We start from the raw sequence: 57671 nt of genomic DNA on the forward strand, positions 1-57671 counted from the left end.
ATTTTACCATGCTCAAATTTGGCTGGACCGAGCGGCTCGTGGGTATTTCGCTGGGGGTAGTCGGGCTGGCCGTAGCCATCGTGCAGGCGGGGCTTATCCGGCTGATCATTCCGAAAATTGGTCAGAAGAATGCCGTTTTTCTGGGACTATCCATTTATGTAGTCAGCTTTATCGGGTTTGCTTTCGCTACGCAGAGCTGGATGGTGTTTGCGCTCATTGCGCCTTACTCGTTTGCGGGCATTACCGGCCCAGCCATTCAGGGTATTATATCGGGGCAGATTCCGCCCAATGAGCAGGGCGAATTGCAGGGCGGGCTTACCAGCCTAATGAGCCTGACGGGTATTGTTGGGCCACTGCTGATGACCAACCTGTTCGCTTATTTTACCAAGCCCGGCGCACCCGTTTATTTTCCTGGTGCCCCTTACCTGATGGGGGCCATCTTTATCATTATCAGCCTCTTTCTTACGGTAAATGCGTTGAAAAACTACGTTCAGCCAGCGAAAGTGGAGGTCCCGCTGCCCGTAGAAGGGCACTAGTGGGCGGGTGCGATCGAAGCAGCCGTTTGCGCGGCCAGATGCTCGGCAATCAGGCCGGAGTTGATGTTGAGGCTACGCAGAATACCCGTGAGTGGGGTCGAAAAACCCAGAAAATACAGGCCAGCCAGTTCGGGCTGGTCGTACCAGAGGGCAGTGGGGTAGCCGCGTTCATTTAATATGCGCGCGGCGAGTTCCGGCTCCAGCAATTCCCCAAGAGCCGGTCGGTAGCCAGTAGCGAGTACGATGGCATCGAACGGTCGCTCCGAGCCGTCAGCAAACGTTACTGACTGTTCGTTGATCTGTCTGATACCCGGCACCACGGCGATGTTGCCTGCTTTGATTTGATCCAACGTACCCAGATCGATCACCGGGATACGTTCAAACTCACGAATCAGCCGCGAAGGCGGGTACTTCGGCTTGCCCAATCCATAAGCTGACAAATCGCCTACAGTGAGTTGTTGCGAAATGCCCGCCACCAGATCATAAAACCAGTTGGGAAACTTGTTCAGGAAGATAGCCGTCGGCTGAGTGGGTTTGCCAAACACATCACGCCGGACAATGCTGATTGGGCCGCGTACCGAAATAGTCGCCTGGGCGCCATGCTCAAACAGATCGAGTGCCAATTCGGCACCGGTATTGCCCATCCCCACGACCAGCACCTGTTTACCCCGAAACGGATCACCATTCCGATAGGCCCGGCTGTGGATAACATCGCCCTTAAATGTGGACAAACCCGGCAGTTGCGGCTGATTGGGCACGCGGTTATAGCCAGTTGCCACCACGACAGTGTCAGCCAGGTACGTGTCGGTCTTGGTCTGAACAGTCCACCGCCCCAATTGGGCATGTTTATTCTGGGTACGTTCGTCCCGGGTACGTCCATACTGGGTACGTTCGATACGAATAACCGACTGATTAAACCGGGGTTCGATGCCGAACTGCTGGGTGTAGTCTTCCAGGTACGTTACCAGTTGGGCGCGCGAAACGTAGGTGGGATAATCGGGCGGGAACGGCAGAAACGGGAGCGCCGAATACTCTTTTACCGTATGCAGATGCAGCCGGTCGTAATGATTACGCCAGGCCACGCCCACTTTGTTGCTGGCTTCGAGGAGCGTAAATGGCAACTGTCGGTGGGCCAGTTGGCCAGCCATAGCCAGACCTCCCGGCCCGGCTCCCAGAATGAGCGTCGATGATTGCATGCTGTAAAACTAGTTAAAGGTCCAATGCCTAACGGTCAACATAGCTGACGCGTCTTCTGCTCGCGTCAGCTATGTTGACCGTTAGGCATTGGACCTTTAACTTATACTATAACAGATTCAACCGGTACTGAAGCATGGTTTTGGCCAGTAGCGCCAGTTTCTGTGGGTCGGGTACCCGGATGCGTTCGTTTTGAATGCGCGAAGCCGGTACGCCTTTGATCTTATTGAAGAGTTTCAGGTAATAGGTGTAGGCCAGATGCACACCCATTTTAGCGCCGCGCGGCAGTTCCAGAATGCCTTTATAGGCATCGTCGAAATCGCGCTGAATATCGTCTTCGATCAATTGCTTGGCGTCGCGGCTGAAATCCGTAAAATCTACGCCAGGGAAGTAGGTACGTCCCCGCTCCTGATAATCGCTCTTGATGTCGCGCAAGAAGTTCACCTTCTGAAAAGCCGAACCGAGTTTACGGGCAGGCTCGCGTAGTCGACTGTATTCATCGCAATCGCCTTCGCAGAATACCCGCAGGCACATCAGGCCAACCACCTCGGCCGAGCCGTAAATGTATTCCGAATAGCCTGCGGTGTCGTAATCGTGCCGGTGCAGGTCCATTTCCATACTGTGCAGAAAAGCGTCGATCAGTTCGCGCTCGATTTGGTACTCCCGCACCACCAGTTGAAACGAGTGCAACACCGGGTTCAGGCTAATGCCTTCTTCGATAGCGCGGTACGCATCGGCCCGGAACCGGTTCAGCAAGTCCTGCTTGTCGTGGTCGTGGAAGGTGTCTACGATTTCGTCGGCATACCGAACGAAGCCATAAATGGCATAGATGGGTAAATGAAACTTCTTGTCAAGTGTTCGAATACCCAGGGTGAAGGAGGTACTGTACCGCTCGGTTATGAGCTTACTGCACTCCAGCGCAGTCTGGTTGAATAACGACATCATACGGCTAAAGGCTCAGGAAAATGATGTTCAACGTTTGTGATTAACGTTCATGTTACTATCCTGCCGAGGCAAGATACTAACTCCGGCGTAGGAAACGACTTAAACATCAAACGTTAAATTCTTTGGCTACTTCATCGGCCACGACTAACCCAGAAATCAGCGAGGGCGGAACGCCGGGCCCGGGAACGGTAAGCTGACCAGTATAAAACAGGTTACGTACTTTTTTGTTTTTGAGGTTCGGTTTCAGGAAGGCCGTTTGCAACAGCGTATTCGCCAATCCGTAGGCATTCCCCCGAAACGCATTGTAGTCGGTTTTGAAGTCGCGGTGGGCGTAACTGCGTTTATACACCACGTGGTCGCGCACATTCTCACCCACGTAGGCCTCTAGACGTTGCATGATCAGGTGGTAATAATGCTCGCGCGTGGCTTCGTCGTCGGTCAGGTCGGGGGCTACGGGTATAAGCAGGAATAAGTTTTCCATACCCGCCGGGGCTACGCTCGGGTCGGTTTTCGACGGGGCCGAGGCGTAGAAAAGGGGGCGCGTAGGCCACTTGGGCGTTTCGTAAATCTCCTGCGCGTGCAGGCCGAAGTCTTCGTCGAAAAACAAATTGTGATGCTGTAGCTTCGGAATACGCTTGTTGACGCCGAGATAAAACAGCAACGACGACGGTGCCATCACCCGTTTTTTCCAGTAATCGTCGCTGTAATTGCGCTCGTTCGGAGCTACCAGCGCTGTTTCAACGTGGTTGTAGTCGGCGCTTGCCACCACCACATCGGCCTCAAAAATGCCCTGATTTGTGTGGATGCGTTTGGCGGTGGTTTGGCCACCCGAACCGGCTACGGTTTCGATGCGTTCAACCGCTTCGTTGTAGAGAATTTTTACGCCTTTCTCTTCGGCCAACGCCACCATGCCTCTAACGATCTCGTGCATGCCGCCCATCGGGTACCAAGTACCGCCGGTCATCTCGGCGTAATTCATCAGGCTATACATGGCGGGCGTGTTCTGCGGCGTGGCTCCCAGAAACAGAATCGGAAACTCGATCAGTTGCAGCAGCCGTGGGTGCTTGAAAAACTTGCGGGCGTGGCTGGCAAACGACTGGAAAACATCGAGCCGCGCCACGTCGTAGAGCAGCTTCAAACTCATGAACTCGGTGATGGAACGGCTCGGGCGCCACACAAAATCGTGAATACCCACTTTGTATTTGTAGGCTGCCTGCTGCAAAAACGCATCGAGGCGCGCGCCGCTTCCCGGCTCGATCTGATCGAAGAGGGCTTTCAGTTCGGTAAGGCTAGCTGGAATATCCACGGCCTCATCAGGCCCAAACACAACGCTGTAGGACGGGTCAAGTCGAACTAGATTGTAGTAATCGGCTGGTTTTTTACCGAAGCGGGCAAAGTAGGTTTCGAAAACGTCGGGCATCCAATACCAGCTTGGGCCCATATCGAATGTGAACCCTTCGGCCCGAAAAAGCCGGGCCCGACCACCGGGCGACTCGTTTTTTTCGAGGATGGTAACGTCATAGCCTTTGTCGGCTAGACTCGTGGCAACAGATAGGCCGGAAAAGCCAGCCCCAATAACAGTAACGCGTGTAGGCATTCTTTACAGTTCAAAGTCAAATGTTCAAGGTTCAACTCCGCTTTATTCATCCGTCACCTCGTGAGCTTATAAGAGCACAACATTGGACGTTGACCATCGGACTTTGAACTCGTCAATAAGCACAAAAAAAGTTAGACGCAGCGCATCTAACTTTTCGGAACCTTCCTCTTTTTTAACCAAAAACTACTCAATCAATATATACTGTCGGAGTACCAGACTCCTTTGATGAGAGTACCAGACTCCTTTGATGAAATGTAATGCTACGACACCTTACGAATTGAAGTGGGCGTACACGTGCAATTTGCTTTTGAGCTCTTTGCGGGCAATGTGAATGCGGTTTTTCACCGTTCCAATGGGGATATCCAGTTTTGCAGCGATCTCGTGGTATTTGAAACCCCGGAAGTGCATCATAAACGGTGTCCGGTACGTGTCATCGAGGTTGTTTACTGCCCGAGCAATGTCTTCCTGAGCAAACGACGAATACGCGAGGTTATCGGTGCTGCTTTCGGTTGAGTTTATATAGTGCAGGTTGTCCGTCGTATCGATAAACGTATTCTTCCGGATCATGCGCTGGTAATTTGTGATGAACGTGTTTTTCATGATCGTATACAACCATGCTTTCAGGTTTGTACCGTCCGTGTACTTGTCACGATTCGTAAACGCCTTCAACAGCGTGTCTTGCAATAAGTCGTTGGCGTCTTCTGCGTCTTTCGTCAAGCGGAGCGCGAACGGACGAAGGGATTTAGAAACCTTACCAATGTGGTATGTAAATTCAAGCGCTGTCATGATTACGAAAAGTTTTCTTGTTGAACCGATCTTGCTTCCACTTAGACAAAATCCCGACCAGTTTTTCAGCGATTCAGACCACCCATCCTTTTTTCAAAACAAAACACTGATAAACAGTCACTTAAAAACCAATTTAAACTTGTGCCAATTGAATCTACTACTCCCTCAGTATGGGGTGATGGGTAGAAAATTCCCCACTTTGTGGAACAGCCCCTGTGTATTTTGTTGAACAATTTTACAGCATAAGTTCAACAAAAAAAATTTTCTACAAAAAAATCCGCGAAACTCAAGCCTGTTTGATCAAAATATAGTTGTCAAGTTGTTGCAACTTTGTTGCGTATAAACAATTTATCAGGTGTTCACCCCCTTATTCTCTTGCGCTCTATCCGCTTTTTGTTGATTAGTACACTTCTGATGGGGGGGCTGGGCAACGCATTCCCCAGTTTAGGGCAAACGCCCTGTCAGTGTTTTGTGAAGGGTGATGTGCTCGATCGGGAAACCCGCCAGCCGATTCCCGGCGCTACCCTGTTGATTAAAGAAACCGGACGAGGTACCACCGCTGGCCCCGACGGTAAATACCGCATTGATAATCTCTGCGAGGGCACCTACACGCTCATTGCCCGGATTATCGGCTATAAAGAAATCGAACAGCGTGTGGTACTGGAACACCACGCCGACGAAGCGCAGGCACAAATGCTGCTCTCGGAAGCGGTACAACACCTTCAGAATGTGAACGTAACGGCCCAGAAAACCGACGCCATGAGCAGTCAGGCGGTGGTGGCGTTACAAGGTCGCGCTCTTGATCAAACGCGTGGCCTCACGCTCGGCGATGCGCTGCGTAACCTGACGGGCGTAACCACGCTGCAAACAGGCGCGTCGGTGGTAAAGCCCGTGATCCACGGCATGCACAGCAACCGGGTGCTCATTCTGAACAACGGCATTCGGCAGGAAGGGCAGCAATGGGGCTCGGAACACGGGCCCGAAATTGATCCCTTTGTGGCTAATCGGGTGCTGCTGATCAAAGGAGCGGCGGGGGTACGTTATGGCTCCGATGCCATTGGCGGGGTTATTCTGGTAGAGCCGGCGGCGTTGCCAATGGCGGGTGGCGTGCACGGGCAGGTAAATCTGGCGGGGTTCAGCAATGGGCAGCAGGGCGTAGCATCGGCGCAGGTGGAGGGCACATTTGGCGGGGCTGTCATGATAGATAGTCTTCCCACGCCTACCGCCCGTTTTGGCTGGCGCGTACAAGGGACTGTAAAACGGGGGGGCAATCTGCGCACGCCCACCTACTATCTGGATAACACGGGCCTGAGCGAACTAAATGGTTCGGCAGCGCTCACTTACCGGACAAGTAACTGGCAATCAGACATTTTCTATAGCCGATTTTCGTCGACAATTGGTATTTTTTCGGGTTCGCACATCGGTAGCCTAACCGACTTGCAACAGGTGTTGAGTTCCGGTGAACCGCTGGTTAAATCGGGATTTAGCTATACGATTGGCCGACCTAATCAGCAAATCACGCACGATCTGCTGAAGTGGCAGACTAGCTACAAACCCCGCGCTGGAGTCGACTGGAACCTGACGCTCGCCCGGCAGTCGGACGACCGGATGGAGTATGATCTGCATCTGCCGCGCAACGACAGCCTCGCCGCCCTCAATCGGCCTGAACTTCGTTTTCAACTGACGACCTACACGGCTGATCTGGTCAGGTCGCACCGAAGCGGTGGCAACCGGAGCGGTTCGGTGGGCCTGAGCGGGCTATTCCAATACAATATCATGAGTGGTCGTCCGCTGATCCCTAACTTTCAAAATTATACGCTGGGTACGTTCTGGATCGAGAAACTGCGCGTGGGCAGTTGGGAATACGAAGCCGGCTTGCGGGTCGACTGGCGACGGATGCAGATTTTCAGGTACGTTGGTGCGGGGAGCAGTCGCGTATTGCAGGAGCCCGTTTTTCTGTTTGCCAGCCCCTCGGGGACCATCGGGGCAACGCACTACCACAACGATCAGTGGACCACCCGGTTCAACATCGGCACAGCCTGGCGCGCGCCCAATATCAGCGAGTTGTTCAGCGATGGCGTTCATCACGGCGCGGCCGCCTACGAGCAGGGCGATGATCGGCTTCAGCCCGAAACCAATTACAGCCTCAATCTGACCACTGAATGGCATACGCCGCGTGTACAGGCCGAGGTGGGGCTGTTTTACAACTACATCCGCAACTACATCTATCTGAAACCCCAGCCCGAACCCATCCTGACGGTACGCGGTGCCTTCCCGTTCTTCAAATACACGCAGACCGACGCTATTTATACCGGTTTCGACGCTACAGTAGACGTACTACTGGGTACACGCTGGAACTGGACCACCAAACCTTCCTACCTCTACGTGCAGGATGTGCGCACCAATCAGGCCATCGTGATGATTCCACCCAACCGTTGGGAAAACACCCTCCGGTTCGCGTTGGGACGTACCCAGCCGGGTGCGGTACAGCCGAGTGCGGCCCAGCCAGGTACGTTCCAGCCGAGGCGTTGGCGCGATACGTACCTGAGCGTCGGGAATTTGCTCGTGGCTCGTCAAAACCGCGTACCAGCCAACAGCGATTTTACCCCGCCCCCACCCGCCTACAGCCTCTGGACGGCGTCTATCGGCGGCACTCTAGCCCTTTCCGACAGGCAACAGCTTGACGTTAGCCTGACGGCGACCAACCTGTTTGATGTGCAATACCGCGATTACCTCAACCGGTTCCGTTATTACGCCAACGACATTGGCCGCAACATCGCCCTGCGGGTGAAGTGGGATTTTTGACGACACAACTCCTTATCTAGCGATTACTCAGCGCATGTAGTTGAGAGCCTCTGTGGTTTCTTCAGCCACTTGCATAAACCGTATTGCTGACGCCTCGTCGAAGGGCCACGCGGCAGCAACGTTTGTATAGATTGCGCCTGGCCAAAGACAATCTGCCGCATTGGTGGGATAATACAGTAGCCATTCGTGAAGGTGTTACCTTTGCGCCCGCGAAACACCAATTGAGGAGAAGCATGGCCGAACGCATTACGTATGGCAAAACCTGGTGGGGTCAGCAGTGGCTCAAGGCACTGACCAGCATTGACGAAGGGAACCGCCTGCCCAGGGGAAAAACATACGCCAATAAAGGGGCTGTACGGGCACTAAAAATAGAGGTCAATCAGATCAGCGCGCAGGTGCAGGGTAGCAAACCCCGCCCCTACAAGGTGAAACTGGCTGTACCACTGTTTGATGCCAAAGACAAAAAAGACCTGCTGACCGAAATTCAGCAGAATCCCGCCCTGTTGGCCCAGTTGCTCAACCGGCAGCTACCGCCCGATCTGATCGAGTTTGCCGATCAGCGGGGTATCCGGCTCTTTCCACGCTCGTTTGGCGAGTTGCAGGCGGGTTGCTCCTGCCCCGACGATGCCATGCCCTGCAAACACCTGGCCGCCGTCATTTACCTGATTGCCAACGAGATCGACCAGAATCCGTTTCTGGTTTTCCAACTCAAAGGCCTCGATCTGCTCGACGAACTGCGCGCCGACGAATCGGCCGGGGTATCGGGCGGGATGGATAGCGTACTACTGGTGAAAGACCTGCTCACCGACGACCTGCCCGAAGAAGATGAAGGCGACGGCAATGGCTGGAAACCCGACGAGGCCGTTCGGGCCGCGATTGACTTTTCGACGCTCCCCACGCTGGCCGATTCGCTGCTCGATCTGCTCGAACCCGAAACGACGTTTACGAAACGGGATTTTCTCAAAGACCTGAGCAAGGCCTATAAGCTGTTTACCAAGCCGATGCAGGACAAGGTGGTAACGAGCCACCCCGCCCCCAGCGACAGCCTCGAACTGCAACTCGACGAACTGCTCGACCTGCGGAAAATCAATATTTTTAGTGAGCATGGCGATTCGCGCCGACTGCCGCAATTCGGCATTGCCGACCTGATGGGCTGGCTGGCCGACCTTACCGACGCCGACTGGCCCGACATGAGCGACTCGGTGCGCGCACTGTATCTCACGCGCCAGTTTACGGCCGCCCTGCTGCGCCGGGGTGCCGTGGTGCCGCAACTCCTGCGCATTGGCCCCGATGAAAACCAGTACCGGGTACGTTGGGTACCGGCTACACTCAACGAGGCCGTCCGCCGCCTGACCGAACAGGTAGGCACGCAACTGCCGCCGACGTTGCTCTCCGTCTATTGGCAGAAAGATATTGTGGCGCCCATTTCGCCCGCCGAACAGGTACTGATGGTGTGTAGCCTGCTGTTGCGGCAGCCCGTGAAGCAGCCCACCGTGGAGCTTTGGGAACGCTGGCCGCTCGAAGACGCCGACCGCCTGTTTTTTGGGCAGGAGATTCTGCGGTTCGATGGGTTTGGCAAGCGCGAAAAGCCGCTGGCCATGCAGTTGTGGCTCAACGATTTCTTCCTGGGTCAGAAACGCTTCGTACCCATTCTGGCCGTCGAAGACTCGGAGTTTGGTGATGTGTTTAAGCTGAGTCTGCTCATCCGTGATCGCGACGCCAGCGAGGCCGACAGTGCGCCCGTGCCGCTCACTGAAATTCTCGACGAACCAAAGCACGCCCGCATCCGGATGGCCGTGTTGCAGGACTTGCTGGTGCTCTCGCGGCATTTTCCCGACCTGGCCAAGCTAGCCCAGAAGAACGCCCCAACGTACCTGAGCTATGCTCCCGACGATTTTGTCAAGATTCTGCTCGAAAAATTACCCCGCATGCAACTGCTGGGCATTTCGCTGTTGCTGCCGCGCTCGCTGCAACACTGGGTACGTCCGCAGGCGGGGGTACGTTTGAAAGCCAAATCGGGCAGCGGTGCGGCCAATCCGTCGTTCATGAAGCTCGATGATATGCTCACCTTCGACTGGCAAGTGGCCGTGGGCAGTGAGTTCATTTCCTACAGCGAGTTTGAGCAGTTGGTCAGCAACAAAACGGGTCTGATCAAGATCAAGGATCAATACGTGCTGATCGACCCCAACGATCTGGGCAAGTTGCAGAAGCAGCTCAGCAAACCGCCCGAGCTCACCGGCTCCGATCTGTTGCGCGCCGCTTTGGCCGAAGAATTTCAGGGGAATCGTGTGGGCATCGGACCCGATGTACGCGACCTGCTGAAGCAATTCACCGACGCCGAGCCGCACCCCCTCCCCGACCACCTCAATGCCCAATTACGGCCTTACCAGCTACGTGGTTACGACTGGCTGGCCAAAAATACGGCGCTCGGCATGGGCAGTATCCTGGCCGACGACATGGGCCTTGGCAAGACGTTGCAAATCATCACGCTGCTGTTGAAATTCAAGCAGGAAGGACGTTTTCAGAAGCAAAAAGGCCTGGTGGTACTACCCACAACGCTGCTGACCAACTGGCAGAAAGAGATTGCCCGCTTCGCCCCGGATTTGAAGGCGCACGTTTTCCACGGTCCCAACCGCAAACTGCCCGATCTGAAAAAAGCAACCGCGCCAGATCTGCTCCTGACGACCTACGGCGTAGTGCGCTCGGACCTCGACACGCTGAAGAAAACCACCTGGGCAGTGCTGATTATCGACGAAGCCCAGAACATCAAAAACAGCGATACCGAGCAGACTAAGGCCGTTAAGCAGCTCAAGAGCGACGTCCGGATTGCGCTCAGCGGTACGCCCGTCGAAAACCGGCTGTCGGAGTTCTGGAGCATTATGGACTTTGTCAACCGGGGCTATCTGGGGGGCGTGAGCAAGTTCAACGAAGAGTTTGGCAAGCCTATTCAGCAGGAACGCGACCACCAGAAACTCGACCTGTTCCGGCGCGTGACGGGGCCGTTTCTGCTCCGCCGGATCAAGACCGACAAGAGCATCATCAGCGACCTGCCCGACAAGATCGAAAACAACCAGTATTGTTCGCTGACGCAGGAACAGGCGGCGCTCTACGAAAGTGTGGTGCAGGAGAGCATGCGGGCCATCGAAGCTAAAGACGGCATTGCCCGGCGGGGTCTGGTGCTGAAGCTCATGACCGCTCTGAAGCAGATCGGCAACCACCCGCGCCAATACCTCAAAAAAGGTCCCGACAACGCCGCGCTGAGCGGCAAGGCACAACTGCTGCTCAACCTGCTCGAAACAATCTACGCCAGCCATGAGAAGGTGCTGATTTTCACGCAGTACAAAGAAATGGGCGAGTTGCTCCAGCAGTTTATTCAGCAGGCATTCGGGCAGGAACCACTCTTCCTGCACGGGGGCGTTTCGCGCGCCGACCGCGACGAGATGGTGGAACAATTCCAGAAAAACCGCTCCGACCACACGTTTATCTTGTCGCTGAAAGCGGGTGGCACGGGTCTCAACCTCACGCAGGCTAACCACGTGATTCACTACGATCTCTGGTGGAACCCCGCCGTGGAAGCGCAGGCCACCGACCGCGCTTTCCGCATCGGGCAGACCAAAAACGTGCTCGTCTACCGCCTGATGAACCAGGGTACGCTGGAAGAAAAGATCGACGCCATGATCCGTTCCAAGAAAGAACTCGCCGACCTCAGCGTACAAACCGGCGAAACCTGGCTCGGCGACCTCAACGACGACCAGTTAAAAGAACTCGTCAGTTTGGGCTGACCTAAATAAAAACACGATTCTGTGGGTCTATTCAACGAATTAACGTTAATTCGTTGAATAGACCCACAGAATTGATGGACTCGCTCATTCCACGCCAGATTCAACCAGTTCTCGCTTCACAACTCCGATCCAATAAGGTTATTCTGCTGGTTGGGGCAAGACGAGTAGGCAAGACGGTTCTGATGAATCAACTAGCCGATTCATTCGATGGCCCTACGCTATTGCTGAACGGCGATGACCTTTCTACTGCCGATTTGTTGAACGACCGGCGGGTAGCCAGCTATCGCCGATGGCTGGGAGATACCACCTTGCTTCTTATCGATGAAGCGCAGGTTATCCCAGAGGTTGGCCGTGCGTTGAAACTATTGATCGATTCGTTTCCTGCCCTCACAATCTTCGCCACTGGCTCTTCTGCATTCGAGCTTACCAACCGAACGGGTGAACCATTGGTAGGCCGTCAGCTTACCTATACGCTCTATCCATTGGCGCAATCAGAGCTTTCAACCAGTGAAACCTATTTGCAAACACGCGATCGACTGCCTGACCGGCTCATCTTCGGTAGTTATCCCGATGTAGTGCGACTACGTAATACCGATGAGCGAATCGACTATCTGAAGAGTATGGTGTCTTCCTACCTGTTGAAAGATATTCTACTGTTTGAACAGGTACGAAATGCCCATAAATTACTTCAATTACTTCAGTTGGTAGCGCATCAGGTAGGCAGCGAAGTATCGTACGATGAATTGAGTCGTCAACTACAGATTGATCGAAATACGGTCGTCCGTTACCTCGATTTGCTCTCTAAGGTGTTCATTTTGTTCAGGTTAGGCGGCTACAGCAATAACTTACGAAAAGAAGTAACGAAATCGTCGAAATGGTACTTTTTCGACAACGGTATCCGAAATGCACTGATCAACAATTTTAGTTTACCCAACCAGCGTACTGACGTGGGTGCACTGTGGGAAAACTATTTGATTGCAGAACGAATTAAGCGCAATGCCTACCAACGAAGCCAGGCCACTCCTTACTTCTGGCGTACGTATGATCAACAGGAATTAGACTGGCTAGAGGAGAGTAATGGGCTGTTGAATGGGTTTGAAATAAAGTGGAACACAAACCGTGTTCGGTTTCCTAAAGCGTTCCAGACGGCTTATCCAACCGCTTCTTTATCGGTAGTAAATCCAGATAATTATCTGGATTTCATTACATAATGACCCAACCAAATGGTCATGCGTTAGAGATGACCATTTAAGCTGAATTTAGTAAGCAGGCCCACCATTAGGCCATGGATCACCGTAGCCAACGCAGACTACGCTTCTTTTGCACTGTCTTTACGGCGAACGGCTTTCTGCCAAGCTTATAGGCTACTTCACCGGCACCTTGACGGGTTCTTTCGCAGCAACGGGCTCGACTCTGGCGGCTTCGGGTTTTACGAATGGCTCGATGGAAAGCAGGGAGGCTTCATTGCGGTTCGGAATCGTGACCGACAGGCCCGTTGTGAGCAGTTGCTGCCCCGTGAACGTACCCACGACCGCGTTGGTCCCTCCCTGCCGAATCAGGTACGTACCCGCCGGTTTAACACCCCGGATCGGGAAGATGCGGGTCGCTTCGGGCGAGTCGTTTCGGTAAAAGCATAGCAGCCCGCCGTTGCGCTCGGGGTTGAAGCGGATAGCACCATCCCAGTTGTGTGCATCGGGCCGGGGTAGTACATCACCCGTCTGATAGAACCGCGTATACTGGGTACGTTCGTTGAGCGCCGCGAGCCAGCCATTCCACGCGTTAAGCCACGCTTTATCGGCGGGGAGCAGTTTGGCCGCATCGCCGGTAAAGACAATCGCCGAGGAAGCCATCGATAGGTAATGTTGTTTGACCAGCGGATCATCGAGACGCAGATTACCCATCAGCAACGTACCTGGCGGCACCACATGCGCCCGATCATGAGCCAACTGCCGAAGGGCACGGCTCCCCACCGCCGATCCGAGTCGGTTCGACGCGAGCCAGGCATAATCGGCGTGTTGCAACAGCCATAGATCTACCCCGTTAGCCTTTCCATACAGGTCGTGCGTGCAATCGATGAGCAGGTTGGGGTGGCTGGCCCTGAGCGAATCCATCAGTTGGCCCGTGCGTTCGTAGAGCCGCCACAACGACTCCCGCTGATTGGCGTAGGTACGTCCCGCCCCCGTGGCCCAATCGCCCGCCTCGCTGCTGTTGAGCCGATACGCCGAATAAGCCGCCGCCATATCGAGTTTGATGTAGCCAAGCCCGTTTTCATCGACCAACGCCCTGATTTTCTGAAGAATATAATCAAACCAGGGCGTATCGAGACTCATCGTGTAGATGTTTTTGGGGCTATTGCCCTGTAGGTTCTGGCGTTGCCCTTCCCGGTTATTCATGAACCAGTCGGTATGCTCCTGCCCCACCACCGAGGTGTCGGCGGCACAGGCCAGCGCCAGCCATAAACCGGGCGTCATGCCTTTGGCGCGGATGTAGTCAGTGAGAGGGCGCAGGCCGTTCGGGAATTTGCGGGTATCCGCGTTCCAGTCGCCGTAGCAATCCTGCCAGCCATCGTCCAGAATCAGGTGACTGATCCCTGTGGGCGCCAGCTCATCGACGAGCTTTTTGAGCTGCGCGGCGTTGAGGTTACGCCCAAACGGGAGCCGGGTATTGTAAAACGACGTTGGCGTTTTTTTGTGCGTAAACAACCTTGTGCCGAGTTGTGTGCGCACGTAGGCGGCCAGGTCCTGCTCGAAGGCATCTTGCCAGACAGCCCCCTTAAACAGGCCAACAAAAGCTTTTGGCGAGGTAAATGTTTCGTCGGTCAGCAGCGTCTTCTGAAACGGAAATTCGTCGGCCTCGAAGCCCATGCCAATCCCTACTTCGGTAGAATCCCGGTACACGTGGGTACGTTTCATCACGGATGGCGCCTCGTTGCCTAGTAGTAACCCCGTGTTTTGTTCAGGATTATGAATCAGTAGCGCGGCATCGTCGGTACGACCAATGTAGGGAGGTCGGGTCGGTAGCCGCCCGTAGCTTGTATACACATCGACCGCCGTGGTCAGGTTCGCGCCAGTTGCCGTCAGGTCGAGGTTCAGGCTTTCCCACTCCAGTTCGCTGATACGCAATGGATCGCCGCCCGTATTCCTGATCGTCAGCCACTTGCGTGTCAGCGGCAAATCGGGGTAAATCTGGTAATACAGGCTCAGGTCGAACGCGATAAACCGGTTGGGGTGCTGCACCTGCAAATCCACGCGGAGCGTGCTCCCCTGCCCGGCTTTCTCGCTGATTGTGTGCGTTTTGTAGGTTATGAAGAAGCCGGTTGCGCCCCGCCCTTTAAACGGAACACCGTTGACCTGAAAGGCCACTTCGTTGACTCGGCCCGGGTCGCGAACCACGTTGGCTTTCGTTCGCAGATCGGTGTAGGCGATCGTTTGCAGCCCCGACGAAGTGACCTGAAGCACCCGCTGAACCTGCGGATTTTCGAGGATAAACTGCCGCTTGGTGTCGTCGTAGCGGATGCGCTGTGGGGCTTGGGGCTGGGCCAATGCGCCCACCGACGCGAAAAAAATTCCGAGTAAAGAGAGGCTGTATGTCATGAATGGTGACTAGTAGGCTATTCGTCTCCGTTTCAGATCAACCTGAATTGACCTGACAAGCAAAAATACCTAACAGTTTTCTTCATACCTGTACGTACTCAGCCAAGAATGAGTATGCGGCAATGGGCAGGCCTTGACCAGGAGCGACCGGGACGCCCCGGCGGCGCAGGAACTAAATGGTTGACTTTCTTCGTAATGGAGGTAATTACTGCTCGTGATGCGGGTTAGGCATGGCCTTTGCAGGCGCCTCTTCAACATCACCCATCATGAATGAATTTTAACGACTTAGCGATTATCGCTCCGATCCTGAAGGCCCTCGCCGAAGAAGGATACACTACCCCAACTCCAATTCAGGAACAAGCTATTCCACACGTAAATGCCGGTCGCGATCTGTTGGGGTGCGCTCAGACTGGCACTGGCAAAACAGCCGCCTTCTCGATTCCTACGCTTCAGCGCTTATATACGAAAAAGCAATCAGGCGACTGGTCAAACAAAATTAAGGCCCTGATTCTGACGCCCACGCGCGAACTCGCCATCCAGATCGACGAAAGCCTGGCGGCCTATGGTCGGCATGTGGGCCTCCGCCACACCGTTATTTTTGGCGGTGTTGGTCAGAAACCACAGACCGATGCACTGGCACGCGGCGTCGACATCCTGACGGCCACGCCGGGCCGGCTGCTCGATCTGATGAACCAGGGCTTTGTGAACCTGAAAGGCATCGAGTTTTTTGTACTCGACGAAGCCGACCGTATGCTCGACATGGGCTTTATCCACGATGTACGGAAGGTATTGGCTGTATTGCCCCACAAACGGCAGTCGTTGTTTTTCTCGGCAACGATGCCCCCCGAAATTGTTAAACTCGCCGACACCATCCTGACCGAACCGGTGAAGGTGGAAGTAACGCCCGTTTCATCGACGGCCGACACGGTTCGGCAATCGGTTTATCTGGTCGAGCGCGACAACAAACGGAACCTGCTGCGTCATATTCTCGACGACAAGAGTATCGAATCGGCGCTGGTCTTTACCCGTACCAAACACGGCGCCGACAAGGTGGCCGAATTCCTGAACAAGCAGGGCATCAAAACCGAGGCGATTCACGGCAACAAAGCCCAAAACGCCCGGCAACGCGCCCTAAGCAACTTCAAGGAACGCACTACACGGGTATTGGTGGCTACTGACATTGCCGCGCGGGGTATCGACGTCGATAACCTTTCGCACGTGATCAACTTCGAGTTGCCCAACATTCCCGAAAGTTATGTACACCGGATTGGCCGGACGGGTCGGGCTGGTGCCAGCGGCATCGCCATCTCGTTTTGCGAAACCGATGAACGGGCTTACCTGAAAGACATTCAGAAGCTGATTGGCCGTAAGGTGCCGGTTGAGGTGGCGAACAACCCGTTCCCGTCTGACAACCGCGACCCCATCGAGGTGGCCAAACCGCCCAAGCCCAATCAGCGCGAACCACGCGAGCCCCGCAATGGGCGCGACAATCAGCCGCGCCGCGCCGAAAAAGGACCGCAGCAACAGAACCGCCCCGAGCTAGTTCGCTCGTCGGAACAACGTACCCGGCGTACCGACGACGCTCAGGCCAATCGTCGCCCCGATCAGGTACGTTCAGCCAACGGGCAGAAGCCCCGTAGCGAAGGAAACGGGCAGCCAACCGGCCGCACCGACAACCGGAATCGCCCCAACAGCAACCGTGGTCAGAAACCGGCCCCGCGCGATAATGGGTCCGCGGGCAGTGAAGATGATCGTTGGCGCCCCTGGACGTCGTACCTGTCGTCGTCACCCGACCGGTTTGATAAGAAGAAGTAAAGTAAGGTTCAAGGTATAAAGTCCAAGGTCCAACGTTGGCTGACGCACGAGTAGTAGCACGTCAGCCAACGTTGGACCTTGGACTTTATACCTTGAACACTTACGTCCTTCACCCCGCCGTCATGCCGCCGTCCATCTGGATGGCCTGCCCGGTACAGAATGCATTTTCGTCGGCGCAAAGCCACAGAATCGCCTGCGCGATTTCCTCGGGTTGCCCAAAGCGCCCCATTGGAATGACTCGTCGCATGCGCTCTTCCATATCGGGCAGCTGACTAACCAGTTCCTGCACCATCGCCGAGTGCGTATAGACCGGGCAGATGGCATTGACCCGAATTTTCTTTTTCACGTATTCCAGCGCGGCCGTTTTGGTGAGGCCAATCACACCATGCTTGGCGGCACTGTAGGGTCCCCCCATTTGCATGCCCTTCACGCCCGCAATGCTGGCCACATTCACGATTTTACCGCCTTCAGGCTGGGTCAGCATCTGCCGGATCTGGGCCTGCATACCGTAGAAAACGCCACCCAGGTTTACGGCCAGCATCTGCTCCCAATCGGTGGGGGTTTGGTCGATGAGCCGGGCGAAGGTTCCACCAATACCGGCATTATTGACGGCGATATCCAGTCGCTCATACGTACCCACGGCGTAGGCAACAGCCGCCTTGTGCGCGTCGGCATCGGCCACGTTACAACGCACGTAACTGGCTGTACCACCCGCCTCTTCAATCAGCGCTACGGTTGCCTGCCCGTTGGCATCATTTATGTCTGATACCACCACGGAGGCCCCTTTCGAGCCAAACGCAAGCGCAGTGGCCCGCCCGATGCCTGATCCGGCTCCCGTTATGAGAGCTACCTGTTTTGTGAATGAAGTCATGCCATGAATGTACTGGAATGAGCCTGTTGCTCGTTTCGGCAATCAGGTAATAAAAAAAGAGGCCCAACGCTGTTGCCGATGGCGGTCAGCAGCGTCTAATGACCATAGTCTGTAGGCTACTCGCCCAAATTAAGCCAAAAAAAAGCGGGTATTGTTTAAACGGCTCGGCCGTTGGGCAATCTATATTTAGGCTGGACTTCTTACTGCCGTATCTGTAAACGTACTTGTCATATGCTTTCCAACTCCGATTTAATCCCAGGCGTCTATAACTTCTGCGATTCGTGGTGTGAGCGTTGTCTCCTCACAAGCCGCTGCCGTAGTTTTCAGATGCAGCAGGAAGTCAGTATCGACCAGCCTGTCAATCAAAATCACAACGCGTCACTGGTCGACCAGCTCACCGAAGCCCTGAACCTGACCAAGCGTTACATCGAGAAACTACAGAACGAAAACCCCTCGTTGCTGGTAAACGGCCCTTCGGAGGAAGAAAAGCAGACCCTGGAAGAGCAGGTGCTGGTGCGTCGTCATCGAACAAAAGAGCATCCGGTGGCCACGCTGGCCTCGGTTTATCTGAAACAAACCGGTGCTTGGCTCAGCGACGAGCGAAGACTGCTCGAAAAAGCGGGTAAGCAACAATTACAGGCGGTGAATCTTGGCCTCACGACCGAAGATCAGGCCATGGTGCAGCTAACGGCGCTGAAAAACGCCTACGAGCAGATCAAGTGGTACCGCACACTCATTCCGGTGAAAACGATGGCCACACTGCGCGCGCTCGATGAACCCACCGACGACGACGACCTGCTTGACTATTATACTGGGAAAGCCAAGCTAGTGCTGGTCAGCATTGATCGATCGATTGCTTCGTGGCAAACAATTCTACAGTATTATCCCGAAAAGCTGGATAGTATGCTCGATTTGCTGGCCGGCCTCAATCAGTTGACGCGGCAGATCGAAATGCTGTTTCCAACGGCTCGTGCCTTCAAACGCCCAGGCCTGGACTGATGCGCATTCGTCAGGCAACAACGGCCGACCTGCCAGCACTCATGGCGCTGTTGCAGCGTGTGGTACCGCTGATGCAGGCGGCGGGAAATTTTCAGTGGGATGACACGTACCCAAACGAAACCGTTTTTCGCAACGACATCGCCAAAAAGCAGCTTTGGGTCGCTGAACTCGACGGACAACTGGTGGGCGTTTCGGCCATCACGACCGATCAGGATGCGGAATACGCGCAGGTGGGCTGGGACATCACCGAGCCCGCTATCGTAACGCACCGGCTGGCTGTCGATCCGGCTAGCCAGGGCCGGGGTGTGGGTAAGGCGCTGCTGAAGCAGGCCGACGAGGTGGCGCGGCAACGCGGCATTGCTATCCTACGCATCGACACCAACACGCAAAATCAGGTTACGCAACGACTTTTTCCGGCACTTGGGTACGTTTATGCGGGCGAAATCGGCTTGAATTTCCGGCCAGGGCTGCGCTTTTTTTGCTACGAAAAGCGACTTTCCGAATCAGATTGATTACCAATTCCTCATATTTTTCAAACAACTTTCTCGGCTTACCTGTTGGTTGGTTTAGTTCTTGCAAAAAATAAACGAGCACATGAAAACCAAACAATGGGTATTGGCCTTATCGATGGCCTTCCTGGCCACCACCACTTTTGTAGCCTGCGATTCGAAAAAAGAAAATAAAGCCGAAGAGGTGCAGGACGCTCAGGAAGACCTGAACGAAGCCCGCGCTGAAGGTGATACCAGCGAGATCCGCGACGAGAAAGCCGAACTCGATTCAGCTAACAAAGAGTACAACGAGGCGTCTAAAGAAGCCCGCCGCGATTCGCTGGATAAGTAGGAGGTGAATGAATAATGTACAATGAATAATGGGCTGACGCGATCTCACACTTGCGTCAGCCCATTGTTCATTGTGCATTATTTATTGTACATTATTCATTCCCACAGCTTAATCCCCATTTTCTTGGCCATGTCGGCAAACATTTGGGGATCATAGGCATACTCATCTGAGCCGGGCGCGTTGAGTTGCGGCTCTTCATCGAGATCAGGTGCAGCATGGCCCGGAATAGCTCCCTGAATCACTTCCAGTGGTTGTCCGTCTTCGGGGTGGGTGCCGTTCCAGATTAGTGCTACCTGCTTGTAATCCTCCTGGCTGAAGGTATAAAGTTTCAGGTGCATTTTATCCTCCATAAACTTCTTGGCTTCAGGGAATTTGTCGTTGCTGAGGTCGGGAATCGGTAGCAGTTTGGTTACTTCCACGCCTGTGAGCAACTCCAGTGCCTTGGCGTAGGCGACTACGTGTAGCCCGCCACGTACCAGCAAATAGCCCACCATCGTCCGGGCCGTAGGGTCTGATACCATTTCGTAGGTCCGCATCTTACCGGCCCGTGCGCCACATTCCAGAAAGAAATTGTGGAGCAGATCGAGCTTCAGGTTACCGCTGCTGAAAACATTATCACCCGACCAGAATTTACCCATTGAATCCATGGGCAACGCAGTCTGTCCACTGTTGTTGAAGTGGTAAGTGTTGCGGGCGTTTACACCATCGGCAAGCGGGGCGATGGTTGGATCGATACCACGTTTGCTGACGCCCGACAGCAATAGATTGATGGTGTACGATACCACCTCGATGTGGCCATATTCTTCGCCAGCGATGCTACAGATCAGATCGTAGAAAGGCCGTAGCTTTTTGCGCCCCCGAAAATTGAACGACTGATAGGTGTAGTTCATCAGGGTCGACATCTCCCCGAACTTACCACCCAGAAGTTCCTGCACAGCGGCCGCATCATTGGCCGACGGGTTTGTTGGTGTTGGTAGCTCAATGGGCAACCGGTCCATTTTTAAGATCATAACGTAGGCGTTTTTGACGTAATACCTGACCGTCTAACCTACCGCATGGCCTATAGTTTATTTAATCTATCAAAAATATAGATAATCAGACCACCTGTTCAATTCGGTACGCTGTTTGGTTGAACCGAACGTCGTCGCCTGCCCGGCGCCCCCGTAGCAACGCACCAATAGGCGACGCTACAGACACCGCCATGTAATCGACGCCATCGACCGTAATGCGACCAGCACTGATGCTCAAGAAGAACGTACCTCGTGAGGTGATCACCAGACTCCCCGCCCGTGCTACTTCCGACGGTGTCTTATAGTCTAGTAACTCCAGTTCCTGTTTCAACTGTTGGGCCTGCGCCAGCAATTGGGCGTGGCGGTCGCGTTCAAGCTGAGCCATGGCACGGCCCGTTTCGTACTTATCGCCCGCCGAGCTTTTCTCTTCCGAATTGGCCGCTTCCTGCGCGGCCCGCATAGCCTCGGCAGCGTTATCGATGCGCTCCTGTACATAAGCCAGACAGGCGGCGTAGAGCGCTTGTTTTTCTTGATTCATCCGGTTGTGGCCATTTGCTTGCGTCGTCATTGGTTGTCATTCATAGCTTTTTACAACCAATGACTACGAATGACGCCGCAAGCAAACTGACTCATTTATTTCAACGCCGGGCCGATAATCTGCTTCCAGAGGTCGTAGCCCTGGGCGTTCAGGTGAAGGCCGTCTGCCTGAAAAAGTTCGGCACGGGGTTGGCCGCTGGCGTCGAGCATAGGCGTGTAGACGTCGATGAACGAGGCGTTTTTCTGCCCGCCCAGGTACGTCTTAATCAGGCGGTTAGCTTCGGCCTGCGTGGCCATAAACTGCTTGCGGGCTACGCTGGGCTTGATCGCGATAAAGGTAATCGTGGCCGAAGGCGCCATTTTCCGGGCTACGGCAAAAAAGGTTGTAAACCGGGCGTATACGTCGCGGGCCGAGGCGTTGCTCTGCCCAATGTCGTTATCACCCTCATAGAGCAAAATCTGCTTGGGCCGGTCGTGTGCCACAATACGCCCAATGTATTTGATGGCATCGTTCATTTCCGATCCACCGAAGCCCCGCTGAATAACGGTCTTACCGGGGAAGGCTTCGGTCAGTCCGTTCCAGAGCCGGATCGACGAGCTACCGAAGAAAACAATGCCGTTGGCCTGTGGAGCTGGCTGGGCCTCAAAGGCCGCAATCTCTGGTTCGAAGTCGGCCTTTTGGGCCAGTGAAGCCGTAGCTGTAACTAACAGACAGGCTACGGCAATCAGGAGGTTTTTCATAAGCATATGCGTGTTTGTGAAGTAAGACAAGAAAACCGCGACGGGGTTTAGCCAGACCAGCCGGATGGCTTATTGCCCTCAAATAAACGGCAGCACGCTTTCTAATCCCATCCCGCGCGACCCCTTAATCAAAACGTGGGTGTGCTGCATGGGGTTGTCCATGATCCAGTTATGTAATGAGAACTTATCGGGAAAATAATAGGCTCGCGGCAGTGCAGGCAGCGCATAGTGCATATCCTTCCCGGCCAGAATGACCAGATCAAAGTGCTGCTGAGCGATCAACGTACCCAGCGCGGCGTGCTCGGCGGGGCTTTCGTCGCCCAGTTCATACATATCACCCAGGATCACCACCTTGCGCGCGGCGGGCATCTGGCCAAACTGCTGGATTGCCGCCGCCATCGACGAGGGGTTGGCGTTGTAGGCATCGAGCAATACGGTGTTGGTGCCGCGCACCACCACCTGCGACCGGTTATTGGTCGGGTTATAATCGGCCACGGCCTGATTGGCCTCGGCCGCTGGCACGCCGAAATACTGCCCAATGGCCAGCGCCGCCGCCATATTCTCGAAGTTGTACCGACCGGGCAGGTGCGTTTGAACCATCTCACCCGCGGCCGTCCGATAGGTGGTTACTGGCGACTCGGTCAGCAGTTCAGGTACGTTGTCGGTTAGGTAGAAGACCACCTCGCCAAACGTAGGCGTCCGGGTGCTGCGTTCGGCCTGCATAGCCATCAACACGGCATTCTGCGCGTTGACGAAGACGGTTCCGCCCGTTTCGGCCAGATAATCAAACAGCTCGCCTTTTCCTTTTCGTACCCCTTCGACGCCGCCAAAACCTTCCAGGTGCGCTTTTCCCACGTTGGTAATCAGTCCGTGGGTCGGTTCGCAAATCCGGCTTAGCATATCGATTTCGCGCTGATGATTGGCCCCCATTTCCACCACCGCCAGCTGGCAACGGGTGGGGTCGATGCGAAGCAGCGTGAGCGGCACCCCGATGTGGTTGTTGAGGTTGCCATACGTAGCCTCGACCGCGTATTTTTTAGACAGCACCGCCGCAATCAGTTCTTTGGTCGTGGTTTTACCGTTCGAGCCAGTCAACCCCACCACCGGAAACCCAAACGTGCGACGGTGATGCCGGGCCAGTTCCTGCAACGCCAGCAGCGTGTCGGGCACCAGCAGGCAATGATCCTGTTGAGCGGCAACGTCGGCATCGTCGACGAGCGCATAACGAGCACCGGCTTCCAGCGCCTGTATGGCAAACCGATTGCCGTCGAACTTATCGCCGCGCAGGGCCACAAACAGGCAACCGGGCGTGATTTGGCGGGTATCGGTCGAAACGGTAGTACATTCCCAGTATTTCTCGTATAAAGCTGCTGTGATCAGCATAAATTTCTCAGTTGGTTGATAACGAAATGGTTTGGTTACTTCGTTTACAGGAAAGGCGTGTAGCGTGCCCCAAAACTACGCGCTTTCACTCGATGGCTCGTTGGTCTACTTTTCTCTTTTTCCTGCTTTCACTGTCTGGCCGGGCGCAACGTATTGCGTTTGAGTACGACACGCGCCCCACCATTGAGGTAGCGGGCCGCACCCTGCCCAATGGCTGGGCGGGCGGTCTGAATGCCTGCCAGTTTGCCACGCTGCCACTCGATGCCGACGCCCGCCCCGATCTGGTGGTGTTCGACCGGGTTACCAGCCGGATCAGCACCTTTCTGGCGACGACCGGCGCCAACAATGCGCTTTTCTGGCAACATGCCCCGCAGTATGAGCGCCTCTTCCCGACCATCGGCAATTGGTTTTATCTGGTCGATTATGATGGCGATGGCCGAAAAGATTTGTTTGCCTCGGCACCCAGCGGTATTCAGGTGTGGCGTAACGCCACGCCCACCAATGGCACCCTGACCTGGCAGTTGGTGACGGCGTCGCTACAGACCGATGCCCTGTCGGGCATTCGATCGAACGTGTACGTGGCCGGACCCGATACGCCCGCTATCACCGACCTCGATGGCGATGGCGACGTAGATGTGATAGCGTTCGACCCAACGGGTAACCAGGCGACATACTATCAGAACCTGAGCAAACAACGGACCAACGCCGCCGCTCCGGCCGGGCTCGACTTCCGGACGGAGCCGGGTTGCTGGGGCCGTTTCAAGAAAGAATTCTGTAATGATTTCACGGCCAATGCCGATTGCGCCGCCACTGGCGGTCGGCAGGGCGACCCTAATGGCCGGCCCAACCACACGGGGAACACCATCCGGCTCAACGATGTCGACGGTGATGGTAAGCCCGAGCTGATCTTTGGGTACGTTGATTGCAACAACCTGTCTGTGTTATACAATACTGGTCCCAGTAACCAAAATGCGGCTTTTACCCGATTCGAATACGATTTTCCGAAGAAAAATCCGGTGCGTTTTGCCTCGTTTCCCGCGGCTTTCTTTGAGGACCTCGACGGCGACGGCCTGACCGATATGGTGGCGTCGCCCAACGTCTACGTGAATGATCGGGGCCTATTCGATTTCCGAACGACGAACCACTTCTATCGTAATGCGGGCACGGCCAAAGCGCCCGATTATCAGTTGGTCAGAACGGATTTTCTGCAAAACGACATGCTGGATCTGGGCGAAAATGCCGCCCCGGCGCTGGTCGACCTCGACGGTGATGGCGATCTGGATTTGCTGGTTGGCAGCGGCGGGGTTCCGCTGGCCAATGGTTTTCGGGCGAGTTTGTGGCAGTTTGAGAACAAAGGCACAGCCAGTAGCCCGGCCTTTTCGCTCATCACGACGGATTACCTTGGCCTAACCACCACGGATTCGTTAACGTACCTGCGCCCGACCTTCGCCGACCTCGATGGCAATGGTTCGCTCGATCTGGTCCTGGCTGGTTTTTCCAAAACGGGCAGTGTGTTGCGGTGGCTACCCAACAGTGCCGCCAAAGGTGCCGCTATGCGCTTTACCCCCGCCACGGCCCGCAGTCTGACGCTATCGGATGGCTACTCAGCGGCGTCGCCCGTGCTCTTTACCGATTTCGATACTGACGGCAAGCCCGATTTGCTGGTAAGCGGCAGCGCAGGCAACATTAGCTATTACCGCAACAGCGGCTCGGTGAGCGAGCCGGCTTTTACGCTCGTAACCGACCGCTTCGCGGGTTTCGACTTTGCGTTTGATAACCGGAATGCCTCGCTGGCATTGACCGACGTAAATGGCGACAACCAGAAGCGGCTGATTCTGGCCACGCGAACGGGACAGTTGCGGGTTTACAAACTGGCGGCGCAACCCACGCAGGCGGCTACGCTGCTCGACACACTGGGTACGTTGCCAACTGCTGGCCTTAACCCCATTCTGGCCACGGGCGACCTTTCCGGTGATGGCCTGCCCGATTTAGTGCTGGGCAGTCTGGCGGGGGGGCTCAGGTACGTTCGTAACACATCGGATAAGGTATCGCCTGTACTGGCCATCGAACCCACCACGCCCTGGGCCTTTCCAAACCCCACCAATCGGTACGTAACTATCCGCGCGGCGCATGAGGGGCAGGTGGAGGTCATCAGCACTGATGGGCGGCGGGTGCTGACACCGGTGCGGGTGGGAGCCAACGTCGATCAATCGCTTGATCTGGGTACGTTATCGTCGGGAGTATACCTGCTACGGCTTACGGCGACCGATCAGCCAACAAAAGTGAGTCGGGTGGTGTTAGGTCGGTAAAGCTCAACGACCATGGAAAACCTGAATAACTCCGACCAACAGCTGAACGAACAGAACACGGGCGGGCCCCTGGAAGGCATGTCGCCTCAGTTCAACAATATGCCCGGCAACGACGTCAACGAAGAAAACGCCGTTTATGCTGAATTTGGCCTCGACGGTCAACCCGACGTAATGAACCCCGGTGACGAAGAGGCTTCGGACACCATTCTGTATACCGACAATGCCGTCGCGACGGACATAACCGATATGGTGGCCGAAACTGAAACGGATGATACGCTGCCTGCCGAGTTTTATAATGATCCCGACAACGTCAGCGAGGCTCGGATGGAAGCCGAGATGGATATACTTGGCGACGACGAAGCCCCCCAATCGGAAGCCGATGCCCGCAATGCGGAATACGGCGAAAATTTCAACGGAAGAGCTTAGAAGGAGTTCAAAAGAGAAGGTCCAAGGTTCAATACCGGGTAAATAATATCACCCGGTATTGAACCTTGGACCTTCTCTTTTGATTTGATGTCATTTCCCGAATGCTGCCTTACCAGCATCCAGGAAGGCCACAAACTTGTCGACACTGAGGTTGTAGTTGATGGGGGACACCAGCAACGTACCTGTATCGTCGACGAGGCAGTAGTGCGGCTGGGCGTTGTTGTTATACTTTACCACTTGTAGGTCGGCATTCTGCGCACCAATCGTCTTTTTGGTTTTTTGATCATAGCCCGACGTATACCATTCCGCTTCGGGTAGTTCGGTTTTATCATCGACGTACAGCGCGACCACCACATAGTCGTTTTGCAGGCGCGACAGCACCTTCGGGTCACTCCACACGCGTTGCTCCATCTCGCGGCAATTGACGCAACCGTGACCAGTAAAATCGATAAAGACGGGCTTCTTCACGGTTTTTGAATAGGCCAACGCTTCTTTATAATCGAAAAAGCCCGGCAAGCCGTGGGGCAATTTGAACAGATTACCATGCCGGACGGCGGTCGTTTGTTGAGTCGCCGCTGCGGCCGGGCCACCACGCGAGATAAAGTCCTGCGTAGCCAACGGAGGCAGGTAGCCCGCCAGTGCGTTGAGCGGCGCCCCCCACATCCCCGGAACCATGTAAACCACAAACGTAAACGTTACGATCGCCAGCAGCAGGCGCGGGATACTCACCTTGGTATCATTGCCACCCGTAAGTTGCACCGTGCCACTCGTGGGCGTGCCGGTCAGCGTTAATTGCCCGGCCGCATCTGACTCGGCCAGGACGCCAACGGGTTGGTTCATGACACCGCGAATGGCAAACTCGCGCAGATTCAGTTTACCGGTCGAAACGGGGGCGCTGTCGTGGGGTAGTTTGAGCTTACCCAGCAGGTAGAAGCCCAGCATGCTGAAAATGACGATCCAGAAGGCCAGATAGACTTCCCGATCGAGCAAATGCCAGTGGTAAACCTGATCGGCAATGCTCAGGAATTTGAGCGCCAGAGCTAGTTCCAAGAAACCCAGTACCACCTTCACGGCATTGAGCCAGCCACCCGATTTGGGCAGTTTCTGCAACCACTGCGGGAAGAGCGCAAACAAGGTAAAGGGAATGGCAAAGGCAGCTGAAAACGCCGCCATCCCCACGATGGGCTTCACCACTTCGCCACCCGCCGAGGCCACTAGCAAGCTACCCACGATGGGGCCCGTGCACGAAAACGACACCAGCACCAGCGTGAAGGCCATGAAAAAAATACCAGCCAGCCCACCCCGCTCCGACGCCGCGTCGGCCCGGTTGACAATGGAGCTGGGCAGCGTGATTTCGAACAGCCCGAGAAACGACAGGCCAAAGACGAAGAAGACGGCGAAAAAGAGCAGGTTAGGCAGCCAGTGCGTGCTGACGAAGTTGGCAAAACCCGGCCCATTGATGCGCGACACCACTGTGCCGATGAGTACATAGATACCGATGATCGACGCGCCATAGAGCAATGCCTTCCACGAACCCCCTTTCTGGTTCGTAAAAAAGCTGACCGTCATGGGAATAATCGGAAACACGCAGGGTGTCAGCAATGCCGCCAGACCGGCCAGAAAAGCCGCCAACGCAAACGCCCATAATGATTGCTCCTGCCCCTCGACAGGCGTAGCGGCCAACGAAGCCTGGGCCGAAGCACGTGTTTCTGTCTGCTGGGTCAATGTATCGGTCCCCGTCGCTACTGTGTTAGTAGCAGCTGCCATTTCGGTGGGTAATGGCTGTGTAGCCGAGGCAACGGGCGTAGCGGTTGTTGTTGCCGCAGGTACGTTGGTAATAGTTGTCGCAACGGTTGTCGACGTGGCAGTAGTAGCGGCGGCTACTGTTACCTTCTCCGAAACATCAAAATCATCATTAACGGGCACACATAGACCATTATCCTGGCAGGTTTGACCTTCGATCGTCCCCTTGATTACAGGCTTAGAAGCTTGTAATCGGATTTTCTGACTGAAAGTCGCCGGATTGGGCATGATATAGACGTCGCCCTCAAAAACTTCTTCATACTTAGTCGTATAGCCAGCCGACTCCAGTTCACCAACCAAGTCAAAAGTGCCGTTTTTAATCAGCGTCAGTGCAGTAGGCAACGGTCCACTACCATCAAGTTTAGGATTAGTTTTAGCGGCATACATATGCCAACCTTCTTTCGAACGCGCAGTAATACGTAACGTAACCACATCGCCAACTTTAGCTTTAGCAGGCGTTATGGTATACATAAACGTAGTGGGTTTGCTTAACTCTTTCTGGCCAAACTGAGCTAGACTAGGCAGCGATATAAATAAAAGATAAAGCCCAAATAGAGCATGCAGATGGGTAGTGAGCCGAGTCATGATAAATACAGCAACTGACTTTGTTACGTCGGTAATATCTTACGTGTTGCTACCGTAACAGATTTTGAACCAAAAATAGTCTATACCCCAAAAAAACACCGCCCCGGCACTAACCAGAACGGTGTTTGCAAACCCCAACCGATCGCGTTGGGCATTTGGTTTGATCAAGTAGCGCCCGGTATGCCCAACGGCTTCGTTTTTCCTTATCCCGTTGTTTATCTCCAGACACCAACAACTTACCAAATTGTAAGTCAATACTCAAAGAGAACTGGATTCAACGGTCCATCGGGCGTCGACCCAACGGGCCAGTTGCTAAGCCAGGTAGCCCAGTCGTTTTGCTGGTAAGCATTACGCGGCGCCATCACCACCTGATCCTTATCCATGTAAATCATGGTCATCACCTTGCGGGCGGTGTCGGCCGTGTTGGCGCCTGCCCGGTGGAAGGTCCAGCCGGCGTGGAAACTTACTTCGCCTAACTCAAAGGGCGTATCGTTGACGTCGAAATTCAGCTTGTGTAGTTCACCGGATAGTACCTTCTCGCTTGCATCACTAATCTCCAGATCGCGACCGAGTTCGACGCGCTGACTTTTGGCCGCGAAGGCCAGCGGCCCCATGTTCATGGGCGTTTCCTGCAACGGAATCCAGACCGTGACGGTGTTCGGCGATGCCAGCGGCCAATAGAACTGATCGGCATGCCAGGGCGTAATCCCCCCCGACGGCTCTTTGTACAATGCCTGATCGTGATAGAGACGCACGCCGTTTACGCCCATAAGGTCCGTGGCAATTTTAGCCAGTCGTTTGCTGAACACAAACGCTTTGGCTGTCTCGTCTTTCGTCCAGAGGTTCATGATCTGAAGAAACGCCCGCTCATAGGTGGTCCGTTCTTCCATAGGTTTTGTCAGCGTATTAAGCCGAACCACCAGATCAGTAATAATGGGGCCATAGTAGTCGATCAGGTCAGGGCTAAGTACGTTCTTCAGTTTAACGTACCCGTTTTCCTGATAGAAGGCGACAGCCTCCCTTGATACTTCATAAGGCTCCTGCAAACGGTCTTGCAATGTAGCGTCGGTAGTCAGTGCCTGCATATACTACTATGTTGGGATGTTTTAGAACATTACTCATGTTACCACCAATCAAAAATAGAATGATCAACGGCGCGATTTACCGCTATTATTGCTCCCTTTATGGTCTTTTTTGACTAATTTTCGCAGTATAACCTGCAAACGGGTTAAGATTTACCAATGAAAGCGCTCTATGAAAAGGTTACCATCAACGAGGAACATTCACTTGTTGTGAAGCACCTCCGGCTCCCTGCGTTTGATGCCCCCTGGCATTATCACCCGGAATATGAGCTGACTCACATCGTTCGTAGCACCGGAAAGCGGTTTGTAGGTGATCATGTCAGCGATTTCGAAGCGGGCGATCTGGTGCTGGTTGGCCCCAATCTGCCGCACTTCTGGCGGAATGACGATGAGCAACCGGCCGATGCTCCGGCAGAAGCCGTGGTCATTCAGTTCACGTCGCTGCTCAACGATAGCCTGCTGCGGGTTTTCCCCGAAGCGCAGGCGCTTCGGCAGTTGCTGCAACGGGCGCAGTTTGGGCTGCGCTTCAGTGCAGCGGCCGTGGCCAACATCGGCCCACGCCTGTTGGGTATCGCTCAGTTTGATGGCATGAATCAGGTGCTGGAATTGCTCGGCATTCTGAATGCACTCGCCGCCGACCGCGACAGCCGGCTACTGGCTTCCGACAGTTACCAGCTTTCGGCCAGCGAAGCCGAAACAGAGCGCATGAAACGAGTGCTGGAATATATCCTGAAACATTTCCGCGACGAGATTCGGGTAGAGCAGATTGCGTCGGTGGCGGGTATGGCGCCGGCGGCATTTTGTCGGTATTTCCGCAAACGAACCAACAAGTCGTTTGTCGAATACCTGAATGAGCTGCGTATCAGCCACGCCCGCAAGTTGCTCACTCACGCCGACCTCAGCGTGGGGCAGGTAGGGCTTGAGTGCGGCTTTAACAACATCTCGCATTTCCACCGGCAGTTTAAACAGCAAACCGGCACCACGCCTCTGCGTTACCAGGCCACTTACCGCGAAACCCAGGCACCACCGCGGGCCGCCATGCCAAGCCTGTCCTAATTACCCCGCTCAACACGACTAACCGCTTTGGCGCTCGCTACACACGTTTCCAGTTCGTTACGACACGGCCCGGTCGAAGGGCATCAGTTTGGCTATTCACGCCTGCCATGGCCCCGCCCGATTCCCGTCTGGACGTATTATGTAGATGGCTTACTGATCGATACGGGGTCACGCTACACGCAACGCGCCGTTTTACAGACCTACCAGCCCTACCACATCGAGCAAATTGCCCTGACGCACTTCCACGAAGACCACGCCGCCAATGCGGCGGCGTTGGCGCGGCAGCACCGTTGCCCGGTTCGCTGCGGCTCGCTCACGGCCGAACGAATTGCCCACCCATATCACCTCCTGCCCTACGAGCGCTACTGGTTTGGCCCCATCGAGCCTTGTTCGGCGGCAGCGGGCATCGAGGTGCTGGCAACGTACCCAGCACCAGTCGAGACGGCGCATCATCGGTTTCTGCCCATCCGCACCCTCGGCCATTCCGACGACCACCACGTACTGCTGGAGCCCAACGAAGGCTGGCTTTTCTCGGGCGATTTTTATGTAGGCAACCTGCGCGTATTCCGGCGCGGCGAGAACATTTACCAGCAGATAGACGCCGCCAAAACCCTGCTCACTTACGATTTCGACACGCTGTTCTGCGGCCATCGCCCTGTTCTGAAAAATGCAAAGACAGCCATTTGGGCCAAAATCGAACACCTGCAGCGCATCGTCGATCAGTCGCTCGAAGGGCAGCGGCGTGGCCTCACCGAGGCAATGATTCGGCGGCGAATTGGGCTGCGCGAAGATTGGTTTATGCGGGCTTTTACCAGCAACGATGTAGCCGTAACGTACCTGATCCGGTCGGCCCTGCGTGACCGCGCGTCAGCCGCCGATTAGTCTTCGAGTACGTTACCCAGCGGCGTGTTTTTCAACAGCAAGGTAAACACCAGAAGAACCACACCCCAGCGCAGATAAGGTCGGTATTGGTCCTGAACGTCTTCGTGGGTCTCAACGTATGTAGGTGCCCGTTCGAGACGATCAATGCGGGCAAATACCTGCCGAAGCTGCCCCACATCGGTTACCCGGAAGAAGTAGCCCTGCCCCATTTCAGCGATCGATTTCAGAATGCCTTCATCAAACTGCGAGGCAAGGCTTCCGTCTTCGGTCCGCGCCGACCGTTTCCCCACGGCGATGGTATAGATTTTCACGTTGAAGGGAGTCGCCAGCCGAGCCACCGTCAGCGGATCGAGGTTGCCCGCGGTGTTATCGCCGTCGCTGAGCAGCACCAGCACCCGGCTGCGGGCGGGCGAATCACGCAGCCGGTTAATGCCCCTTGCCAGCGCGTCGCCAATCGCCGTACCGGTGGTGCGCACCAGATTGGGGCTCAACTCGCGCAGGTATTGCCGAAGAAGGGTGTAGTCGGTTGTGAGGGGGCAGAGCGAATAGGCTTCACCCGCAAACACGACCAGCCCGATGCGGTCGTGCTGCCGACCCGCCACAAATTGCTGCGCTACCTGCCGGGCCGCCGCCAGCCGGTTCGGTTTCAGGTCGGTTTCCAGCATCGACGACGACACGTCGAGGGCCAGCATGATGTCGATGCCTACCGATTGCTCTTCGCGCAACTGCCGTACCGTCTGCGGCCGCGCCAGTGCCATCAGCAAAAAAGCCATCGACAACCACAAAGACAGCGGAACCAGCAGTCGGAGCGAACTGACAAACCGCGCCCACCCACCGGGCCGGACGCCCGCCAGACCCAGCCCCGATATTCGAAGCTGTTGCCGATAGCGTTGCCCCAGCACATTCCGAAACAGAAACAGGCTGATTGTCAACGGGATCAACAGCAATGCCCACCGATTATCGTAGTGAAACGATTGTAGGGTCGACGGCATCAGCCAATAAAGTGAGTACCAGGGCATACGTATCAATAAACAACCTTACCCAGGACACCAGCGGGGGCCCTGGGATTACTAATTAATTTTTTCGCGCCGTCGCTGATACGCATCCATTGCCACGTCGCGTAACACCCGCAACGCCAGCGGCGACTGATCGGTAAATGCGCCACCGTAGATCATCCGGTCGGTTTCGCGCAGGGCATCGGCCACGCGGTCGTCGCCAATTCGCTGGGCAATCTCGCTACTCGTCAGCGACGTATAGGGTTGCCGCTCCGTTTTCTCCAGGTACTGCTTCCACGCCACAATCGCCTGATTGGTTAGCTCACCGGTCGATTCCGGGCCAACGTTACGGGTCAGCTGATTGTAGGTTGTCATGAACCGCAGGTGTTTCCGAGCCAAAACGTATAGGGCCCAGCGTTGGCGAAGCGCTTTCCCAAATAAAATGTAAACGGCCGCCAGCACTACCCCTACCACCATCGTCACCAGCACCAGGTTGGCGTAGTTAAGTTGCTGTGGTAACGGGGCCAACGTCGTATCGGGTTTCAGCCGAAGGGTATCCGGCCGGGCCGAGGCTAGCACCGATGAGTACAGAAACACCGTATCGGGCGACGACAACACAGCCGTACAGTCGGCGCCGGTAAGCAGATAGACAGGCACCTGCAACACCCGCGCCCGGCTCACTTCAAACGAAACCAGCGTATATACCGCGCTGTCGACACTGACGCCCTGCCGGGTGCGGGTCGGAAACACTGACAAACCACGTACCCAGAACGGCGCAAACTGCCGGGCCGTATCCGGAAACAGCACATCCTGCGCGGCAGGGTGGCGCACCGTTAGTGCATAGCGAAACGGCCGGCCCACCTCGATGGTATCGTCAATGAACGTACCCACGGGCTGAGCCTCACAGTACGCAGTAAAATACAGTATACAGTATACAGTGAGCACTATACCTAGCGCCCGTTGTAATCTGTTCGTCACTGCATACTGCATACTGTCCCTCATTGTACATTGTCACTTACCGGTACTTCCTGACCCGGAAAAGTTCTGCTAAGGTCGGGACAAAATCGGCCTGTGCGTCCAGCGCCACGTAATCGGCGTCGTATTGACGGCAGAGGCGTTCGAGGCGGGCGCGGCTTTGCGCAAACTGTTCCCGAAGTGCATTTCGGAAGCGTGGGGCCGATGTATTGAGCCAGATCGTTTGCTTCAGCTCGGTATCGAAAACCGGTACTACACCCAGTTGAGGCAGGTTAATCTCGCGGGGATCGTAGAAATGAATCACCACCAGATCGTGCTTCCGGGCCAGCGCTTTCAGGTTGTGTTCATACCCCTGATCGATAAAATCAGAGAGCAGAAAAATCAGGCTACGGCGCTTCAGCACATTCATGGTAAACAGCAGCGCGTCGGCCACGTTGGTTTTCACCGACTGCGGCTCCAGTTTGCCCAGCGCCGTGATCATTTGATAGCCCTGTTTGAGCGTATTGGCCGGTTTCATGTACTTTTCCTTCTGATCCGAGAAACAGTACATGCCGACATGACTGGCTTCGTTGATGGCCGACATGGCCAGTGCCCCACACACGTCTTTGGTCGTATCCAGCTTAGACCGCTGAAACGAACCCACTTGCTGTGAGGCACTTACGTCGACCACAAAAAAGACCGTCTGATCTTTTTCTTCGCGAAACACTTTCACGAAGGCCCCGTGTCCTTTCGACGATACGTTCCAGTCGATTGCCCGCACATCGTCGCCATACTGATAGGGGCGCAAATCGGCGAATTCAAGGCCCGACCCTTTGAACACCGACCGAAAATTGCCCCGCATCTGCGAGCTGACGGCCTTCCGAATCCGGATTTCGAACTCACGGGCTCTGATCAAAAAATCGTTCATTTAACGAATTTTAGCACCTGCTTTCTGTTAAAAGTACGGCACGGCAGCGTTAAGGTAGTGCGCTTGTACCGACGTAGTCGCAATTGCCCGGTACAGATAAGCCGGATATACTACCAAAGCCATTCTTTGCGGACTAGTTTTCAAATTTAATCAGGATGCTACGATTCCTTTCTGTTGTGTTTTTTGGGCTTATGGCGTTGGGATGCGGCTCGTCGGAGAGTCAGCTGGGCGAGAAACCGGCCAATCTGGTTCCCGAAGAAACCATGGTCAAGATACTGGCGCAGGTCCATCTCAACGAGGCACGGATCAGCAAATACAGCCTCGGTTCGACAGATTCCGCTTCGATCCTGTTCAACCGCCTACAGGCCAAAACCCTGAAGCAATACGGTGTGGATACCTCGGCCTACACCAAAAGCTACATCTACTACTCAGCCCGACCGGCCGATCTGGCCCGTATCTACGAACGCGTAGTCGAGCAGCTCAAAGAGGTTCAGAAAGCCAAAGAAAAAGTGGTGAGTAAAAAGCCCATTTCTTGAGCCCGCAGGTAAATAAACTAGTTAATCGTTTGAGGTTCATACAAACGATTTGTTTATCAGCCGTAGGCAGAAACTAGGCATTTACGTAACTTGAGGGGCTAATCGTCCGGTTAATGCTCACACGTCTATTCACGTACCGCTACATCCTGGCTTTGTCGCTTATTGCTGGCCTGACCATCTGGGGGCAGGTGCTAATTCAGCGCCAACTCGACAAACAGGAGAACGATTCTTGGCTGATCAACGAGGCCGGTCGGCAGCGCTTTCGTAGTCAGATGATCGTGAAAGATGTCATGTTGTTACTGGATGCACCGGTGGCAGCGAATGCACAAACGGCGCGGGCGCAACTGAACAGCACGTTGAACCAGTGGGCCACCTATCATCAGCAACTGAAGTCGGGTAACCTTACGGACCGGCGCGCCCAATCGCAAAATAGCGCGGCGATTCAGGGCATGTTTGCCGCCCTGGAGCCTCATTTTACGGCTATTCAGCAGGAGGCTCGTCGGTTTACCCAGCCAACCCTTTCCCCAACCGATGCCCGTAGCGCCGTAGCCATTATTCTTCAGCACGATTCGGCTTTTTTAAGCCAGATGGACAAAATCGTGCAGCAATATGAAGCCGAGGCAAGCCAGAAAATCGCGGCCCTCCGCCAAACAGAACTGTTGCTGTTGGCGATCACGCTGCTTGTGCTTGTGCTCGAAGCGATCTTTATTTTCCGACCTGCCGTACGGGCACTGGGCCAGACGCTTGGTCAGCTGACCGCGGCGCAGGAGAATACTCAATCTATGAATCACGATTTACAACAAAGCAATCAGGCCTTGCAGGACGCTCAGGGAAAGTTGTTGCGCGAATCGGCGTTGCGACACCAGCAACAAATGAACGAGCAGGTTGTGCGAATGGCGGCCCTTATGCAAGGTCAGGAAGAAGAACGCCGCCGGTTGTCGCATGATCTGCACGACGGCCTTGGCCAAATGCTGACGGGTCTTAAATTGTTGGTCGAGAACGTACGGTCGGTGCATCTGCTGCCGGAGAAAGAACAGCGCGCCTATGCGAACCTGAAAGATCTGGTGATTAAAACGATTCAGGAAACGCGCCAGATTTCGAATAACCTGATGCCCCCTGTACTGAGCGATTTTGGGCTTGAGCCAGCCCTGCGGCAATTGGTCGATCAGAAGGTGCGCCAAACCGGCCTCACGATCCTGATCGAGTCGGAAGGCGACATTGGGCGGCTTGATCCTGCCGTCGAAATTGGCCTGTATCGCATTGCCCAGGAAGCACTCAACAATGCCATCAAGCACGCCGACGCCGACGAGATTGATGTGCTGCTGCAAATCAGTGGCGACAACCTGCTCATGACAATCAGCGACAATGGGCGCGGCGTGGCAGCGGCAGCACCGGAATCAATTTTGAACGGACATGGGCTGCACAATATGCGCGAGCGGGCCCGGCTGCTCAACGGCGTTTTCCGCCTCGCGTCGGAAGTTGACCGGGGCACTCGCGTGATCGTTACGATTCCGCTGGGTACGTCGCCCACGCCCGATGCGGCCGTGGTGCGCCGGGCGGCTGTCGCCTGATCGGCTACCGGTCTACTTCGCCCATAACCAGATCCAGTGAGCCAATGACGGCTACGAGGTCGGCCAGCATACTCCCCCGGCTGATATCGGGTAACACCGAAAGGTTATGATACGAGCACGACCGGCAATGCGACCGCACCGGTATGTCGGAGCGGCCATCGGTGCGGAAGAAGAAGCCGAGTTCACCTTTGGCGCTTTCGCCCCGAAAATAGAAATCGCCCGCCTTGGGCCTGATTTTCTTGGGTACAATCGCGTGGGGGTCAAAATCGGAGGTACGTCGGTAATCCGTCGTAAGCCGGTCGAGGCACTGCTCGATGATCTTAATGGACTCCCAGCACTCCTGCACGCGCACGTAGTTACGGTCCCAGCAATCACCCACCGTCCCGACCAGCCCCGTGCCCACAGGTACGTCGAAATCAAGTTCGGGATACACCGAGTAGGCATCGACCCGGCGCAGGTCGTAGCGCAGGCCTGACCCACGTAACACCGGCCCCGTGCAGCCATAGTCAATGGCGACTGGCAGGGGCAGCACACCCACGTTGGCCGTTCGCTGAATGAAAATCTTGTTGTCGATCAGGACCTCCTGCAACTCCACCAATTTGGGTTTCAGGTACGTGATAAACTCACGACAACGCTCTTCAAACCCCACCGGCAGGTCGAAAAACAGCCCTCCGATCCAGATATAGTTGTAGAGCATACGGGCTCCACTCACCCATTCGAGCATTCGCTGAATGTGTTCCCGGTCGCGCATAACCCACAGGAAAGGCGTGAACGCACCGATATCGATCCCGTAGGTACCAATGGCGACAAAGTGTGAGGCAATCCGGTTCAGCTCGGCCACCAGTACCCGGATGTATTCGATGCGCTTAGGAATGTCGTTTTCGATGCCCAGCATCCGCTCCACGGCCATCGCCCAGATGTGTTCGCCATTCATGGCAGCCAGGTAATCGAGCCGGTCGACGAAGGGAATACCCTGGTTGAAAGGCACTTGTTGCGTATGCGCCTCGAAACAGCGATGCAGGTAACCGAGGTGCGGCACCACGTCGACGATGATCTCGCCGTCGGTAATGATCTCCAGCCGCAGCACACCGTGCGTACTGGGGTGCTGCGGCCCCATGTTCAGGATCAGCTCCCCGTCAGCCAGTTGATCGGGCTCGTACAGGTTCGGCTCCGAGGCGCGAAAATGGCCGGGGCTGTATTCGTACTGGATGCGATTGGTAGGCTCGCTGATCGGTGTCGTCATAACGCTGCAAAGATAAGCGTTCCAACCGGCAGCACCCGATGTTGATTACTGCTTCAGCGAGCTATAGATGGCTTCGTGAATGCGGCGGCGGAGCCGGGTCGTATTGATGGCGTTGTTGCCTCCCGTGGGGAACAGCCGATTCGACAGGAAGACAAACACCAGTTCTTCGGCGGGATCGACCCACACTACATTGCCGGTAAAGCCCGTGTGCCCAAACGATTGGGCCGAGGCCTGCGGAGCCAGGTAGCTGCTGGTGTTGCTTTCGGCGTTGGGCTTATCCCAGCCCAGCGCCCGGTGGCTCCGGTTACTGATCGTCTGCGTAAAGTAAGGTACCGTCAGGGGTTGCAGAATGCGCGTACCGCCATAAAGCCCCCGTTGCAGGTTCATCTGGAGCAGCTTGGCAATATCATGAGCGTTGCCAAACAGGCCCGCGTGCCCCGAGATGCCCCCCTGTACAGCCGCCATCTGATCGTGCACCGTGCCGACAAGTAGCTGATTCCGGAAATAGGTATCCTGTTCCGTAGGCGCACAGTGTGGATTGGTCAGCTTTTGCAGGGGCGTAAACGTCAGCCATTTCAAGCCCAGCGGGCCGTAAATTTCCCGCTCCACAAACCGGTCGAGCGGCTGCTTACTGACGCGTTCTACGATCTTCTGCAACATCAGAAAACTCAGGTCGCTATAAACGAATGAAGGCTTGCCATCGGCATCGACTTTCCGCGACAGGGGCGATTGAATCACCCATTTCCAGACCGAATCTTTCACCGCTGGCACCGCCCAGAGCGTAGGAGCTATCTGTAACGTGTGGGCACTATCGGCTTTGTTACTGTAATAAGCCGGATTCAACGTACCTGACGACGTACGCGTGCGGTCCCAAAGAGTCGGGTAAAACGAGATCAGACCCGCCTGATGCCAGAGCAAGTCCTGCAAGGTCATGTTTTGTTTGTTACTGCCTTTCAGTTCGGGCAGGTACGTCGACGCCTTTTCCGAGAGGTTGATGCTACCCTGATCATACAGGACCATAACGGCTTGCAGCGTAGCCAGCACTTTTGTCAGCGACGCCAGGTCGTAGAGGGTATTATCGCTCACCTTCTCGGCATTGCTGGCGTAGGTCAGGGCCCCAAAATTTTTGTCGTAAACGATCTTGCCTTTGCGGGCGATCAGAATCTGGCAGCCGGGAATAACCCGGTCGTGAACAGCCAGTTCGGTCATCTTGTCGATTTTGGCCAGTTCGCTGGCTTTCATGCCTACACTCTCAGGCGTAGCCGGCACAAGTCGCCCGGTTGGGTCGGGCACCAGCCCAATACCCTCCTTGAAGTCGCCGCTCGAGATTGGCAGCGATCCTTTGGCTGGTAAAGCCCCAAAGATCACCTTGGCCGTAGCGCGCTGCATTTCTTCAAACTCCTGATACGAGCACAGCAGCACATCGGTATCGGTCAGCAGGTTCAGGCTGTAGGCCGATCCAAACGCCGCCACTACGACTTTTTTACCCTGCGCCCGCAGCCGCTGCAACAGCGATATAGTGTTCAGGTTGATGCCATATCGCCGGAAGGCCGACGTACTCATACCGTGCAGGCTCACTATTACGGTATTGGCGGAGCCGGTGCGCCCGATCAGTTCCGTAACGGCGGCTTCGCTTTGCGGCGGATCGGGTACGACAATGGGGTGCACAGGGGCCAGTTGAGCCAGCGTTTTCTGAAACGCGTTGCCCGACGTAGCGCCCATTGCAATGGATACGACTTCGCTGGAATCGGTGGTGGTTAGCGGAAGCAGCTGTTTCTGATCGCTGACGAGCGTAACAGCGTTTTCGCAAAGCTCCTGTTTCAGCGTTTTGGCCGCGGGCGAATTCAGGTCCTGAATCAGGTTAGCCAGCGGAATGGGCTTGTACTGCCCTAGCCCCGACCAGTATTTGGCCCGCAGGATCTTCCGCACTTTTTCATCGACAAAGGCTTGCGGCAACGTACCTGACTGGATCGCCTCGCGGATAACCCGGGTGGCTTCACGGATATTTTCGGGGTACAGCAGAATGTCGTTCCCGGCAATCAGCGCTTTCAGGTTCACGATCTCGGCGCGGTTGATGCGCGTCACACCGCCCATGTTCATGGCGTCGGTGAAGACCAGCCCCCGGAAACCCAGTTCTTTCTTCAACAGATCGGTCACGACCTTCTCCGACAGCGTAGCGGCGATAGCCGGCATCTGATTGTCGAACACCGGTACGTGCAAGTGGCCCGTTACCACGCCCATCAGGCTGTCGGCAATCAGCTTGCGGAACGGATACAGATCAATATCATGCAGTTTTTCCGACGACCGGCTAATAACGGGCAACGACGTATGCGAATCGACATTAGTATCGCCGTGACCGGGAAAATGCTTGGCGGTGGCAATGATGTGCTCAGCCTGCAGGCCTTTCATGTAGGCCGATGCCTTGGACGCCACGTTTTCTTTTCCTTCGCCAAACGACCGGATGCCGATGACCGGATTCTGCGGGTTGCTGTTGATGTCGGAAACGGGCGCGAAGTTGATGTGAATACCTAACCGGTGGCATTGCCGACCGATTTCGGCCCCCATGCGCTGAATCAGTTCGTTGTCGCGAATGGCCCCGAGTGTCATCTGCTTCGGAAACTCCATCGTGCTGTCGAGGCGCATACCCAGGCCCCATTCGCCATCAATACCGATAAACAACGGAATTTTCGACGCTGCCTGAAACCGGTTGGTCAGCACAGCCTGCCGATACGGCCCACCCTGAAAGAAGATAACCCCCCCGATGTGGTAGTTACGCACCAGGTGTTCGATGTAGATGCGGTGATTGTCGCTGTGGTTCGAGTAGGCCGCCACCATAAAAAACTGACCAATCTTCTGGTCAATCGTCATGGTATTGAATACACTGTCGACCCAGTGCTCGCCATCATTAGACATAGCCAGCACATCGACGCCCGCATCAAACGTAGCCAGGGGAATCGAACGAACCTTGCTCACCGGACGGCCTTCTGCGGGGCCGATAGCAAGGCTCCGGTTGGCGGTAGGTAGACGGAGCCGAAAAGTCTTCGAAAAACCGGGCCAGTTTGTGCCGCCACTCGACAGATAGGCCGCAACCAATAGGCTGGTAACAACAGTCAGCAGAACGATACGCTTCCGCATAAGTACGCTTTAGGTCAAAAATTTCTACAATCTCACGGTAGGTATTCGGCTCAAAAGTGGCTAGGAGACCCTAAAATTAGCCAATGCGCCGTTTAAACCATAGCCTTAGTGGAAAATAGCCACGATTTCCGCCGTTTGTTTGGCTAGCGAAGGGCTGCGTCATGGCTCCGCTTTGTGCTGACAGGGCGCACGGGTTATACGATCCGCTCGATTCAGCGCAACCAAGGGACGTACCTGATTGAGGGAAACAACGGATCGATAACTGTTTCTTTCGCCGACGACCCGGTTGGAGCACTCATTCGGCGCGAAACGCACCAATTTGTCGGTTTGGCTGGCCACCCCGAACAGATTCCCCCTCGAAATGAGTTATCAGCTTGTGTAATAGCCTGCTTCGTTGCAGCGCCTTTCAGCCAATGATCCGCTCACTTATTTACCTGATGCTGCTAACCCTGACCTTCCCGCTGTTGGCCCAACGTACGACCAACAAGGCGTTTGGCGTAATGGTCGACGCCCTTATCAAGGAGTCGGTGCCGGTGGTGACGTGCAACGAACTGAAACAACTGCCCGCGGCCGTTCGGCTCGATGCCCGCGAAAAAAACGAATATATGGTGAGCCACCTGCCCAATGCCCGCTGGGTGGGTTACGACGATTTTGATCTAAGTCGGGTGGCCGATATCCCCAAGTCAACACCGATTGTGCTGTACTGCTCGGTGGGATATCGTAGTGAAAAGGTGGGCGAAAAACTACAGGCGGCAGGCTACACCAACGTGCGCAACCTCTACGGCAGCCTGTTTGAATGGGTAAATCAGGGCAACCCCGTTGTGGATGCAAACGGGAAGCCGACAAAACGCGTCCATGCCTATTCGCGGGCGTGGAGCATCTGGCTGAAACAGGGCGAGAAAGTATACGAGTAAACCCGTAGCCGACTCGAGCGCAGCATAGGGCGCATACCAGCCGGTGCTGGCGAAGAGACCGCGGCCCGCCGTTCGAGCAGGGCTTTGCGCGCCACAAACAGGTTATGTGGCCGGCCAATGCTAAAGCTCATCTGGCAGGTCGTCAACAGCAGCAAACAAGTCAAAACCGCTTTCATAGGGCATGTTGTTATCTGATACCCCAAAGGTATAGGTTTTGTCTTGTACTATGCAATACAAAGTACCTTTTATTTTTTACTGGTGGTTTGTCAGCCAGGCATTTTGACGCTGCTGGCGTATGCTTTTATAGTTTCTCTGGTCAGAACCGGCTCGTCTGACAGACGCAGGAGGCAGGGCAAGCCCGTGTAGTCCATCAGTACCGACTCCGTAGCGGGTACACTTGGTCCATTGATGACCAGCCCGGCGATGGGAATCTGGCGCGCGCGCAACGCCTCTACCGACAACAGCGTGTGGTTGATGCTGCCCAGATAATTGCGCGTAACAAGGACAACCGGAAAGCCGAGACGCTCCAGCCAGTCAATGTTCAGGTACGTTGGTGTCAGGGGCACCATCAACCCACCGGCCAGTTCGACCAGTAATGAATTGGTTGTGGGGGGAGCAATCAGTTGAGCCGGGTCGATCACGATACCTTCAGCCACGGCCGCCGCGTGCGGCGACAGGGGTTCCCGAAGCCGATATACTTCTGGATGAAACTGCGACCGCCCGTTGCTTACCAGCGAACGAACCGTTTCCGTATCCGAATCAGGCGGATAACCCGACTGCACAGGCTTCCAGTAATCGGCCTGCAACGCTTCGACGAGTACCGCCGAGGCCACGGTTTTTCCTACTTCTGTACCGATACCGGCAATTACAAATCGATGGGTTGTCAAAAGCAGTGTAACAAGTTTATTGATGAATGATCGCGGCCGGGCGCTGCCTGCCATCGGTTTTATTTCTCGATGGTCACCGTCTCTTTCGTGCAAACAGTGCCGGCCTCGTTGGTCAGGCAGATGGGACCGGATGTGGCATCGGCCGGTACCGTAACAGCCAACGTAGCGCCAACGCCCCGGAATTTAGCCGCCGACGAACGGCCATTGCTAAACCGCACTTCCGACACCGTCAGCACGTTGGTCCCCGTAATGATCACCTCCGTACCAACTTTGGCGGTCGTGGTCGCAACGGCTACGTTGCTGATCGGCAATAGCACGTCGTAGAATTCACCAGTACAAATAGTACCCGCTGCATTTGTAAGACAGATCGATCCGTCGACAGCATCGGCAGGCACCGTAGCGATAATTGTGGCGCCAACCCGACGGAATACCGCAGGCTGCGATTTACCTTCACTAAACCGCACCTCAGTCACGTCGGCCAGGTTTTGGCCGGAGATGGTCACCTCAGTGCCAGCTAATCCTTTTTTGGGCGAGAAGCTCAGGCCCGATGGCAGCCGCAGTACCGTGAACGTACCTGCCGAACAGGCGATCCCTGCCGGATTGGTGAGGCAGATGGTACCGGTGACCGCATTGGCCGGTACAGTCACCTTGAGGCTATTGAACTCCCGCCGGAAGGTAGCGGGCAGCGAGGCCCCACCGTTGAAGCGCACGTCGGTCACGTCTTCGAAGAACGTACCTGTCACCGTGATTTCGTCGCCCACTTTACCCGCCGTCGGCGTAAAAGCGATGTTCGGCACTGGTCTGATGATCGTTACCTGCTCCGACGAGAATACGTCGGGCGAGTCTGTAATGAGTTGGAACGAGCCGGTTTGTGCGTCGTCGGGTACCCGAATCCAGAGTTCGTTGTCTTCGTTTTTACCATCGATGAGCGCCGGGCTGGCGGCCCCGCTAAACTGTACCACAGCATCGCGCAGCCAGGTTCCTTTCAGCACCATGCGTGCACCTGCGGCGATCCGGCGAGGGTAATCGGTCACGGTGGGCGACTGAATAACGGTCAGCGAGCGCGTCGACGTGGCTGTTCCCGCCCGGTTAGTAACGGTAATAAGTCCCGAGGCGTCGGTGGGCGATACGAAAAACGTTACCTCGACGCCTTCTACGGCGCTGTGGATGCTTACCGGTTTTCCGTTGAGCGTGATCGACTGAATACGAGAGAGATTCTGGCCAGTGATGGTCACCTGCTTGTTTTTGGCGCGGCGAAGGGGCGTGAACGCAATGTTGGCCGGTGCCTGAATATAAAAGAATGGCTGATTACTGGTCGTGCTCCCTCCTATCCCGCTGATCGTCACAGGTACGTTGCCTGCCTCAGTGCGGGCCGGTACCGTTACTTCCAGTTGTGTGTCGCTCAGTATACGGAACGGGGCCGTAACTGTGCCAAATTTTACCTCGCTCACATCGCGGTAGTTCAGGCCTGTGAGCACTACTTTGTCGCCCACAATGCCCTCGGCGGGCGTTGGTCCGGCTTGAATCACTGGTGTACTGGCCAGATAGATGCTGTCAGCGCTGATGCCGGTTAGCTGATTGAAGGTGCGCACACTGACGCGCCCCGTTGTAGCATCAGGAGGAATAATCGCCCTGATTTCAGTATCGGTTCCTCGTACCGTGGCCGGGTCGGCGAGGCCACGGTTCACAAACACCTGCCCATCGGCCAGGTAGCGGCCCGTAATCACAATCTCCTGACCGGCACGCCCCCGTTTGGGCGTAAAACCGGTAATAACGGGCGTACCCGCTACCAGATAAGGCGTCCCAAATTCGCCGCCTTCCGTCGCGAAATGGAAGATATACTGCCCTTTGGGAAGGGTTGGTGAAATCGTTACCAGCACTTCGTTGGGCGAGACTACGGTAAACGAAGCCGCCCGGGTGGTATCGAACCGGATGCTCGTGACGCGGTCGATGTTATCGCCTGTTACCTTCATCACGCCGCCTGGCGGGGTGTTTTCGGGCGAAAGGGCCGTCAGCACAGGTCGGGGCTGCACTACCGTAAACGACAGCGGCGGGGTCATGCCCTGACTGTTGGCCACCTGAACCTGCGTTGGACCGGTGGCGATGCGGGGTACCACCACCGTGAGCGCCTGATCAGACCGGCTCTGAATGCTGGCCTGAACGGCCGTAGCTCCCTGCCCGAAGGTGACGATGGGCTCGGCGCCAAACTGAGCGCCTTTCAGCTCGACCGACCGGCCAATCTCATATTGGCTTGGGTTAACGCTCCACAGTTCGGGCGGAAACTCATTGACCTTACAACCTGCCAGCGCGGCCACCATCATGACCAGCAGGCAAAGCCCCTGCACTGCGAAACGTACCCCTTTTTCCATTCAACTGCGTAAAACTATGTATACAAAATTAACAGCTTTGTGCGGCAGGCCAAACCCTTTGCGCCACAAACCATTTGCGGAAAAAGGCTGTTTCCTTTTTGTCTGACGTTTGTCGTTTATCGTTCGATGTTGCCCTTGCCTGTGCAGGAACTCTACCGACTATTGAACGACAAACCGTAGACGACAACTAGAAAACGTTACATGAGCTACCGCAACCTGAAAGCCAAGGAACTGCTTACCATAAAAACATTGGGCGAGCTGAAAGCCGCCGGTTACAAGACCCGCACGATCAAACAGGAGTTGCGCGACAACCTGATTCAGAAGCTGAAAGCGAAAGAAAACGTTTTCACGGGCATTTGGGGCTACGAAGACACGGTCATTCCCGATATCGAACGGGCCATTCTGTCGATGCACCACATCAACCTGCTGGGGTTGCGTGGGCAGGCCAAAACCCGGATTGCCCGCCTGATGGTCAATCTGCTGGACGAATACATCCCGGTGGTTGAAGGCTCCGAGTTGAACGACGACCCGCTTCACCCGCTGTCGCGTTATGCTCATGATCGCATCAGCGAGTTGGGCGACGCGACGCCCATCAGCTGGCTGCACCGCGACGACCGCTACACCGAAAAGCTCGCCACACCCGACGTGTCGGTGGCTGATTTGATTGGCGACGTGGATCCCATCAAAGCGGCGACACTCAAACTGCCTTACTCCGACGAACGGACCATCCACTTCGGACTGATTCCGCGCTCGCACCGCTGCATTTTCGTGATCAACGAGTTGCCCGATTTGCAGGCCCGGATTCAGGTATCGCTGTTCAACATTTTGCAGGAAGGCGACATTCAGATTCGCGGGTTCAAGCTGCGTCTGCCGCTCGATATTCAGTTTGTGTTTACGGCCAACCCGGAAGATTACACCAACCGGGGCAGCATCGTGACGCCGCTGAAAGACCGGATCGACAGCCAGATCGTGACCCACTATCCGAAGAGCATCGAAACCGGACGGAAGATCACGCAGCAGGAAGCCATCGTGAAAACGGAGCAGAAAGGACTGGTGAAAACCAACGACCTCGTGGCCGACCTGATCGAACAGATCGCCATTGAAGCCCGGCAGAGCGAATACGTCGATGCCAAATCGGGTGTATCGGCCCGGATGACCATTTCGGCCTACGAAAATCTCTTGTCGGCTGCCGAACTCCGCACCTTGCTCAACAGCGAGAAAGAAACCTATGTGCGCATCGCAGATCTCTACGGCGTGGTACCGGCCATCTGCGGCAAGGTGGAACTGGTTTATGAGGGCGAGGTAGAAGGGCCGGTGATTGTAGCGCAGAACCTCATCGGCAAGGCGCTACGTACCCAGTTTCTGAACTACTTCCCGAACCCCGAGAAGGCCAAGAAAGACAAGCGTGGCAACCCGTACAAAAAAATCACCGACTGGTTTGGCGATGGCAACGTGATGGATTTGCTTAACGACCTGCCTAACCGCGATTACGAAAGCCGCCTGCGAACGATCGACGGCCTCGACGATCTGGTCGATCAGTTTCACCCGCGCCTGAGCAAAGAAGAACGCCTCTTTATGATGGAGTTTGCCCTGCACGGCGTGGCCGAATACTCACTCGTTGGCAAGAAAGCCCTCGACACCGGGCTACAGTTTAAAGACCTCGTCGGTTCGATGTTCGACCCCACCAAGCATTTTGGCGAGGAAGATGAGGAGGAAGACGACGACGATCGGTATTAACCTGTCAACTGCAACGAATCAGGAAGGCTCTGGCGTATCGTCAGGGCCTTTTTGTTGGCAGTGCAGGCCCAAACAGGGCCTTAACTTGCTTTTATCAATAAAGCAGTAACACGTAGAACAACCTATTTTTGCAGAAAGAATACACTTGATGAATCGATTACCAACGCGGTTGCTAACGCTGTTCCTGCTCTTCAGCAGCCTGTCGGCCTGGGCGCATCTGGGTCGCCTGACTGGTACAGTCATAGATCAGGCTACGCAATTGCCGCTTCGGGGCGCTACCGTGCAGTTGACTGGTTTGGGCCGCAGCACGACCACCAACGAATTGGGGCAGTTTGCGTTCGACCGCCTTCCCCCTTCGCCCTATAAACTCGACGTAACGTACCTGGGATACAGCACCGTGACCATTACCGCGACGGTGCTCGACGATCAGACTACGGCGGTCAGCATTCCACTGGGCCGGTCGTCGCTTGAGCTGCGGGAGGTAGTCGTATCAGCCGGAAAGACACAGGGACAGCAACTCATCAGCGCCATCGACATCACGACCCGCCCGATTGTGAATTCGCAGGAAATTCTGCGGCTGGTGCCGGGGCTATTTATCGGGCAACACGCGGGTGGCGGCAAGGCCGAGCAAATTTTTCTGCGTGGCTTCGACCTCGACCACGGCACCGACATCCGGCTCACCGTGGATGGCATGCCGGTCAACATGGTATCGCACGCGCACGGGCAGGGCTATGCCGATCTGCATTTTGTCATTCCTGAACTGGTGGCGGGGGTTTCGTTTAAAAAAGGCCCTTACGAAACCGACGAAGGCAATTTAGCTACGGCGGGCTGGGCCGATTTTCACACGAAAACTGTGCTGGACCGGAGTTTCGCCAAGGTTGAAGTGGGTCAATACAATACCTACCGAACCGTCTTTGGCGTCAATCTTATTCAGCCCAAACCGCTGTCGCCCGATCAGCTGCGCCGCGACCAATCGGCTTATGTAGCGGGCGAATATTCGTACTCGGATTCGTATTTCGAGAATCCCCAACGGTTTAACCGCATCAACCTGCTGGGCAAATACCACCGGCACCTGTCGTCGGCTACGGATCTTACCCTGACCGGCTCGACGTTCTGGAGCCGCTGGAATCATTCGGGCCAAATCCCCGACCGGGCCGTCGACAGCGGGCAGATCGGGTTCTTCGGCTCTATCGACCCAACCGAGGGCGGCGAAACCAGCCGTACCAACGCCAACCTCGAATTCGTGACGGTCACGCCCGGCCAGACCACCATCAAAAACCAGTTTTTCTACAGCCGCTATACGTTTGAACTCTACTCCAACTTCACGTTTTTCCTGAACGACTCAATCAACGGCGATCAAATCCGACAGCGCGAAAAACGCCACCTGTTTGGCTACAACGGCAGCGTCTCGCATACGTACCTGCTGGGTAAACGCCGCCTTACTACCACCGTCGGGCTGCAATACCGGCAGGACCTTACAGGCGACGTCGAAGGCAGTGCGAGCGAACTCTCGCGTACCGTCAACCGCACCGAAACGCTTGAGCGGCTTCAGTTTGGCAGTATCAACGAACGTAATGCCGCTGCCTACGCCGACGCCACGCTTGACGTCTCCGACCGGTTTACACTCAACGCGGGTGTCCGGCTCGATTATTTCCAGAACCGCTACCTCGACCTCATCCCAACGGAACGTACCTGGCAGCAGGCCGACGCGGCTATCATTTCGCCTAAACTCAACCTGTATTACACGCTGAACCCGTCGTTGCAACTGTACCTGAACACCGGTAAGGGCTTTCACTCCAATGATACGCGGGTGGTTGTAGCCCAGCGCGGACGGCATATTCTTCCCCCGGCTTACGGCTCTGATCTGGGGTTGATTGTGAAGCCGTTGCCCAACCTGCTCATCAACGCGGCGGGTTGGTATCTGTGGCTGCAACAGGAGTTTGTGTGGGTCGGCGACGAAGGCGTGGTCGAACCCAGTGGCCGGTCGCGCCGTTACGGCCTCGACCTGTCGGCCCGCTACCAGCTCACCAAAAACCTGTATGCCGACATTGACCTCAACACGGCTACGCCCCGCTCACTCGACGCCGAAGCGGGCCAGAATTACCTGCCGCTCGCGCCCACATTCACGTCTACGGGCGGGCTGTCACTCCAGCGCCTTACAGGCTTTAGTGGGTCGCTACGCTACCGCTACATGGCCGATCGCCCCGCCAACGAGGGCAATTCGATTAGGGCCAAAGGCTACTTTGTGACGGATATGCAGGTAAACTACGCCCGCCGCCACCTCACGCTCGGCTTATCGGTGCAAAACCTCTTCAACACCCGCTGGAAAGAAACGCAGTTTGCCACTGAAAGCCGCCTGCGCGGTGAGGCCACGCCCGTCGACGAAATTCATTTCACGCCCGGCACGCCGTTTTTCGCTCGCCTAAGCGCTACCTGGTTTTGGTAAATCACGAAACAAAGTAGCCCCAGAGCCGTATACAGATCAGGACCAACGTATAAAGACAACGTTACAAACTATCAGGTACGTTGGACTACGGTCATTCTATAGTCACCAGTATGCTCCTGTTTTCGGAAGAAATTAACGCCTTAGAAAAGAAAGTGAAGGCCACGCCGACCGGTCAGACGGTATTTTATGGCAGCTCGTCGATCCGGCTGTGGACGAATCTGGAACGCGACTTCCCCCACATCGAAACGTTGAATCTGGGATTCGGCGGCTCCACGCTGGCGGCCTGCGCCTGGCATTTTGAGCGACTGGTGGTACCCGCCCGGCCCCGCGCTCTTATTCTTTATGCCGGCGATAATGATTTGGGCGAAGGGCGGCAACCCGAAGAGGTGTGCCTGTTTTTCCGCGATCTGGCCCGGCAGATTGAGCAACACCTACCTGAGGCGCGGGTCTCGTTCTTATCGATCAAACCCAGCCCGGCACGCTGGCAACTCGTCGACTCGATCCGGCTGGCCAATCGGTTTATTGCCGACGACATCAGCCGCCGACCGCAGTTTCAGTTTATCGACGCTACCGTGGCCATGCTAACGCCCGACGGCCAACCCGACCACTCACTCTACGAAGCCGATGGCCTGCACCTCAGCCCCGCCGGCTACGCCCGCTGGCGCGAGCAGTTGGTCGGGTATATGAAGTAAGTTCAAGGTCCAATGTTCAACGTTAGCTGACGCGCTCTATTCCTGCGTCAGCCAACGTTGAACATTGGACTTTGAACCTTGAACTCACTTCACGTACTCCAGCAATGCTTCGCGGCCGGTGTTCCAGCGGCGAATTATGTTGGTTTCGCGCACCACAGTGGGCAGCTTGGGTACGTTGGCTTCGAGGAAATAATCGGGCATGCGCTCGGTCATACGGCTTACCACGTGCTCGATGGGGCCATATAGCAGCAGATCGGGTTGTTGCGCCGCCAGTTGAATGAGCGCTTTGGCAATCGATGCCGTATAGAAGGCGCAGTCGATATCCTGATGACGAACAGGCACGCCGTCGTGCAGCCGCTGTAGGTTGACGCTGCCATCTTCCAGCCGATCCGACACGAGCGCGGTGCCCTCCGGTTGCGGGAAAACCGCATCGAGTACGCGTTTGAAGGTATTCCACCAGGGCGGTGTACCGCTGGGATTGAGCGTATCGCAGAACATCACGCGCCGAGGCTGGTCAGGCTGGGCCGGATTCATCAGCAGAAACGCCGCGCCCAAATGCCGGTCGTGGGCGGCGTGGCGGCGCTGAATGACAAACCCGTGCAAGGCCGTTTCGCCCGCTTCGCCGAGTTGTTCGGTAGTGGCGCGGATGGCCCGGAGCGCATCCTCCATGTAGCCGTCGGTCATCACGTGCATGGGCAGGTCGTAGGCCACCTGCGCCTCATTGTGCAGTTGCCGGGCCAGAATGCCTAAGGCTGTCTCGTCGGAACGGCGGGTGCCAAAATAATAGCCGATGTCTTCGCGGGGGGCATTGTCGCCTTCCTGCACGGTGTCGGTCCAGCCAATCGAATCGCCGTGAACGCCTTGTCGGCTGGTGGGGCTGTAGCGAAACGGAACCTCGCGGTGTTCGCGGTGAGCGGCGAGGTTGTAGATGCGCCGCTCGAAACGCGACAGCAGCGGCTCGTAGGCATCGGGTTCGAAGTGAACCTCGTAGCCGGAGCGCAGCAGATGCTGAGCGATGTCGGGTTGGCCCAGCAACTGCTCAAGCGCATCGTCGTGGTGTTTGAAAAAGGCGCGCAGGGCGCCACCCTCCACGAAGGCCTCCAGGTCATGCGCGGCATACTGACTGTGTATGTCGTCGGTATCTGTATGTGAACCCGTACCCTGTTCGATCCACTGACGCAGAAACCGTCTGACGGCTTCGTCGAAGTGATGATTCGCCTCGGCGGCGTGTTGGCTGGTGTATTCGGTAGACTGAAGTGGGTGAGTATCCATCCGTTTCTCCCCATTGAAACGGATCGGATTGAGTACGGTCATGAAGCGGCGAAAAAGAGGCCTAACGTTTGTTTTCGGTTTTGACTATCGGGTAAGTCTGTATTAGAATAACCCAAATTTAACCAACGAAATTCATTGTTAAAAGCCTCTTTCACCCTTTTTAACACTATTCAATAACGACTGCCGTTCCGTTGGCCGAAACCATCAGCATCGACCCGTTTCCGCCGATGGTTTCGTAGTCCAGATCGACGCCAACAATGGCATTGGCACCCAGCCGCGTGGCCTGATCCATCATCTCACGGATGGCAATACTTTTGGCTTCGCGCAGGCCCTGTTCATAGGCCCCCGACCGCCCGCCGACGATGTCGCTGATGCCCGCGAAGAAATCCTTAACGATATTGGCACCAATAATGGCCTCGCCATTGACCAGACCGATGTAGTTGATGATGCGTTTGCCTTCGATGTTGGGCGTAGTCGTAACGAGCATACCGTTTGAGTTGAATGAGGCTCAAAGATAAACGGACAGAATTTACCTGATGCTCCGATCATACCATACAGCTGGCTTATTGGAAGCCGGTCTCGACGAAGTGGGGCGGGGTTGCCTGGCCGGGCCCGTGGTGGCGGCGGCGGTGATCCTCCCGCCCGACTACCAGCACCCCATCCTGACAGACTCCAAACAACTAAGCCGCGCCCAGCGAAACCGCCTGCAAGCCGACATTCGCCGCGACGCCATCGCCTGGGCTATTGCCGAAGTGTCGCCCGCCGATATCGACCGGATCAATATTCTACAGGCTAGCTTTCTGGCGATGCACCGGGCCACCGACGCGCTCACCGTCCATCCCGAACACCTGCTGGTCGATGGCAACCGATTCAGGCCGTACCCGATGGTGCCGCACACCTGCATCGTCAAAGGCGACTCGCTCTACCTGTCGATCGCCGCGGCGTCGGTGCTGGCCAAAACCCACCGCGACGAACTTATGGAAACGCTCGGTCGAACGTACCCAGCCTACGGGTGGGCGCAGAACGTGGGCTACCCCACTGCTCACCACCGCGACGCTCTCCGCCAGCACGGCCCCACCGAGCACCACCGGATGAGCTTTCGGTTGATTTAATGCACGATGTATAATGTACAATGCACAATGGAATTGGAGACGAACTACTGACGCGCCAACCCATTGTGCATTGTACATTATACATCGTACATTATTCATTCTTCACTGTACCACGTCTTTGTAGAGGGCGCAGTTGGTGAGCATGTCTTGTGCGAAGCGGGTGCTACGGAACCGCTGACGGAATACACTGGCGGATGAATCGTATTCGGCGCGGGCGATACCAGCAATCTTCTGGTTGAAAGCCGGGTTCTCGTCGTCGACATACGTACCTGTCTTTTCTTTCTCGATCTCGCGACGTACCCGGAGCGCATCGTGCTGGCAGCGGGCGGCCAGGTACGTTGCTTTCGCGGCCATCTCAGGCGACTGCGCCAGTTGGGCCGCCTGCTCGAAGTGATGCCGGGCGATGGAGTTCACGTAATACGGGTCCTGCAAAATACGGTCGAAGGTGGCCGCGCTCTGGCCATACAACAGCGGTTCAGCACTGCTACGGGCGCGGCGGGTTAGAATCCAGGCGTTGCCCCAATAGCTGAGGTTATAGGCACCGCAACCCAGTTCGTAATGGAGTTGGGCGACGTCGTCGCCACGTTTTTGGCTGGCGTCAGCCTGTTTGGCTTTTGTTTGCAGATCGGCGAGGCGCTGCACAAACTGAAGCGGGCTGTACTTGGTGGCCGGTTTACCTTCGTCGGGAAAATTAACCGTAAACGGGTCGACGGTCAGGTTGCTCGTGTAGGCCTCGGTGGTCCATGCTTTCGGGCTCACTTTCGCGAAGGCCATAGCGGCGGCTTCGTAATTGCCCACGGCGATGTTGCGCCGCCCCAGCAACTGATAGGCCGCGTCGGCATCGAAACCCGCTAGTTTGGTCAGGCGTTCGTCGAACTCACCACTTGGTTTGGTCACGAAATCGGCCACCGCCTGCGCCGTCGGTGTGTCGGTCGAGTCTTCCAGCGTTAGCTGATCATCGCCATAAAAACCCGTCGATCGGGCCTGCGCCGCCACGACCCGCATCAAAAAGGCTTTGGCCGCGTTAGGACCACTCACAGCCTCGGCTTTCTTTTTCGAGCTACAGCTACTCAGCCAGCCGCCCGACGTTGAGGCCGCTTCACTCAGGTACCGATTGGCCATTTGCAGGCCCGCCGCCGATAGGACGTTGGCAAACCGAAAATTGTAGGGCGCGGCTCCTTCATCGTAGCGCGTTTCGGCATTTTGCTGAAACTGAGTCAGGTAGCTAATAAACTGCGTTTCGGTAGCGGCGGCGGGTACGTCGGGCTGGGCAGAAAGCAGCAACATCTGCTGAAGCGCGATCTGCTGTTTCAATGCACTATTGCCGGTTGATTGTTTGGCCGCTTCGTCGAGCGTGGTTTTGGCGGCGGTGTAGTCGCCCGCGAGGTAGTGCAGGTAGGCGGCGGCGGTCAGGTAAAACGCCGGATTACCCAGCGCCGCGTTTTTGGCCGCCCCTTCCGCAAAGGCAAGTAGTTTCTGGTTGTAATCGGCCACCGACGTGCGGCGCGATTCGAAGTTGAGCGAGTCGGTCCGGTCATTTTCGGTGTCGACGTAGCCACTCCAGCGGGTTTGTTTGGCGTAATACTCGTTGCGGTTGATTTCGCGGGTCAGCACCAGTTCATTGAGCGGATTTTTAGGGTCCAGCGCCACCATTTCTTCCAGCAGCGGCAGGCCGTCCTGTTTGGGCTGAATGGCGCAGATGGCATAGACAGCCACCCGTTCGGCATCGGTTTTCGCCAGGTTCAGCGCGGCATCGGTGAAGCGTAGATTCCCCATTCGAATGCTCCGCTCGGCGGCATGGCGACGACTGGGGCAGTTGGCAAATACCTGCGCAAACTCGAACAGCGCGCGGTCTTTTTCGCCCAACGACAACAGCGCACCCGCCTGCCGGGCCCGGGCCCAATCGCTGATGAAGCTACGTTTCGTGGAACCGTCGAGTAGCTGAGAATAGGTGTCACGGCTAACATGATACGCGCCCACTTCGTCGGCCAGCTTGACGGCCTGAAAGGCGTACCGTTCTTTCAGAAAGGGATCGGTCGATGCTTCTGCCTGTTGGCGGGCGTCTTTAGCCAATTGCCGTAATCGGGTGGTGTCGCCGGGCACGCGTTCCCACGCCGAGCCATGTGCCGACGCGGCCTGCACGGCATAGGCAAAGCGCAGGTACGTTGCCGCCGGAGCGTTGGTTTGCGCCAGCCGGTCGACCAGCGGGCCGGCGGTGGTATCGGTCAGCGCCGTCTCTAGCTGATCGGCGGTATAACCGTTCCCCAGGTACGTAGTCCAGGCCTTTACATTCGCCAGCATCGAAAGCGAATCATCAGCGGCGCCATCGTCGAAGCCCGAATAGTCGGTGTTGTAGAGCAGCGGTGTGAACGCATACAGCCGATCGTCGGGCCGGGTGTTGGCGGTTTCGGGCTGGAAAAGACTCCAGAACTCGCTTTCGTCGCCCCCGGCGCAGGCGAATCCGATCAGAATAGCAAGGGAGAGCAGCGGCCTACGGAGTTGGCGAAGGCGAAACGAAGAGTTGCTTGAGGGCAGCATGTGGGTACGAATGAAGAACCGTCGAATCGAGATGGTAAGCGGTAAATGTACGCGTTTGGGGGGGTAATCTGGTTAACAGCAACTCCTTAGCGGTTAACAACTGTGTCAACGAACAGGCTTCGGTACGTAACAAATCGCCGCGCCGGAGCGAGACACCCCATAGCGTGGTATCACGGCGCACAAGGAAGCGGGTGGTGTCGTACTGATGCTTACCCTCCGGCACGACAAACGACTGCGAACGTACCTGCGCGGCGTCGAGGTGATTGCGCAGGGCCAGCACGCGCCCATTCCGGAAGATGACCGTCCAGCGAAACAGTGGCAGGGCAATGTCGAGCGGAAGGGGGTAGCCGGGCAGATAATCGACGTAGCGGCGCAGGTCGGCGGGGTCGAGAATGGAGTTGCGAGTGTCGGGGCGTTTCCAGTCGCCGATGTTGTAGGCCATGAGCATGCCCCGCCGAACGGGTGGCACGCCGGTTTGGGCCGCAAACTTCACCTGATGTAGCCGGATCGTGGCCGACAGAGGCACCCGCGCTTCAGCCGCGATGGCTTTCAGCAGCGAAAAATAGCGGGTTCGGGTGCTGCGGGTCCAGTCGCAGTCGAGTTGGAGTTCCGGGTACGTGATGGCAGCGGCCGTAGCCGTTTGGGTTACCTTCCGAACGATGCGCCTCGCCAGTTCAGGTACGTTGGCAGGCGGCAGATTAAGTAGCGTTTTGTTGGTGATAAACACCACCGGCACCAGTCGCCGGGCCACGGGTTTCGCCCGGAAGCTTACCGGCCCTGTTGGCACCGGCTGCTGCGTGGCATCGTCCCAATCCACGTCGAAAAAGCGTATGTAAAGCGTCTGTATGGCAATGTCACGCAACAGCTCCCGCTCGGCGGTCGTCGGGGCAAACGTGCTCTTCCAGTGGTAAAAAGCCGGTATGGTAGGCTGTATATCGGCCGGCGCGACGGTGGTTACTGGCCCGCTACGTTGCCCCGTTTCGGTTTGGCAGGCTACACTGAGCAGCCAACTGCCAGCAAAGAGCCACCGACGTAAACAAGAACCCATTAGCGCGCTTCCAGAATGATGAGTTGGTTTTTCTGGGTCGTCATCCGCTCCGGCCGGTATTCGAAGTTATCGTCAGCTACGATGTACAGGCGGCGTTTTCCATCGGCCGAAGGCGGTCCCCAAGCCATCCCTTCCAGATTGCGGATGCCGTCGGGGAACTGGGCGGGATCATTAAAGTTGAACACTTCGGTTTTGGTAAACGACTGCGTTTTTGCGTCAAGTTGTGCCCGGTACAGCCGCGCCAGTACGACCTCCCGTTTCACCTGATCTTCGCCCAGAAAAATGTGGTAGGCGCGTTCCAGCACCAGCAGGGTGGAGTCGTCGATCGCCAGCAATTCGGCAATACCGCCGGGTTTATCGTTTTGGTAATATGCATTGGGAAACCGGTCGATAGGGTAGCTGATCGAGTCAGGTACGTTGCCAGCTACTGGGTCTTTGTAACGGAGGAAATGAACCGTCGGCCTGTTGAGTGCCGTTTCGCCAGCCCAACCGGCTTCGGGCGCGACCCAGAGTTGTCCCGACGGCGTAATCACCAGTCCCTCGACACCCTTGTTGGATGACCCGCTGACCTGGCTCAGCAGCCGCACGGCCCGCTCCGGACGGCCCAGATCACGGCTTTTCAGGGCCAATACCACCGTCGAATCCTGTTCGCCCGCGTTTACCGAATCCCGCTCGGCCGAGAGGTAAACCAGCTCGCGGCGGGCATCGTAACGGATACTTTCAAAACTATACGGTGCGGCAGTCGGCGTGAGCAATTGCGCGTCGGCAGCGGGCGGTAGCTTATCGGCCAGAAAGATATTTCCCTCGTTGGCACGCGTTCGGGACCCGCCCCGGTCGCTCACCACATACCAGCCCCGCTCAGGTACGTAGTCGATACCCGACAAGCCCCGAAACGCGCCGTCATTGTAGGCCGGCGAGAAGGTCGTACTCGACACAAATGTGAACGCCTGACTCTGTGCCCCGAGGCCGACACACATGAACAGAAGTAGCAAGAGCATGCGCTTCATGGAGCAACGATCACTTTGTTTCACCGGCGGGGAGGGCTTTTCCCTGGTCGAGCAGTTCGATTTCGCGCTGATCGGCTTCCGGCAGCTGAAGCGTCCAGCCCATCGACCCGGCTAGTTGAAACATCATGTACTGAATCTGATTATTGGCGATGCGGGGCAGATCGCTCTGCATGGCCCGTTCGTGCATCACCTGCTTGGCTTCTTCCAGAATGCTGGTGTAGGCTTCGCTGCTGAAATGGTTGAAGATACCCGCCTGAATGTCGTAAAACTTATAATCGGTATCGATCGACAGGATTTCGGGTTCGGGGAAAGCCTCGACAACCAGCGTTTTCTCGCCGGGCTGAGCTTGCCGAAACCGTACTTTCTGAAAATCGAACCCCACCAGCACCTTCGACTTGGCAATGATCATGGCTTTTTTGGGGTCGTTGAACACGTACAGAATCGTCTTCTGATCCTGGTAATTGTAGATCTCCGAGAAATAGCCCTCGGCCATTACGACTTTAAACACTTTCTCGATGCGCTCGAGCAGCAGCGTCGACTCGTGGCGCACGTCGGTAACGGCGTTGGTGGGCTTCCGGCGCAGCCACAAACTCAGGCCAACGCCCCCGGCTCCGCCGACGGTTAGTAACAGTAGGGTATTCAGAAAGTCCATAAACGAATGTACGGTGTGCGGTGGATAATGAACAGGGTACTAAGCGGCTACTTTCTTA

Annotated in this window: 44 protein-coding genes (1 of these 44 cut by a window edge); 19 read left to right on the forward strand and 25 right to left on the reverse strand. The window is 55.8% G+C overall.

From position 1 onward, the window contains the following. A protein-coding gene (locus ACAW74_RS07635; protein ID WP_370697596.1) for a TCR/Tet family MFS transporter crosses the window boundary here: on the forward strand, positions 1-536 show its end. The gene continues 718 nt to the left of window position 1, outside the view; the window shows 536 of its 1254 coding nt (coding positions 719-1254); the start codon falls outside the window, past its left edge; it ends in the stop codon at positions 534-536. Here the strand turns inward: ACAW74_RS07635 and ACAW74_RS07640 are convergent. The 4 genes from ACAW74_RS07640 to ACAW74_RS07655 form a co-directional block, all read right to left on the reverse strand. Then, positions 533-1732 (reverse strand): flavin-containing monooxygenase, encoded by a 1200-nt coding sequence (locus ACAW74_RS07640; protein ID WP_370697597.1) that lies wholly within the window; start codon positions 1730-1732, stop codon positions 533-535. The two genes, ACAW74_RS07635 and ACAW74_RS07640, sit on opposite strands and share 4 nt — an antisense overlap. 106 nt (positions 1733-1838) lie before the next feature. Next, positions 1839-2675 (reverse strand): phytoene/squalene synthase family protein, encoded by an 837-nt coding sequence (locus ACAW74_RS07645; RefSeq protein WP_370697598.1) that lies wholly within the window; start codon positions 2673-2675, stop codon positions 1839-1841. Positions 2676-2781: 106 nt separating this feature from the next. Beyond that, a complete protein-coding gene (crtID, locus tag ACAW74_RS07650) occupies positions 2782-4272 on the reverse strand; it encodes a bifunctional phytoene desaturase/3,4-desaturase (protein WP_370697599.1) in 1491 nt (496 codons plus the stop codon). Between the two features lie 270 nt (positions 4273-4542). After that, positions 4543-5058 (reverse strand): RNA polymerase sigma factor, encoded by a 516-nt coding sequence (locus ACAW74_RS07655; RefSeq protein ID WP_015330001.1) that lies wholly within the window; start codon positions 5056-5058, stop codon positions 4543-4545. Positions 5059-5454: 396 nt separating this feature from the next. Between ACAW74_RS07655 and ACAW74_RS07660 the strand changes: the two genes are divergently transcribed. The 3 genes from ACAW74_RS07660 (at position 5455) to ACAW74_RS07670 (ending at position 12856) form a co-directional block, all read left to right on the forward strand. Further along, a complete protein-coding gene (locus ACAW74_RS07660; protein WP_370697600.1) occupies positions 5455-7863 on the forward strand; it encodes a TonB-dependent receptor in 2409 nt (802 codons plus the stop codon). A 233-nt stretch (positions 7864-8096) separates the two neighbouring features. Further along, positions 8097-11645, forward strand: a complete 3549-nt coding sequence (locus ACAW74_RS07665) for an SNF2-related protein (protein ID WP_370697601.1) — start codon at positions 8097-8099, stop codon at positions 11643-11645. Between the two features lie 74 nt (positions 11646-11719). Continuing rightward, the gene (locus ACAW74_RS07670; RefSeq protein ID WP_370697602.1) at positions 11720-12856 is read left to right on the forward strand and encodes an ATP-binding protein; all 1137 of its coding nucleotides are present in this window, start codon (positions 11720-11722) and stop codon (positions 12854-12856) included. Positions 12857-13009: 153 nt separating this feature from the next. Here ACAW74_RS07670 and ACAW74_RS07675 read toward each other — a convergent pair whose 3' ends face one another. Continuing rightward, on the reverse strand, positions 13010-15238 hold the full coding sequence (locus tag ACAW74_RS07675) for an alpha-galactosidase (protein WP_370697603.1): 2229 nt from the start codon (positions 15236-15238) through the stop codon (positions 13010-13012). 270 nt (positions 15239-15508) lie between these two features. Between ACAW74_RS07675 and ACAW74_RS07680 the strand changes: the two genes are divergently transcribed. Then, a complete protein-coding gene (locus ACAW74_RS07680; protein WP_370697604.1) occupies positions 15509-17053 on the forward strand; it encodes a DEAD/DEAH box helicase in 1545 nt (514 codons plus the stop codon). A gap of 109 nt (positions 17054-17162) precedes the next feature. Here the strand turns inward: ACAW74_RS07680 and ACAW74_RS07685 are convergent, their stop codons facing one another. After that, a complete protein-coding gene (locus tag ACAW74_RS07685; RefSeq protein WP_370697605.1) occupies positions 17163-17924 on the reverse strand; it encodes an SDR family NAD(P)-dependent oxidoreductase in 762 nt (253 codons plus the stop codon). A 327-nt stretch (positions 17925-18251) separates the two neighbouring features. On the opposite strand from ACAW74_RS07685, the gene ACAW74_RS07690 reads away from it, so the two are divergent. The 3 genes from ACAW74_RS07690 to ACAW74_RS07700 all read left to right on the forward strand — a co-directional run bounded on the left by ACAW74_RS07690 (position 18252) and on the right by ACAW74_RS07700 (position 19763). Further along, positions 18252-18923 carry a hypothetical protein gene (locus ACAW74_RS07690; protein WP_370697606.1) on the forward strand — a complete coding sequence of 224 codons (672 nt, stop codon included), beginning with the start codon at positions 18252-18254 and terminating at the stop codon, positions 18921-18923. Then, on the forward strand, positions 18923-19435 hold the full coding sequence (locus ACAW74_RS07695) for a GNAT family N-acetyltransferase (RefSeq protein WP_370697607.1): 513 nt from the start codon (positions 18923-18925) through the stop codon (positions 19433-19435). The genes ACAW74_RS07690 and ACAW74_RS07695 overlap by 1 nt, the downstream gene beginning before the upstream one ends. Positions 19436-19517: 82 nt before the next feature. Continuing rightward, positions 19518-19763, forward strand: coding sequence for a hypothetical protein (locus ACAW74_RS07700; protein ID WP_370697608.1), 246 nt, complete (start codon positions 19518-19520; stop codon positions 19761-19763). Positions 19764-19858: 95 nt separating this feature from the next. Here ACAW74_RS07700 and ACAW74_RS07705 read toward each other — a convergent pair whose 3' ends face one another. The 4 genes from ACAW74_RS07705 to ACAW74_RS07720 all read right to left on the reverse strand — a co-directional run bounded on the left by ACAW74_RS07705 (position 19859) and on the right by ACAW74_RS07720 (position 23434). Next, positions 19859-20773, reverse strand: a complete 915-nt coding sequence (locus tag ACAW74_RS07705) for a manganese catalase family protein (RefSeq protein ID WP_370697609.1) — start codon at positions 20771-20773, stop codon at positions 19859-19861. An 85-nt stretch (positions 20774-20858) separates the two neighbouring features. Continuing rightward, a complete protein-coding gene (locus tag ACAW74_RS07710) occupies positions 20859-21341 on the reverse strand; it encodes a 3-oxoacyl-ACP synthase (RefSeq protein ID WP_370697610.1) in 483 nt (160 codons plus the stop codon). Between the two features lie 65 nt (positions 21342-21406). Next, positions 21407-22051, reverse strand: coding sequence for a GDSL-type esterase/lipase family protein (locus tag ACAW74_RS07715; RefSeq protein ID WP_370697611.1), 645 nt, complete (start codon positions 22049-22051; stop codon positions 21407-21409). 78 nt (positions 22052-22129) lie between these two features. Beyond that, entirely contained in the window at positions 22130-23434 is a 1305-nt protein-coding gene (locus ACAW74_RS07720) for a UDP-N-acetylmuramoyl-tripeptide--D-alanyl-D-alanine ligase (RefSeq protein ID WP_370697612.1), read from the reverse strand. Positions 23435-23526: 92 nt separating this feature from the next. On the opposite strand from ACAW74_RS07720, the gene ACAW74_RS07725 reads away from it, so the two are divergent. Continuing rightward, positions 23527-25743: an FG-GAP-like repeat-containing protein gene (locus ACAW74_RS07725; protein WP_370697613.1), complete on the forward strand. Its 2217-nt coding sequence runs from the start codon at positions 23527-23529 to the stop codon at positions 25741-25743. A gap of 12 nt (positions 25744-25755) precedes the next feature. After that, a complete protein-coding gene (locus tag ACAW74_RS07730; RefSeq protein ID WP_370697614.1) occupies positions 25756-26169 on the forward strand; it encodes a hypothetical protein in 414 nt (137 codons plus the stop codon). Positions 26170-26259: 90 nt separating this feature from the next. Here the strand turns inward: ACAW74_RS07730 and ACAW74_RS07735 are convergent, their stop codons facing one another. Continuing rightward, positions 26260-28557: a protein-disulfide reductase DsbD family protein gene (locus tag ACAW74_RS07735; protein ID WP_370697615.1), complete on the reverse strand. Its 2298-nt coding sequence runs from the start codon at positions 28555-28557 to the stop codon at positions 26260-26262. 251 nt (positions 28558-28808) lie between these two features. Then, complete coding sequence (locus ACAW74_RS07740; RefSeq protein ID WP_370697616.1) at positions 28809-29642, reverse strand: phytanoyl-CoA dioxygenase family protein; 834 nt, start codon at positions 29640-29642, stop codon at positions 28809-28811. A gap of 156 nt (positions 29643-29798) precedes the next feature. Here ACAW74_RS07740 and ACAW74_RS07745 point away from each other — a divergent pair, with 156 nt between their 5' ends. Both ACAW74_RS07745 and ACAW74_RS07750 read left to right on the forward strand, forming a co-directional pair. Beyond that, positions 29799-30695 carry a helix-turn-helix domain-containing protein gene (locus ACAW74_RS07745; RefSeq protein ID WP_370697617.1) on the forward strand — a complete coding sequence of 299 codons (897 nt, stop codon included), beginning with the start codon at positions 29799-29801 and terminating at the stop codon, positions 30693-30695. Between the two features lie 27 nt (positions 30696-30722). After that, positions 30723-31577, forward strand: coding sequence for an MBL fold metallo-hydrolase (locus tag ACAW74_RS07750; protein WP_370697618.1), 855 nt, complete (start codon positions 30723-30725; stop codon positions 31575-31577). Here ACAW74_RS07750 and ACAW74_RS07755 read toward each other — a convergent pair. From ACAW74_RS07755 to ACAW74_RS07765, 3 genes are all read right to left on the reverse strand, one after another. After that, positions 31574-32596, reverse strand: coding sequence for a vWA domain-containing protein (locus ACAW74_RS07755; RefSeq protein WP_370697619.1), 1023 nt, complete (start codon positions 32594-32596; stop codon positions 31574-31576). The two genes, ACAW74_RS07750 and ACAW74_RS07755, sit on opposite strands and share 4 nt — an antisense overlap. A gap of 51 nt (positions 32597-32647) precedes the next feature. Next, positions 32648-33463 (reverse strand): hypothetical protein, encoded by an 816-nt coding sequence (locus ACAW74_RS07760; protein WP_370697620.1) that lies wholly within the window; start codon positions 33461-33463, stop codon positions 32648-32650. 124 nt (positions 33464-33587) lie between these two features. Beyond that, positions 33588-34454 (reverse strand): DUF58 domain-containing protein, encoded by an 867-nt coding sequence (locus ACAW74_RS07765; protein WP_370697621.1) that lies wholly within the window; start codon positions 34452-34454, stop codon positions 33588-33590. 155 nt (positions 34455-34609) lie between these two features. Between ACAW74_RS07765 and ACAW74_RS07770 the strand changes: the two genes are divergently transcribed. Next, positions 34610-34990, forward strand: coding sequence for a DUF4296 domain-containing protein (locus tag ACAW74_RS07770; RefSeq protein WP_370697622.1), 381 nt, complete (start codon positions 34610-34612; stop codon positions 34988-34990). 113 nt (positions 34991-35103) lie between these two features. Then, entirely contained in the window at positions 35104-36561 is a 1458-nt protein-coding gene (locus ACAW74_RS07775; protein ID WP_370697623.1) for an ATP-binding protein, read from the forward strand. Positions 36562-36565: 4 nt separating this feature from the next. Here ACAW74_RS07775 and ACAW74_RS07780 read toward each other — a convergent pair whose 3' ends face one another. Both ACAW74_RS07780 and ACAW74_RS07785 read right to left on the reverse strand, forming a co-directional pair. Then, the gene (locus tag ACAW74_RS07780) at positions 36566-37804 is read right to left on the reverse strand and encodes an NADH-quinone oxidoreductase subunit D (RefSeq protein ID WP_370697624.1); all 1239 of its coding nucleotides are present in this window, start codon (positions 37802-37804) and stop codon (positions 36566-36568) included. 45 nt (positions 37805-37849) lie between these two features. Then, positions 37850-40939: a serine hydrolase domain-containing protein gene (locus tag ACAW74_RS07785; RefSeq protein WP_370697625.1), complete on the reverse strand. Its 3090-nt coding sequence runs from the start codon at positions 40937-40939 to the stop codon at positions 37850-37852. A 413-nt stretch (positions 40940-41352) separates the two neighbouring features. Here ACAW74_RS07785 and ACAW74_RS07790 point away from each other — a divergent pair, with 413 nt between their 5' ends. Further along, positions 41353-41853, forward strand: coding sequence for a rhodanese-like domain-containing protein (locus ACAW74_RS07790; protein WP_370697626.1), 501 nt, complete (start codon positions 41353-41355; stop codon positions 41851-41853). A 266-nt stretch (positions 41854-42119) separates the two neighbouring features. Here ACAW74_RS07790 and bioD read toward each other — a convergent pair whose 3' ends face one another. Together bioD and ACAW74_RS07800 are read right to left on the reverse strand one after the other, a co-directional pair. After that, the gene (bioD, locus tag ACAW74_RS07795) at positions 42120-42740 is read right to left on the reverse strand and encodes a dethiobiotin synthase (protein ID WP_370697627.1); all 621 of its coding nucleotides are present in this window, start codon (positions 42738-42740) and stop codon (positions 42120-42122) included. A 59-nt stretch (positions 42741-42799) separates the two neighbouring features. Further along, entirely contained in the window at positions 42800-45109 is a 2310-nt protein-coding gene (locus tag ACAW74_RS07800; RefSeq protein WP_370697628.1) for an IPT/TIG domain-containing protein, read from the reverse strand. A 201-nt stretch (positions 45110-45310) separates the two neighbouring features. Between ACAW74_RS07800 and ACAW74_RS07805 the strand changes: the two genes are divergently transcribed. The 3 genes from ACAW74_RS07805 (at position 45311) to ACAW74_RS07815 (ending at position 49984) form a co-directional block, all read left to right on the forward strand. Continuing rightward, positions 45311-46846, forward strand: coding sequence for a P-loop NTPase family protein (locus ACAW74_RS07805; RefSeq protein WP_370697629.1), 1536 nt, complete (start codon positions 45311-45313; stop codon positions 46844-46846). Positions 46847-46994: 148 nt separating this feature from the next. Further along, positions 46995-49292, forward strand: a complete 2298-nt coding sequence (locus ACAW74_RS07810; protein WP_370697630.1) for a TonB-dependent receptor — start codon at positions 46995-46997, stop codon at positions 49290-49292. A 110-nt stretch (positions 49293-49402) separates the two neighbouring features. Next, positions 49403-49984 (forward strand): SGNH/GDSL hydrolase family protein, encoded by a 582-nt coding sequence (locus ACAW74_RS07815; RefSeq protein WP_370697631.1) that lies wholly within the window; start codon positions 49403-49405, stop codon positions 49982-49984. A gap of 84 nt (positions 49985-50068) precedes the next feature. Here ACAW74_RS07815 and ACAW74_RS07820 read toward each other — a convergent pair whose 3' ends face one another. Together ACAW74_RS07820 and ACAW74_RS07825 are read right to left on the reverse strand one after the other, a co-directional pair. Further along, positions 50069-51298 carry a hypothetical protein gene (locus ACAW74_RS07820; RefSeq protein ID WP_370697632.1) on the reverse strand — a complete coding sequence of 410 codons (1230 nt, stop codon included), beginning with the start codon at positions 51296-51298 and terminating at the stop codon, positions 50069-50071. A gap of 124 nt (positions 51299-51422) precedes the next feature. Continuing rightward, a complete protein-coding gene (locus ACAW74_RS07825; RefSeq protein WP_370697633.1) occupies positions 51423-51743 on the reverse strand; it encodes a heavy metal-binding domain-containing protein in 321 nt (106 codons plus the stop codon). 49 nt (positions 51744-51792) lie between these two features. Here ACAW74_RS07825 and rnhB point away from each other — a divergent pair, with 49 nt between their 5' ends. Beyond that, positions 51793-52368, forward strand: a complete 576-nt coding sequence (gene rnhB, locus ACAW74_RS07830) for a ribonuclease HII (protein WP_370697634.1) — start codon at positions 51793-51795, stop codon at positions 52366-52368. 102 nt (positions 52369-52470) lie between these two features. On the opposite strand, the gene ACAW74_RS07835 is transcribed toward rnhB, so the two are convergent. From ACAW74_RS07835 to ACAW74_RS07850, 4 genes are read right to left on the reverse strand one after another with little or no spacing between them, the layout of a single operon-like run. Next, entirely contained in the window at positions 52471-54906 is a 2436-nt protein-coding gene (locus ACAW74_RS07835; protein ID WP_370697635.1) for a hypothetical protein, read from the reverse strand. After that, on the reverse strand, positions 54860-55954 hold the full coding sequence (locus ACAW74_RS07840) for a hypothetical protein (protein WP_370697636.1): 1095 nt from the start codon (positions 55952-55954) through the stop codon (positions 54860-54862). The genes ACAW74_RS07835 and ACAW74_RS07840 overlap by 47 nt, the downstream gene beginning before the upstream one ends. Next, on the reverse strand, positions 55954-56961 hold the full coding sequence (locus tag ACAW74_RS07845) for an esterase-like activity of phytase family protein (protein WP_370697637.1): 1008 nt from the start codon (positions 56959-56961) through the stop codon (positions 55954-55956). Before ACAW74_RS07845 ends, ACAW74_RS07840 begins: the two co-directional genes overlap by 1 nt. A 10-nt stretch (positions 56962-56971) precedes the next feature. Continuing rightward, positions 56972-57613, reverse strand: a complete 642-nt coding sequence (locus ACAW74_RS07850) for a DUF4230 domain-containing protein (protein WP_370697638.1) — start codon at positions 57611-57613, stop codon at positions 56972-56974. Positions 57614-57671: the final 58 nt, after the last annotated feature.

The sequence above is a fragment of the Fibrella musci genome (assembly GCF_041321105.1).
In the GTDB taxonomy this organism is placed as follows: domain Bacteria; phylum Bacteroidota; class Bacteroidia; order Cytophagales; family Spirosomataceae; genus Fibrella; species Fibrella musci.

Bases quoted from the DNA above. Each gene is read 5' to 3' on its own strand.
- ACAW74_RS07640 (WP_370697597.1), bottom strand. From the start codon at position 1,732: ATGCAATCATCGACGCTCATTCTGGGAGCCGGGCCGGGAGGTCTGGCT.
- ACAW74_RS07645 (WP_370697598.1), bottom strand. From the start codon at position 2,675: ATGATGTCGTTATTCAACCAGACTGCGCTGGAGTGCAGTAAGCTCATA.
- crtID (WP_370697599.1), bottom strand. From the start codon at position 4,272: ATGCCTACACGCGTTACTGTTATTGGGGCTGGCTTTTCCGGCCTATCT.
- ACAW74_RS07655 (WP_015330001.1), bottom strand. From the start codon at position 5,058: ATGACAGCGCTTGAATTTACATACCACATTGGTAAGGTTTCTAAATCC.
- ACAW74_RS07665 (WP_370697601.1), top strand. From the start codon at position 8,097: ATGGCCGAACGCATTACGTATGGCAAAACCTGGTGGGGTCAGCAGTGG.
- ACAW74_RS07670 (WP_370697602.1), top strand. From the start codon at position 11,720: ATGGACTCGCTCATTCCACGCCAGATTCAACCAGTTCTCGCTTCACAA.
- ACAW74_RS07675 (WP_370697603.1), bottom strand. From the start codon at position 15,238: ATGACATACAGCCTCTCTTTACTCGGAATTTTTTTCGCGTCGGTGGGC.
- ACAW74_RS07680 (WP_370697604.1), top strand. From the start codon at position 15,509: ATGAATTTTAACGACTTAGCGATTATCGCTCCGATCCTGAAGGCCCTC.
- ACAW74_RS07685 (WP_370697605.1), bottom strand. From the start codon at position 17,924: ATGACTTCATTCACAAAACAGGTAGCTCTCATAACGGGAGCCGGATCA.
- ACAW74_RS07690 (WP_370697606.1), top strand. From the start codon at position 18,252: ATGCAGCAGGAAGTCAGTATCGACCAGCCTGTCAATCAAAATCACAAC.
- ACAW74_RS07695 (WP_370697607.1), top strand. From the start codon at position 18,923: ATGCGCATTCGTCAGGCAACAACGGCCGACCTGCCAGCACTCATGGCG.
- ACAW74_RS07700 (WP_370697608.1), top strand. From the start codon at position 19,518: ATGAAAACCAAACAATGGGTATTGGCCTTATCGATGGCCTTCCTGGCC.
- ACAW74_RS07705 (WP_370697609.1), bottom strand. From the start codon at position 20,773: ATGATCTTAAAAATGGACCGGTTGCCCATTGAGCTACCAACACCAACA.
- ACAW74_RS07710 (WP_370697610.1), bottom strand. From the start codon at position 21,341: ATGACGACGCAAGCAAATGGCCACAACCGGATGAATCAAGAAAAACAA.
- ACAW74_RS07715 (WP_370697611.1), bottom strand. From the start codon at position 22,051: ATGAAAAACCTCCTGATTGCCGTAGCCTGTCTGTTAGTTACAGCTACG.
- ACAW74_RS07720 (WP_370697612.1), bottom strand. From the start codon at position 23,434: ATGCTGATCACAGCAGCTTTATACGAGAAATACTGGGAATGTACTACC.
- ACAW74_RS07725 (WP_370697613.1), top strand. From the start codon at position 23,527: ATGGCTCGTTGGTCTACTTTTCTCTTTTTCCTGCTTTCACTGTCTGGC.
- ACAW74_RS07730 (WP_370697614.1), top strand. From the start codon at position 25,756: ATGGAAAACCTGAATAACTCCGACCAACAGCTGAACGAACAGAACACG.
- ACAW74_RS07735 (WP_370697615.1), bottom strand. From the start codon at position 28,557: ATGACTCGGCTCACTACCCATCTGCATGCTCTATTTGGGCTTTATCTT.
- ACAW74_RS07740 (WP_370697616.1), bottom strand. From the start codon at position 29,642: ATGCAGGCACTGACTACCGACGCTACATTGCAAGACCGTTTGCAGGAG.
- ACAW74_RS07745 (WP_370697617.1), top strand. From the start codon at position 29,799: ATGAAAGCGCTCTATGAAAAGGTTACCATCAACGAGGAACATTCACTT.
- ACAW74_RS07755 (WP_370697619.1), bottom strand. From the start codon at position 32,596: ATGCCCTGGTACTCACTTTATTGGCTGATGCCGTCGACCCTACAATCG.
- ACAW74_RS07765 (WP_370697621.1), bottom strand. From the start codon at position 34,454: ATGAACGATTTTTTGATCAGAGCCCGTGAGTTCGAAATCCGGATTCGG.
- ACAW74_RS07770 (WP_370697622.1), top strand. From the start codon at position 34,610: ATGCTACGATTCCTTTCTGTTGTGTTTTTTGGGCTTATGGCGTTGGGA.
- ACAW74_RS07775 (WP_370697623.1), top strand. From the start codon at position 35,104: ATGCTCACACGTCTATTCACGTACCGCTACATCCTGGCTTTGTCGCTT.
- ACAW74_RS07780 (WP_370697624.1), bottom strand. From the start codon at position 37,804: ATGACGACACCGATCAGCGAGCCTACCAATCGCATCCAGTACGAATAC.
- ACAW74_RS07785 (WP_370697625.1), bottom strand. From the start codon at position 40,939: ATGCGGAAGCGTATCGTTCTGCTGACTGTTGTTACCAGCCTATTGGTT.
- ACAW74_RS07790 (WP_370697626.1), top strand. From the start codon at position 41,353: ATGATCCGCTCACTTATTTACCTGATGCTGCTAACCCTGACCTTCCCG.
- ACAW74_RS07800 (WP_370697628.1), bottom strand. From the start codon at position 45,109: ATGGAAAAAGGGGTACGTTTCGCAGTGCAGGGGCTTTGCCTGCTGGTC.
- ACAW74_RS07805 (WP_370697629.1), top strand. From the start codon at position 45,311: ATGAGCTACCGCAACCTGAAAGCCAAGGAACTGCTTACCATAAAAACA.
- ACAW74_RS07810 (WP_370697630.1), top strand. From the start codon at position 46,995: ATGAATCGATTACCAACGCGGTTGCTAACGCTGTTCCTGCTCTTCAGC.
- ACAW74_RS07815 (WP_370697631.1), top strand. From the start codon at position 49,403: ATGCTCCTGTTTTCGGAAGAAATTAACGCCTTAGAAAAGAAAGTGAAG.
- ACAW74_RS07820 (WP_370697632.1), bottom strand. From the start codon at position 51,298: ATGACCGTACTCAATCCGATCCGTTTCAATGGGGAGAAACGGATGGAT.
- ACAW74_RS07825 (WP_370697633.1), bottom strand. From the start codon at position 51,743: ATGCTCGTTACGACTACGCCCAACATCGAAGGCAAACGCATCATCAAC.
- rnhB (WP_370697634.1), top strand. From the start codon at position 51,793: ATGCTCCGATCATACCATACAGCTGGCTTATTGGAAGCCGGTCTCGAC.
- ACAW74_RS07835 (WP_370697635.1), bottom strand. From the start codon at position 54,906: ATGCTGCCCTCAAGCAACTCTTCGTTTCGCCTTCGCCAACTCCGTAGG.
- ACAW74_RS07840 (WP_370697636.1), bottom strand. From the start codon at position 55,954: ATGGGTTCTTGTTTACGTCGGTGGCTCTTTGCTGGCAGTTGGCTGCTC.
- ACAW74_RS07845 (WP_370697637.1), bottom strand. From the start codon at position 56,961: ATGAAGCGCATGCTCTTGCTACTTCTGTTCATGTGTGTCGGCCTCGGG.
- ACAW74_RS07850 (WP_370697638.1), bottom strand. From the start codon at position 57,613: ATGGACTTTCTGAATACCCTACTGTTACTAACCGTCGGCGGAGCCGGG.